We start from the raw sequence: 57671 nt of genomic DNA, 5'->3' as shown, positions 1-57671 counted from the left end.
CAAGGGCGAACTGTTCTCGCTGAGCATGTTCGCGCTGCTGGGCATATCCATCATGATCATCGGCAACAACTTCCTGGCCATCTACCTGGGCCTGGAGCTGATGTCGCTGTCGCTGTATGCGCTCGTGGCCCTGCGCCGTGACCACGCCCAGTCGACCGAAGCTGCGATGAAGTACTTCGTGCTGGGCGCGCTGGCTTCAGGCTTCCTGCTGTATGGCCTGTCGATGATGTACGGCGCCACCGGTTCGTTGGACATCGGCGAGGTCTACAAGGCCACGCTGGCCGGCACCGCCAACAAGCAGGTGCTGGTGTTCGGCGTGGTGTTCATCGTCGCCGGTCTGGCGTTCAAGCTCGGCGTGGTGCCGTTCCACATGTGGGTGCCCGACGTCTACCAGGGTGCCCCGACGGCCGTCACGCTGCTGGTGGCCGGCGCCCCGAAGCTGGCGGCGTTCGCCATCACCATCCGCCTGCTGGTGGAAGGCATGATCAACCTGGCCACCGACTGGCAGCAGATGCTGCTGATCCTGGCTGTGGCCTCGATGACGGTCGGCAACCTGGCCGCCATTGCGCAGACCAACCTGAAGCGTTTGCTGGCGTACTCGGGCATTGCGCAACTCGGCTTCATGCTGCTCGGCTTTGTGCCCACGGTGGTGGCGGGCAACACGGTGTCGGCCGGCAACGGATACGGCTCGTCGCTGTTCTACGTGCTGACCTATGTGCTGACCACGCTGGGCACCTTCGGTCTGATCATGATCCTGTCGCGCCCGGGCTTCGAGTCCGAGCAGATCTCGGATCTGGCCGGTCTGAACAAGCGCAGCCCGGTGCTGGCCGGTGCCATGGCCGTGTTCATGTTCTCGCTGGCCGGCATCCCGCCGACGGTGGGTTTCTATGCCAAGCTGGCCGTGCTGCAGGCGCTGATCACGACAAACTCGCCGCTGCTTCTGCAGATCTCGATCGTGGCCGTGGTGCTGTCGCTGATCGGTGCGTTCTACTACCTGCGCGTCATCAAGGTCATGTACTTTGACGAACCGACGGACGTCACCCCGGTGGCCGAAGGCGGCGCCGCCCGCGCGCTGCTGTCGGTGAACGCACTGGCCGTGCTGGTCCTCGGCGTCCTGCCTGGTGGCCTGATGGCCCTGTGCGCCCGCGCCATCACCCAGTCGCTCGCTGGTTGAGTGACGACGATGTCGTGCATTGACATGGAGTACGCCGCATGACGGGCCTGGTGCCCGTCTGGGCGGTGTCTGTGGTGCTGCTGGCCGCCCTTGTGGCGGCCAATTTGCCTTTCGTGAACGAGCGCCTGTTTCTGTTTGGCCCCCGCCGCGAGGCAAAGGCCGTGGCCTGGCGCTTGCTTGAACTGCTCGTGTATGCGGCGCTGGTGGCGCTGCTGGGCCGTGCGCTTGAATCGCACCTGGGTCAGGCCAGCCCGGTGCGCTGGGAGTTCGTGGCTGTGTGGTTGTGCGTCTTCCTGACGCTGGCCTTCCCGGGTTTCGTCTGGCGTTATCTGCGCCGTCATTGAGCCGCGGGCAGGCGGGCACGCGTGCTGCCCGCACGACAGGTGGCTGCCTTACTCTCGACAGGAACTGCGATGACCTTGCCCCTGGATGCCTCTGTGGTCGATGCCGATGACGCGCACCTGCGCGAGCACACCGTGTCGTCGGAAACGGTCTACGAGGGGCGCTTTCTGTCCATGCGGCGCGACCGCATCGAACTGCCTGACGGCCGTCCGGCCACCCGTGAGTACGTCGTCCATCCGGGTGCGGTGATGGTGGTGCCGATCCTGCCCGATGGCCGTCTGGTGGTCGAGAGGCAATACCGTTATCCCGTTTCGCGCACGATGATCGAGTTTCCCGCGGGCAAGCTCGATCCGGGCGAGGGCGGCCTGGTGTGCGCGCAACGCGAGCTGTTCGAGGAGACCGGCTATGTGGCGCGTCGCTGGGCCAGGGCGGGGCAGATGCATCCGGTGATCGGCTACGCCAACGAGTTCATCGAGATCTGGTTCGCCGATGAGCTCACCGAGGGCGAGCGGCAACTCGACGAGGGCGAGTTCCTGGACGTGTTCGCGGCCACGCAGGCCGAGCTTGAAGGCTGGATGCGCGACGGCCGGCTCACGGACGCGAAGACCATTGTGGGCATGATGTGGCTGGCGCAGTGGCGTGCTGGAAACTGGTCGCTGGATTGGCAGACCGTCTGAAACGAGCCTCGGATCATGTTGGTGGTGGATCTGCACTGTGCCCTCGGGCACGACTTCGAGGGCTGGTTCGGCTCGGCGGATGACCTGGCCGACCAGCAGGCGCGCGGGCTGGTGACTTGCCCCATCTGTGGTGGACACGAGGTGGTGCGGCGCCCCTCAGCGCCCCGGCTCAATGTGTCGGGGATGAAGGAAGCGGCGCAGGCCGCCCCGGCGTCGGTGCCCGATGCTTCTGTGAGCGGAGGGGGCGGCCTGTCACCGGAAGGTGCGCGCCACGCCGAAACGGCACAAGACGTCGCTCGCGCCTTGCGATCGATGTACGCTGAACTGGTCCGCGAGGTGGCGTCCCGCACGGAGGACGTGGGCGAACGGTTCGCGGAGGAGGCGCGCCGTATCCACCACGGCGAGGCGCCGGAGCGGGGCATCCGGGGCCAGGCTTCAGCGGAAGAGCGTGAGGCGCTCGCGGACGAGGGCATCGAAGTGATGGCCTTGCCGTGGCCGGTGGTGCCGAAGTCCAGCCTGCAGTGAGCGGGTGCGGACGTCGGGAGACGTCACCCCCTGCATGAGGGGGCGCGGGTCGGGCACGCGCGGAGTGCCATGCGCCTGTCATCGAGGCCTTCGAGGATGTGGGGATCCCGCCGCGCGGCGGGGTTGTCCTGCCCCACACCCTCCCAAGAAGGTCCCTCATGAAACCCCATGACATGAAGCGCCGCCAGATGCTGCAAGGCTCTGGTGCTCTGATGGCCGCCGGCCTGTTCACCACCCTGCAGGGGCTGCAGATGCGCCAGGCGCATGCCGCGACCCGGTTCAGTAACCTGGTCACAGGCCCCTATGGCGCGCTCGCGCCAGTGAATGACCTGAGCACCGGTCTGCCGCTGCTCATGCTGCCATCCGGCTTCTCGTACAAGTCCTTCGGCTGGACCGGCGATCTGATGGCCAACGGCCAGCGTTGCCCCAGCAACCACGACGGCATGGCCGTGGTCCGTACGCGCCAGGTCGGTCGCTCGACCGAGATGGTGCTGGTGCGCAACCACGAGCGCGGCACCGGTAGCTACGCCAACCGCATTCAGGCGCCCGGCGTCTATGACGACGGCTTGATCGCTGGCGACACCGCGCTGGGCGGCACCACGAACCTCGTCTTCCGCGATGGCAACTGGGTCAGCATGGCGCCCAGCCTGGGCGGCACGCTGGTCAACTGCGCTGGTGGCGTGACGCCGTGGGGCACGTGGCTGAGCTGCGAGGAGATCAACACCAACAATGTGTCGAGCACCGGCAAGAAGCACGGCTATGTCTTCGAGGTGACCGCCGATCCGCTGCAGACCACGGGCCAGCCCATTGTGGGCATGGGCCGCTTTGCCCACGAGGCCGTGGCCGTCGACCCGAAGACCGGCATCGTCTACGAGACCGAGGACGCTCGCAACGTGTCCGCGCTGTACCGCTACGTGCCCCATGTGACGCCCGGTGGCGTGGGCTCGCTGGTGCAGGGCGGTGAACTGCAGGCCGCCCGCGTGAAGGGCCGCCCGAACGCGAGCCTGATCGTGGCGTCGATGGGCGACGAGGTGGAGCTCGAGTGGGTGACGATCGCCAACCCGGACGCCGACATCACGACGACGGCTGCCCTGACCGCCGTGCCGCCAGGCATCACGTCGACGACGAACTGCAGTGGCACGTTCGCGCAGGCCTGGAATGCGGGCTGCCTGCAGATGAGTCGCGGTGAGGGCATCTGGTATCACGCCGGCAAGATGTACATCGCCGACACGAGCGTGGGTGTGGACAGCAGCAGCCGCCCTGGCCGCGGCGACGGCGCCGTCTGGGAACTGGATCTGGCCACGATGAAGATGAAGGCCATCTACGTCAGCAGGGGCCAGCTGGTGGGCAACAACCCCGACAACATCACCGTGAGCCCGCGTGGCGGCATCCTGCTGTGTGAAGACGGTGGCAACAGCCCGGACAGCTATGGCTCGGGTTCGCGCGTGTTCGGCCTGACGGCCCAGGGCGACGCCTACTACTTTGCGAAGAACACGGTGAACCTCACGGCCGCGCAGATTGCCGCAGCCGGCAAGACCATCAATGCGGGCGACTACCAGGGCAGCGAGTTCTGTGGGGCCTGCTGGGATCCGAGCGGCCGCGTGCTGTTCGTCAACATCCAGACGCCGGGCATCACCTTCGCCATCACGGGCCCGTGGGCGCGTGGCAACCAGTGAATCACACAGATCAACGGAGTTTTCACATGATCAAGCACGCTTTCCTGTCGGCGGCCCTGCTGTCGGCGACCCTGTCCGCACACGCGGTGACGATGACCGGCATGTCGCTCCAGGGCAATGCCCTGGCCGGCTTCTACTCGCCCGACGGCGAGCTGAGCCTGGACCTCAACCTGGTCAACCAGCGTCCTGCCACGCTGGTATTCACGGTGGAAGCGACGGACCCGGCGGAGCTGAAGTTCGACGCCGTGCTGGCGAACCTGAGCGGCTTCAACTGGTCGCTCGTGACGCTGACGCTCGACAAGGGCGTGAGCTTCGGTTCGGACGGCACCGTGCAGACCACGTTTGCACCGGGCTCGGTGCTGTCGCGCGCGGGCGGCACGGCGCAGATCACACTGGCCCAGCCCGGCGAAGGCTATGGTCTCGAGATCGGTGACGTGTTCGGCAACGCCGGCACCACCGACTGGACGCTTCAGCTCAACGGCCTGAAAGTGGGTCAGCAGTTCTCGCTGACGGTATCGGCGGTGCCAGAGCCCGAATCGGTTGCCTTGATGCTGGCGGGTCTTGGCGTGATCGGCGCGGTGCGCGCCCGTCGTCGCGTCTGAGCTTCCGGGCCTTCAGAGCACCCGGCCGGGATTCAGAAGACCGGTCGGGTCGAGGGCCTGCTTGAGGGCCTTCATGGTGGCGAGGGCCACCGGGTCGGCGCGGCGTGCCAGTTCATCGCGGCGTAGCGCGCCGATGCCGTGTTCGGCAGACAGCGTGCCGCCCCGCGCCATCACGAGGCCGAACACCAGGGCGTTGACCTCGCCCTCAAAGATCGCCAGGGCAGGGCCGCTGCGCGCCGAGGCGGGCGGCTGCACGTTGTAGTGCAGATTGCCGTCGCCCAGGTGGCCGAAGCAGACCACCCGCGCATCCGGCCAGCGTTGGGTGATGGCCCGACCGGCTTCTGCGACGAAGGCCGGGACGGCCGAGGTGGGCATGCCGATGTCGTGCTTGACCATCAGGCCCTCTGTCTTTTCAGCGAGTGGGATGCTCTCGCGGAGGGCCCACATGGCCCTCCGCTGGTGCTCGTTGTGCGCCAGCGCGGCGTTCTGCGCGAGGCCGGTGGTGAGCACCTCGTCGAGCCAGCCCTGCAGGGTTTCTGCGGCGTGGGGAGCCGACACGCTGCTCGCGTATTCCATCAGCACGAGCCACGGTGGCTGCACGCCTGGGTGGTTCGCGTTGAACGGCGCCATCGGGCGAGCGGCGTCGGGCAGATGCCGAGCCACCAGCGACAGCGGCAGGGCTTCCATGACCTCGAACGCAGTGAGCCCGGCATCCAGATGTCGGCGTGCAGCCTGCAGCAGCGCCACCGCCGCACTCATGTCGGCGCAAGCCACCAGGGCCGTGCACAAGCCCTGTGGGCGCGTATACAGCCGCAGGCTGGCCGCCGTGATGATGCCGAGCGTGCCTTCGCTGCCGATGAAGAGGTCGCGCAGGGCGTAGCCCGTGTTGTTCTTGCGCAGGCTGCTGAGGACATCAAGGACCTCGCCGTGTGCTGTGACGACCTCAATGCCCAGGCACAGTTCGCGTGCCGTGCCATAGCGCAGCACCTGGGTGCCACCGGCATTGGTTGCGAGGTTGCCCCCAATCGTGCACGTTCCTTCAGAGGCGAGGCTGAGCGGAAACAGAAGTCCGGCGGCCGCTGCAGCGTCCTGGACTTGTGCAAGGGTGCAGCCGGCCTGAACCGTCATCGACAGGTTGGCGGCGTCGACCGCCAGGACGCGGTTCAAGCGGCTCAGCGAGAGCACCACCTGTTTACCTGATGCGTCGGGCACGCTGCCGCCCACCAGCCCGGTGTTGCCGCCCTGAGGCACGATGGTGGCACCGTGCTGCGCGCACAGGCGGACGACCGTGGCGACCTCTTCGGTGCTGGCTGGGCGGGCGATGGCCCGGGCGCGGCCGTGGTAGCGCTGCCGCCAGTCGCTCAGATAACGTGCGTGTTCGTCGGCCTGTGCCTCGGAAGAGAGCACGGCAGCTGCGCCGAGCGCTTGGCGCAGGGCGGCAACCAGGGCGTCGGCCGTGTCGGGCATGGTCACTCGGCGGCGCTGCGGAGGGCGCCCTTTTCCTTCGGGGGCAGCACGCGCAGTCGCAGGCGCACATAGGCCGCGCAGCCCACAAACAGCACCACACTGAGCGCCACTTCAACAAAGGCCAGTTGCTGCGACAAGCCCGTGTCGCCCGCGGCACGCACCACGCCTTCGGTGAAGTACAGCCACACCAGCAACGACAGCCAGCGGCAGGTGTAGAGACGGTGCTTGAGCAGGCCGGCGATGCCGAACGTGAGCGGCACCACCTTCAAGGCCAGCGCGCCGCCACTGCCGCCCTGCAGCGGGGCAAGCCACAGTTCCCACGCCACGCCGAGCGCAATCAGCCCCAGCAGCGCGCCGATGTTGACGCGACGCAGCGCCTCGATCTGCCGCCGGCGTTCGGGCGGGTGCTGGCCGAGAACTGGCTCGGTGAGGGGATCGGGAACGGACACAGCGGGACTCTTTCAGCGTGGGGAAGGGCGTGAGGCTGGCATCATAGCCAGATGAATGTGTTGCGGACCGCCCGGCGGGCCAGCCTGTCGCGCTGGCGCCGGTTTGTACAGATGCTGATCCAGTGGCCCTGGGGGCAGACCTACGAGACGCTGCGCCACCGTTTTCGTGAGGATCGCCTGGGGCTCACCGCCGGCAGCTTGACCTTTACCACCACGATCGCGCTGGTGCCCTTGTTCACGGTGATGCTGGCCCTGTTCAGCGCGTTTCCGGTGTTTGCGCGGTTTCGCAAGGTGCTGGAGCAGCAGGTGCTGGCCGGGCTGGTGCCCGACATGATTGCCAAGCCGGTGTTGCTGACGCTGACCAAGTTCGCCGCCAAGGCGAGCCAGCTCGGGGGCCTGGGCCTGGTGGCGCTGGGTTTCACGGCGATGGCGCTGATGCTGACCATCGACCACACGCTCAACGGCATCTGGCGTGTGCGGCGCCCGCGGCCGATCGCGCAGCGGGTGCTGGTGTACTGGGCTGCGCTGACGCTCGGGCCGCTGGTGGCCGCCGTCAGCCTGTCCGTGACCTCGTATGTGCTGTCGGCGTCTCGCGGGCTGGTGGCCGACCTGCCGGGCGGTCTGAGCCTGGTGCTGACCAGCATCGTCTTCCTGCTGCAGACTGCGGGCTTCGCCGCCCTGTACCGCTTCGTGCCGAACACCTTCGTGCGCTGGCCCCACGCCTGGAGCGGCGCGCTCTTTGCCTCCGTGGGCCTTGAGTTGGCGCAGAAGGCGCTGGCCTTCTACCTCGCGCAGGTGCCGGTGTATTCGACGGTCTATGGCGCATTCGCGGCGATGCCCATCTTCCTCATCTGGATCTACCTCAGCTGGCTCATCGTGCTGATGGGGGCGGTGGTGGCGGCCTACGCGCCCAGTCTGCTCTCACAGGCGAAGCGGTGGCCCGACACGCCGGGGCAGCGGTTCGCCCTGGCATTGGCCGTGCTGGCGGCACTGCGGGCCGCGCGACGCACCGAGGCCCGTGGCCTGACGGCCGAGGCCCTGGCAGAGCAGCTGAGGACCGACCCGCTCCAGACCGAGCCCGTGCTCGACCTGCTGGTGACGCTGGACTGGGTGGGCCGGCTGGCCGACGAGGACGACACCGGGGGACGCTACACCCTGCTGTGCGACCCGGCCACGACGCCGCTGAACCCCTTGCTGGGCGCCTTGCTGTTGCGGCCGGACGGGATCACGATCGGGTTCTGGCACGCGGCTCGGCTCGACGCCATCACGGTGGCTGACGCGCTGCCGACCTGATTCAACCCCATTCGATGACAGTGGCGCTACCGTGAAACCCCCTTGGCCACCCCGGGCCAAGCGGCTATATTCAACGACACAGGGGTCTGGCCCCGCTTTGTTCAACCTGCTCCAAGGAGAGGCCCCCATGAAAGTCAGCGACATCCTGCGCGTCAAGGGCAGCACCCTGTTCACCGTGCAGCCGGATCAACCTCTGAGTGAAGCCGCCTCCACGATGGCCGAGCGCGACATCGGTTCGCTGGTGGTGATGGAGCACGGGGATCTGGTCGGCATGCTGACCTTCCGTGAGGTGATCCAGGGTACGGTACGCAATGGCGGCAGCTTCGGCACGCTGCTGGTGCGTTCGGTGATGGACGACCATCCGCTGACCTGCACCCCCGACACCGAGATCGACGAGGTGCGTCGCATGATGCTGAACCGCCATGCGCGTTACATGCCCGTGATGACGCAGAAGACCCTCATGGGCGTGATCTCGTTCTACGACGTGGCCAAGGCCGTGGTGGACGGACAGGACTTCGAAAACCGCATGCTCAAGGCCTACATCCGCGACTGGCCGGTGGAAGAAGAGGGCGCGGCAGAGCGCCCGGCGCTGCTCTGACCCGCCTGCGCTGAAGCGGCGGGCACGCCGTTTTCCGCCTCACGCCCGGCCCGCGCCGGGCGTTCGCATTTGCGCGTGTCGCCATGCGATCGGCGACAATGCAGGTTTTCCGGTTTCCTCACTCTGGTTGGCGCAATGGCTGGCAGCACCTTCGGTCTCTTGTTCACGGTCACGAACTTCGGCGAATCGCATGGCCCGGCCATCGGCTGCGTCATTGACGGCTGCCCGCCGGGCATGGCCTTGTCGGAAGCCGATATCCAGCCCGACCTCGACCGCCGTCGCCCCGGCACCTCGCGCCACGTCACGCAGCGCAACGAGCCAGACGCCGTCGAGATCCTCAGTGGCGTCTACGAAGGGCGCACCACGGGCGCCCCGATTGCGCTGCTGATCCGCAACACCGACCAGCGCAGCAAGGACTACGGCAACATCCTGCAGACCTTTCGCCCCGGGCATGCCGACTACACGTACTGGCACAAGTACGGCATTCGCGACCCGCGTGGCGGTGGCCGCTCCTCGGCCCGCCTGACAGCGCCCATGGTGGCGGCGGGCGCCGTGGCCAAGAAGTGGCTGCGCGAGCAGTTCGGCACCGAGATCCGCGGCTGCATGATGCAGCTGGGAGAGCTGCCGATTGCGTTTGAGGACTGGGCCCACGTGCCGAACAACCCGTTCTTTGCGGCCAACGCGAGCCAGATCGAGCAGCTCGAAACCTACATGGACGAGCTGCGCAAGGCCGGTGATTCCTGCGGTGCGAAGCTCATCGTCGAGGCGTCCGGCATGCCGGTGGGCCTCGGCGAGCCGCTGTTCGACAAGCTGGATGCCGACATTGCCTACGCGATGATGGGCATCAATGCGGTCAAGGGCGTTGAGATTGGCGCCGGGTTCGAGAGCGTCAGCCAGCGCGGTTCAGTGCATGGCGACGAGCTGTACGCCGAGGGCTTCGGCTCGAACCACGCCGGGGGGGTGTTGGGGGGCATCTCGACGGGGCAGGATCTGCGTGTGGCGATCGCGATCAAGCCGACCAGCTCGATCCGTACACCGCGTCAGTCCATTGACCTGGCCGGGCAGGCCGCCACGGTAGAGACCTTCGGCCGCCATGACCCGTGCGTGGGCATCCGCGCCACGCCGATCGCCGAGGCGATGCTGGCGCTGGTTCTGATCGACCACGCGCTGCGCCACCGTGCACAGTGTGGCGACGTGCGGGTGGACACGCCCCGCATCCCGGCCGCACGCGATTGATGTACCTTGCCGGCGTGCACGTTCAAGGTGCACGTTAGTCCGGCAAAAAGCACGGCTTTTTCAGGATTTGGAAAAAACCGGGGCGGTGATGGAATGTCGGCATTTCGTCACAGCAACCGCGGGTCGAGGCTGGCTCCGCCTCGTCCGGCAGGCAGGTTTTCCAAGGAGCCCTGATGAGCACGATGTTCCCCCCAACCTCGATGCCCTGGTCGCGCGGCCGCGCCCAGGATGCCACCGGGGTCTGCACCACACGCTCGCACCCCGTGCGCGGGTTCTTCCAGTACCACGGTATCTGGGCGCCCGGCGTCAGGTTGTTTCGCAGCCTCGGGTTCCGGGCGAAGGCGCTGATTATTTCGGGGGCCTTCCTCGTGCCGCTGGTGGTGTTGGGCGCGTCCTACCAGTGGTCACACCATCTGAATCTGCGCTTTGTGGAAGCCGAGCGAGCCGGCGTGGCGTACGCCGGTCCTTTACTGGCACTGGTGGAGTCGACCACCACGATGCAACAGCAGGCACGCGCCGCTGCGCGCGGTGAACCGGCCGCCGGGTTCGAACCCGCCCGGATGGCGGTACGTCAGGCGCTGGAGGCCTTGACGACCCAGCATGCAGCGCGCGGGGGCTTGCTGGGCGTGACATCGCGCTGGAAGCCGCTGACCGATGCGCTGAACCGGGCCGAAGCGATGCCGCTGTCGGATGCAGAGGCCATCTTCGAAACATTCAACCTGGCTCTGCAGCAGCAGTTCGCGATGCTGGATGCAGTGGTGGACCAGTCGAATCTGGCGCTCGATCCCGAGATCGCCAGCTATTACATGATGGACGCGGTGATGATTGCCGCACCGGACCTGGCCGCCACGGCGGGCCGATTGCGCGGGCGCCTGGTGTCGGCCATCAAGCGGGGCGGGGCACCGGCCGACGCCGTGGCCGAGATGGACCGCGACGCGCAGACCCTGCTGCGTCGCCTGGTGCAGATCGAGACCTCGTTGCGCAAGTCGAGCGCAGCACAGGCGAGCGCGGCCTTGCCCGTGGAGGCCCTCCGAGAGCCGGTTGCCTCGCTGGTCGCACTTGCTGCCGATCGGGTGGCAGGCAAGCCGCTGCCGCCGGACGTGAGCGGGGTGAATCGGGCGGGCAACGCCGCGGTCCAGGCGGGCTTTCGCTTGTTCCATGCGGGGCTGCCCGCGCTCGATGGCCTGCTGGCCGAGCGCGAGCGCCATCTTCAGCGCGAGGTGTGGGCGGTCAGTGTGCTGACCACCGTGTGCGTTGTGCTGGCGGCCTACCTGCTGTATTGCTTCTACCGCGTCACGCGGGGCGGCATGGATGAGGTCCGTCACCACCTGGTTGCCATGACGCGTGGTGATCTGACCACCTCGCCGCGCCCGTGGGGCCGGGATGAGGCGGCGGCCTTGATGAACACCATGGCCGACATGCAGCGTGCGATGCGGGGCCTTGTCAGCGAGGTGCGCGCAGCGGCACGGGTCATCGTGGAGTCGAGCTCCGAGATCGCGGCCGGCTCGTTGGACCTGTCCACCCGCACAGAGCGCACGGCGGCCAACCTGGAGGAGTCGGCGTCGTCGATGGAAGAGATGGCCGCCACGGTGCAGCAGACCGCGGCCCACGCGATGACGGCTGCCGAGATGGCCTCGGGCAATGCCGATGTGGCGACCCGCGGCGGCACCGAGATCGAGCGCGTGGTGCACACGATGAGCGAGATCCACCAGTCCTCGTCTCGCATTGGGGACATCATCGGCGTGATCGATGGGATCGCCTTTCAGACCAACATCCTGGCGCTGAATGCCGCGGTGGAAGCGGCGAGGGCTGGCGAGCAGGGGCGCGGTTTCGCAGTCGTGGCCGGCGAGGTGCGGGCATTGGCTCGGCGCAGCGCAACGGCAGCCCAGGAGATCAAGCAGCTGATTCAGGACAGCGTCACCCGCGTCACCAGTGGCGCGACCGTGGTGCAGGGCGCGGGCACGACCATGGCCGACATCGTGGCCAACGCCCAGCGCATGAATGGCTTGCTGTCGGACATCGCGACGGCGTCACGCGAGCAGAGCGCGGGCGTGGCCCAGGTCGGGCGCGCGGTTCAGGATCTGGACCGCGTCACGCAGGAGAACGCAGCCCTGGTGGAGCAGACGGCGGCGGCGGCCCGTGCGCTCAAGCATCAGGCCGAGGCACTGGCCCAGGCGGTCGGCAACTTCCGTCTGCCCTGAGGCTGTGGCTCAGGCGTTGAGTTCGTTGGCCGCCTCCGGGCGCTCGATCAGTTCCACCTTGTAGCCATCCGGGTCGGTGATGAACGCGATCACGGTGGAGCCGCCCTTGATGGGGCCGGCTTCGCGTGTGACCGCGCCACCCAGCGTGGTTGTCTTGGCGCGCACGGCGTCGCAGACCGCGGCGGCGTTGTCCACGCCGATGGCGATGTGGCCATAGGCCGTGCCCAGCTCGTACTGGCTCACGCCGTAGTTGTAGGTCAACTCGATCTCGGCGTGCTCGGGGTTGCGGCCATAGCCCAGAAAGGCCAGCGTGTACTGCTGTTCAGGCCGATCGGTGGTCCGCAACAGCGTCATGCCCAGGGCCTGGGTGTAGAAGTCGATCGATCGCTGGAGATCGCCGACGCGCAGCATGGTGTGGAGCAGTCGCATGGAGTGGGTCCTTCAATTCGAGGACCCGAAGTCTGCCAGGGAAGCGTGAACCCGGTGTGATGCGGGTCATGTCTGGTGGCGTCAGGCTGGCGTGGCCCAGCCGGCCAGGCGGGCTTGCTGCTGCAGGTCCGCCAGGTCGACGGGAACCCACTCGCGCACGCTGTTGAGCAGTGCCGCGGCGTCCGCTTTTAACAGGTCGCTGCGATGGAGCGGGCGCTCGTGCAACTCGCCGCTGGCCAGCGCCGCAGCGCGCATCACGCCGGGCAGCAGGCCCGCCTCCAGCTGGGGCGTGTACCAAGTACCGTCCAGTTGCAGGGCGAGGTTGCCGATCGTGAACTCGGTCAGCAGGCCCGCCTCGTTGTGCAGCAGGGTGTCGAAGCACCCGGGCGGTGGTGCAAAGCCGGCGTAGGCCTGGCGTCGTGTGGTCTTGTGGCGGATGAAGTCGTCCGCTGGTGGCATGGTTGTGCGGGCCAGTGCCACACGCACGGATCCCGGATCGGCACCGGGTGTGCCCGGGCCGGAAAGGGCAGCCGCTTCCACGCTGAAGCGGCCGTCGGGGCCCAGCAGCAACCTGACCTTGTGCACGCCCGTGGGGTGCGCGAGCGCGATCTGGCTCAGCGCCTGATCCAGACCATGGCGTTGCGCCGGGGTCAACACGGGCCAGCCGAAATGCGCGGCGCTGGCCGCCAGGCGCGCAAGGTGACGATCCACCCGACACATGCGTCCAACCTCCAGGCGCAGGGATTCGATCAGCTGGAAGGGCTGCGCCGCGCGGGACAGAAAGCCCTGCTTGGCCTGCCATTCAAGCACCTCACCGGGGCCTGTGGCGTCCAGCGTGATGCCGCTGCCGATGCCGCACTCGGCACGCCAGGGCGCGGGCGGCGGGGGCGTGTGCAGGCAGACCGTGCGGATGGGCACATTGAACGTGACCCGCCCGCCGGGCTGCATGAGACCGACGGCGCCGCAGTACACGCCGCGGGCACTGCGCTCAAGCCGGGCAATGTGGTGCATCGCCTGTCGCTTCGGGGCACCGGTGACCGAGCCACACGGGAACAGGGCCGCAAACGCTTCGCTCAGACGAAGCCCTGCCCGGCTGCGCGCGGTGATGGTCGATGTCATCTGCCAGACTGTGGGCAGGGCGTGCAGGTCGAACAGCGATGGCACGCGCACCGAGCCGACCTCGGCCACGCGCGACAGGTCGTTGCGCAGCAGGTCGACGATCATCAGGTTCTCGGCGCGTTCCTTGTCGCTGCTGCGCAGGCAGTCGGCGGCGCGGGCGTCGGCCTGCGCCTCGGGCCGACGTGCGGCGGTGCCCTTCATCGGCCGGGTCACCAGCGTCTCGCCGTCCCAGTCGAAGAACAGCTCCGGCGAGACGCTCAGCACGGCGCCCGGGGCACGGCAGGCCGCCCGGGCGTCCAGCATCAGCGTATACCCCTCCGGCTGGCTGCGCTGCAGCGCGCGAAAGTACGGCCACATGCCTTCGGAGCCGCCTTCAAAGGGGCTGCGCAGGCGGGCGGTGAGGTTGATCTGATAGACCTCGCCCGCGCGGATCAGCTCGCGAATGGTTTCTACGCGGCCCAGTACGGCGGCTTCGTCCAGTTCGGCGGTCCATGCGCTGGCAGACCAGGCGGGCTCGGGCGCGGCGAGCGGGCTGCCGTCCCATGCTTCTGCGTCGTTGAACACCGCCCAGACGGCGTAAGGTTGCCCGGGGGGCAGGGCCTTCACCGGCAGGTGCGGGTCCAGGCCGGGGGCGGCCTCGTAGGCCACCCACCCCACGCACCAGTGCCCGGCCTTGGCGAGCGCGTGTGCTGCGTCCAGCAGGCCGGCGACCTGGCTGGGGTCATGGGCCACCAGCCATTGTGTTGGGCGTTCGAAGCGCCAGCGTGCACGGCCCGGGCCGTCGGGCAGGGGGAAGTCGACGAGCGCGGTGGGGAAGGCGGGATCCTGATCAAGCACGGCGTGCAGGCGAGACGGCCACCGTCAGCAGCACCAGGCCCACGACGGCAAACAGCGCCAGGCTCCAGAACGCGAAGGGCACGCCGAGAAGGTTCACGGCGGCATCGGCACAGGATGCGCGCACCTCGAAGACCTCGGGCCAGCGCGTGTCGAGGCCCAGCCCGCTGATGACCTTGTCGGCCAGTGTCAGGGCGCACGAGTTGGTGCGGGCGGCGACGAAGTGCTGCCACAGCGCGGCCGCGATGCCCGATGCGGACAGCAGCACGCCCACCAGCGCGGGTGCACGGCGCGGCCACCCGGCCGGGAGCGCTGCGCCGATCAGGCACAGCACCGCCACAGCGACGAACAGGATGCGCTGCAGGATGCACCACGGGCAAGGCTCCATGCCCCACTGGTGCTGCGCGTAGAGGGCGAAGCCGACGGACAACGCGCACACGGCGCCCAGGCCGGTCAGCAGAGTACGGGAGGGCAGAGCGGTCAGTGCCATGGCCTCAGGCCACCTCGGCAATCAGCTCGATCTCGACGCAGGCACCCAGCGGAACCTGTGCCACGCCGAAGGCGCTGCGGGCGTGCTTGCCGGCTTCGCCAAAGACCTCGCCGATCAGCTCGGAAAAGCCGTTGGTGACCAGGTGGTGCTCGGTGAATTCGGGCGTGCTGTTGACCAGGCTGGTGGCCTTCACGATGCGCACCACCTTGTCCAGCCCACCGGCCGCCGCGTTCAGCGTGCCGAGCAGGTCGATGGCGACCGCGCGGGCGGCGGCCTTGCCTTCCTCGGTGGTCAGGTTCTTGCCAAGCTGCCCCACCCACACCTGGCCGTCCTTGCGGGCGATGTGGCCCGACAGGTAGACCATGTTGCCGCTGCGCACGAAAGGCACGTAGGCAGCAGCGGGGATGGACACGGGCGGCAGGGTGATGCCGAGGGCTTCAAGGCGTTGGGCGATGCTCATGATGGCGGGGGCGACGAGAAGGGGGAGGCCGGCGCGCGGGTGCAACGCGGCGTTTGGCGGGGATGGTACATGAGGGCGTTCCGTCCTGCCGCTGGGGGCATGGTGCGACGGTCAAGTCACCCTCAGAGGTGGCCCGTGCGGGGGTGGGCAAGCCGTTGCGGCGGCGCCATGCTGACGGGTTCAGCCCTCACCCAGCCCATGTCTGTCGCCCCTCCTGATGTGCTGCCTCGTTGCCCCGCGTCGGTGCCTACACCGCGGGGGCGCGGCCTGAGCTGGGCTGAATCGACGGTGGTGGTGTCGACGGGGTGGTGGTTGGCGTGGCTGTGTCCGCTCGCGTGGGTGGCCGGCACCGCGGTCCAGCTGGGGCAGCGCACCGTGTCGTCGCTTGCTTTGCACGCGCTGGCGCTGGCCGTGGCGGCAGGGCTTTTGGTGTTCGCCGTCTGGACAATGCGCCGTGCACCGTACTGGCTGGGGCGCGGTGCCGCGTGTGTGGCGGCCGCCCTGCTGCTGGGGTGGGGGCTCACGGGGATGCGGGCCTCCGCCAGGCTGGCGGAGGCAGTGCCGTCGGGCTGGCAGGGGCGTGAGGTGCCGCTGTGCGTGCAGATCGACGGTTTGCCGGCCCGCACGGCGTGGGGTGTGCGCGTGGATGCCATCCTGCTGGGCGCCGAGGGGCAGGGGTGCCAGGGGGCACGGCCCGCGCCGAAGCGGCCTTTTCATCGGCTTCAATTGCAGGCGCCCGAGGGCCTGGCGATGACTGCATTGCGTTCCGGCGAGGTCTGGCGACTGCGAGCCAAGGTGCGTGCGCCTGACGGGCTGGCCAACCCTGGCGGCCACGATGCGGAGCTCGGCCCGTTCGCGCGCGGTGTGAGGGCCGTGGCGTCGGTGCGGGCCAAGCCGGAAGCACCCGTGCGCGTTGCGGCGGCCGAAGGGTGGTCGGATGGGTGGGTGGAGCGCGCCCGCCATGCGGTGCGCGAAGCCATTGCGCAGGCCGTGAGCAACCCGGCCAGCGCGGGCGTGCTCGCCGGGCTGGCGGTCGGGGATCAATCTGCCATCGAGCGGGATGACTGGGCCATCTTCCGCCAGACGGGTGTGGCGCACGTGGTGGCCATCAGTGGCACGCACGTCGTGATGTGCGGCTGGTTGGTGGCCTGGCTGGTTCGCCGGCTGTGGGGCCGCGTGCCTGCCCTGGCGTTGCGGTGGCCCGCCCCTGAGGTGGCCCGCTGGGTGGGGGTGGCGGGCGCTGCCGGCTATGCCGTGCTGGCCGGCTGGGGGCTGCCCGCGCAGCGCACGGTGTGGATGCTGCTGATCGTCTCGCTGCTGCGCAGCGGAGCGCGCCGCTGGCCGTGGCCCCTGGTGTGTCTGTGGGCCGCGGCGGGCGTGCTGGCGTTCGAGCCCTGGGCGTGGCGCCAGGCCGGGTTCTGGCTGTCGTTCGTGGCGGTGGCCGTGTTGATGAACGATGGCAGCATCCGGCAGCCGGGGCGGGGACCGGAGCCTCACCAGGGTGGCCCGCTGCCGAACGGGCCCGATACCCTGCCGACCAGGTCATCATGGCGTGGTCGCGCGCAGACACTGTGGGCCCAGGGCCGCGAACTGCTTCGCGTGCAGGTGCTCGTGACCTTGTCGCTGGCACCCGTCACCCTGGCGTGCTTTCAGCAGTTTTCGCTGATCGGTCTGGTGGCGAACCTGGTCGCCATCCCGGTGTTCACCTTGCTGATCACGCCGATGGCCCTGCTCGGCGTCGTGTGGTCGCCGATCTGGGGGCTGGCGGCGCACGGGGTGGAGGTGATGCGCGCGGTGCTGGGTTGGCTTGCCGAGGTGCCTTACGCCACCTGGTCGTCGCCCGAGACGCCGCTGTGGCTCACGGTCGGCATGGTGGCCGCGGGGATGCTGTGCCTGCGGCCGTGGCCCTGGCGGCTGAAGCTGCTGCTCATGCCCTCGCTGTTGCCGCTGGCGTGGTTGCCCCCGACGTGGCGGGTCTTGCCACCGCCCGCGCACGGCTTCCACGTGGTGGCCGCCGACGTGGGGCAGGGCAGTGCGGTGCTGGTGCGCACCGCGCGCCATGCCTTGTTGTTCGACGCCGGCCCCGCCATGGGCCGCGAGCACGATGCGGGTGAACGTGTGGTGCTGCCCTTGCTGCAGGCCCTCGGTGTGACGCAACTCGACACGCTGATGCTCAGCCACGAAGACGCGGACCATGCCGGTGGTGCGCGTGCCGTGCTCGGCGGGGTGCCGGTGATGGCCTTGCACCACAGCTTGCCGGCAGGTCACCCGCTGCTGGCGCCCTCCGGGGAGGCACCCGGCCCTCGCCCCGAGGCGAAGCCGTGTGAGGCAGGACAAGCGTGGACCTGGGACGGCGTCCGATTCGAGGTGCTGCACCCGTTCACACGGCGGGCCGATCGATCTGATGGCCGGCGCAGCGACGGCAACGCGCATTCCTGTGTCCTGAGGGTCAGCGTGCCGGCACGGGCGGGCCAGGACGCCGCGTCGCTGCTTCTTACTGGCGACATCGGCCACGCCGAGGAACGCGCCCTGGTGGCGCGACATGGCGCCGACGTGCTGAGCAGCACCGTGCTGGTGGTGCCGCATCATGGCAGCGCCGGCTCGTCGAGCGAGGCCCTCCTGAAGGCGGTGCAGCCCCGCGATGCCGTGGTACAAGTCGGGCGCCGCAATGCGTACGGGCACCCGTCTCCTGTGGTGATGCGGCGCTACAGCGAGCACGGCATCGCCGTTCGCGGCACGCCAGCCTGTGGTGCATGGACGTGGGACAGCACCGCCCCGCGCGGGAGTTGCTGGCGCGACACCACCGCCCGATACTGGTTCGTGCGCGACGGACGCGATTGAAACTCTCGTATGCTTGAGGGATGCGTGTCCTGCTTGCTGAAGACGACGACATCCTGGCCGATGCCCTGGCCGAACAGCTCGGCAATGCCGGGTTTCAGACCCAGGTGGCGGCCGACGGGCGTACCGCGCTCGAAGCCCTGACTTCCCAGCCTTTCGACGTGGCCGTGCTGGACCTCGGTTTGCCGAAGCTCGACGGCCTGAGCGTGCTGAAGGCCGTGCGCGAGGTCAAGCCGGCGTTGCCCATCCTCATCCTCACCGCCCTTGACGGGCTGGAGCACCGGGTGGCCGGCCTCAATGCCGGGGCCGACGACTACCTGACCAAACCCTTCGACTTCCCGGAGCTCGAGGCGCGGATCCGTGCGCTGCTGCGCCGCTTCAAGCCCCAGGCGGGCAGCACCGTGTCGCTCGGGGCGCTGAGCTTTGACCGCGAGGCGCGTCGTGCCGTCGTCGACGGTGAGCCGGTGGAGTTGTCACCGCGGGAGTGGGAGCTGCTCGACCTTTTGCTCACCCAGCGCGACAAGGTGGTGACCAAGGACGAGATCGCACAAGCCTGGGATCTGGATCGCAACCAGGGTGGCCCCAGTTCCATCGAGGTCTACATCCATCGGCTGCGTCGCAAGCTCGAGCCCTCGGGCGTGTCGATCCGCACGGTGCGCGGGCTGGGCTACCTGCTCGAACTGCAGGCCTGACGCCGGGGCGCCGTGCGGGACTCCCCCTTGCCCGGTCCGACGGACGATGACCGTGCCGAGGCGCTCGACCTGCGGGTCGGCAGCCCGCTCAGCCGTCAGCTTCTGTGGTGGATCGTGCTGCCACAGCTGGTGCTGTGGCTGGTGGGGGCGTTCGTCACGTACAGCGTGGCATCGAACTACGCCAACCAGATGGTCGACCGCAGTCTGTTCCAGACCTCGCGCGCGCTCGCTCGCCAGGTGAAGCCGATCGACAACGGCCTGCTGATCGACTTCCCGCGTGCGGCCCGCGACATCATTGAGACCGACCCCGACGACACGGTCTACTACATGGTCAGCACGCCGCCCGGGCGGTTCATCCTGGGCAACCAGCAACTGCCGCCGCCATCCGAGCGCGTCCAGCTGGAGAACGACCAGCCCTATTTCTATGACGCCACCGTGCGCGAGACGCGCGTGCGTGTGGCCGCGCTGCTGCTGCCCTATGGCGAGGGGGGCAAGGAGCGTCTGCTGGTACAGGTTGCCAAGAGCCGCGCCAGCCGAGAGGCCCTGGCTCGGCGCATCCTCATTGACACTGCCTTGCCACTGTCAGGGCTGATCGTGCTGATGACCCTGATCGTCTGGGCGGGCATTCGGGCGGGGTTGGCGCCGCTGTCCCGGCTGCGCCGGCTGGTGGAAGACCGCCATCCCAACGACCTCAATCCGATCCGCATGACGGCCGCGCCTGCCGAGGTGCATGCGCTGGTGATGGCGCTCAACAGCCTGCTGGCCTCGGTGCGACGCAACGTCGAGACGCAGAAGCGCTTCATCAGCGACGCGGCCCACCAGCTTCGCACCCCGCTGGCCGGTGTGAAATCTCAGGCCGAGCTGGCGCTGGAAGCGGCCCAGGAGCCACAGCTGCGGGCCCGGCTTGAGCGCGTGCGGGCGAGCGCCATGCGCAGCGCGCATCTGGTGAACCAGTTGCTGACGCTGGCGCGGGCCGAGCCTGAATCGGCCATGAAGCAGGGCCAGGTGCCGGTGCCCATCGGCCCGTTGGCGCGCGAGTTGACGGCCGAGTTGGTGCCCCGCGCGCTGCAGATGGGCGTGGACCTGGGGTGTGATGAGCCGGAGTCGCACGAGGGCGAAGGCCGGGCCGACAACGAATTGGTGGTGATCGGCAACCCCTTGCTTCTGCGCGAGGCCCTGGTGAACCTCATCGACAACGCGATGCGGTATGCCGGGCGCGGCAGCCTCGTCACCGTGCGTACCCGCCGCGAAGGCGAGCAGGTGGTGGTCGAGGTGGAGGACAACGGCCCCGGCATTCCGACGGCTGACCACGCGCGGGTGTTCGAGCGCTTCGTGCGCGGCAGCAACGACGGTACGGGCTGCGGCCTCGGTTTGCCCATCGTCCGGGAAATCATCCTTCAGCATGGGGGCAGCGTCTCGCTGTACAACGTGGTGCCACACGGTCTACGTGTGCGGGTCAGCCTGCCGGTTCGCGCGCGAACCTAGGGAAGACCCCTGGATTCAAGAACCGTTAATTTATTAATAATTCATTAACGGTTTGTGAGGCGCCACGCTGCACGCCCGTTGATCCTCAAACACACACAGATCCCTCGTTGACGAGAAGGAGACGCCCCATGTCGAAGAAGATGATGTTCGCGCTGCGCGCGGGTGCCGTGGTCGCCGCCTCGATGGTGACCGTCCTGGCCGCGCAGGCCGGCGAAGTCGAAGTGCTGCACTGGTGGACTTCGGGCGGCGAAGCCAAGGCGGCCAAGTCGCTGCAGGCCACGTTGCAGGCCAAGGGCCACAGCTGGAAGGACTTCGCCGTGGCGGGCGGCGGCGGGGACTCGGCCATGACGGTGCTGAAGTCGCGCGTCGTGTCGGGCAACGCACCGGCGGCGGCCCAGATCAAGGGACCGTCCCTTCAGGAGTGGGCACAGGAAGGTGTGCTGGCCGACATGTCGGACGTGGCCGCCACCAACCAGTGGGACAAGCTGCTGCCCACGGTCGTGGGCAACATCATGAAGTACAAGGGCAAGTACGTGGCCGTGCCGGTCAACGTGCACCGCGTCAACTGGCTGTGGGCCAACCCGGAAGCCTTCAAGAAGGCCGGTGCCAAGGTGCCGACCAACTGGGACGAGTTCTTTGCAGCCGCTGAAAAACTGAAGGCCGCCGGCATCATTCCCGTAGCCCACGGTGGCCAGAACTGGCAGGACTTCACCACCTTCGAGGCGGTGGCGCTGGGTGTGGGGGGCACCGAGTTCTACAAGAAGGCGCTGGTGCAGCTGGACCAGGCCACGCTCAAGAGCGAGACCATGACCAAGGTGCTCACGACGTTCAAGCGCGTGAAGAGCTACACCGACAAGAATGCGCCGGGCCGCGACTGGAACCTGGCCACGGCCATGGTGATCCGTGGCGAGGCCGGCATGCAGCTGATGGGCGACTGGGCCAAGGGCGAGTTCATCTCGGCCGGCAAGAAGCCGGGCGTCGATTTCGTCTGCACGGCCGCACCGGGCACCGCCAAGGCCTTCACCTTCAACATCGACTCGTTCGCGCTGTTCAAGCTCAAGAACGAGGCCAATGTGAAGGCCCAGAAGGACCTGGCTGCGGCCGTCATGTCGCCCGAGTTCCAGGAGGTCTTCAACCTGAACAAGGGTTCGATCCCGGTGCGCCTGGGCCAGAACATGGACAAGTTCGACGATTGCGCCAAGCAGTCTTCCAAGGACTTTGTCGAGACGGCCAAGACCAACACGCTGGTGCCGTCGATTGCCCATGGCATGGCCGTGTCGTCGGCCGCTGAAGGTGCGATCAAGGACGCGGTGTCCAACTTCTGGAACAGCGACCGCATGACCGTGGCCCAGGCCATGGACAAGATCGCCGCCGCCGCACGCACCAAGTAAACCGAGCAAGCCGCATCACGCGATGCGAAGGGCAGGGCCGTCACGAGCGGCCCTGGCCCCTTGCCCCCATGCCGATGTTGTTCGCGCATGGGCGGCCCTTTCTTTTGCCTGTTCTTTCTGAAGGGATGTCGCTGACATGACCCGACCCGCCACCCCCACGATCCACAAGCCGCGCACACACTGGCTCCCCAAGCTGGTGCTGGCGCCGTCCTTTCTTGTCGCGATGCTGTTCATCTACGGTCTGATGATCTGGAACGGCTACCTCTCGGTGTCGGCCTCGCGCCTGCTGCCCAACTACGAGTTCGTGGGGCTGGCGCAGTACGAACTGCTGTTCGAGAGCGAGCGCTGGATGGTGGCGCTCAAGAACCTGTGGGTGTTCAGCGCGCTGTTCATCGGATTCGGCATGGCCATCGGGCTGTTCCTGGCCATCCTGCTCGATCAGAAGATCCGCGCCGAAGGCTTTCTGCGCACCGTCTACCTCTACCCGATGGCGATCTCGTTCATCGTCACCGGCACGGCCTGGAAGTGGATCCTGAACCCGGGTCTGGGCATCGAGAACCTCATGCAGCAATGGGGCTTCGAGAACTTCACCTTTGGTTGGCTGGTCGACCCCGACTACGCCATCTACTGCGTGGTCATCGCCGGGGTGTGGCAGAGCGCCGGCTTCGTGATGGCGCTGTTCCTGGCCGGTCTGCGGGGCATCGACGACAGCATCATCAAGGCGGCCCAGGTCGATGGTGCTTCGCTGCCGCGCATCTACTGGCGCATCATCGTGCCCAGCCTGCGCCCCGTCTTCTTCTCGACGCTGATGGTGCTGGCCCACCTCGCGATCAAGAGCTTCGACCTGGTGATGGCGCTGACCGCCGGCGGCCCGGGCTATGCGTCCGACGTGCCCGCCACCTTCATGTACGCGATGTCCTTCACCCGCGGCCAGATCGGCCTGGGGGCGGCTTCAGCCACCGTGATGCTGGCCACCGTGGCCGCGATCGTCGTGCCTTATCTGTATTCCGAACTGCGGGCCCGCCGCTGATTGCCCGCAGGAGTGCTCACCATGAACCGATTCCATCGATTCGCCATCTACACGCTGCTGGGCCTGTTCGCGCTGGTCTTCCTGGCACCGATGTACGTCATGCTCGTCACGTCGCTCAAGGACATGGACGAGATCCGCAACGGCAACCTGCTGTCGCTGCCCGGCTCCATCAACCTCGACGCGTGGCTCAAGGCCTGGTCCACCGCCTGCACCGGTGCCGATTGCGGCGGCCTCAAGCCTTACTTCTGGAACTCGGTCGTGATGGTGGTGCCGGCGGTGCTGATCTCGACCGTGCTGGGGGCCATCAACGGCTACATCTTCAGCAAGTGGCGCTTCCGCGGCAGCGAAGTCATGTTCGCGCTGATGCTGTTCGGCGTGTTCATGCCGATGCAGGTGGTGTTGCTGCCCATGTCGCAGGTGCTGGGCTGGTTCGGCCTGTCCAGCTCGGTGTGGGGCCTCGTCATCGTGCACGTGATCGCCGGCCTGGCGTCGACCACGCTGTTCTTCCGCAACTACTACGTCGGGCTGCCCGATGAACTGATCAAGGCCGCGATGCTGGATGGTGCTGGTTTCTGGCGCATCTTCTTTCGCATCGTGTTGCCGCTGTCGACGCCCATCGTGGTCGTCGTGCTGATCTGGCAGTTCACCGCGATCTGGAACGACTTCCTCTACGGCGTGGTGTTCTCCGGTGCCGAGTCCAAACCGATCACCGTAGGCCTGAACAACCTGGCCAACACCTCCAGCACGGTCAAGGAATACAACGTCGACATGGCGGCCGCCCTGATTGCCGCGCTGCCCACGCTGTTCGTCTACGCCGTCGCCGGCAAGTACTTCGTGCGCGGCCTGACCGCTGGCGCCGTCAAGGGCTGATCCGGCCCGATCCCCTCATCCGCTCGAATTCACACAAGAAGGACAAGCCCATGGGCGCTCTTTCCATCCGCAACGTTCGCAAGGCCTACGGTGGCCACGAGATCCTCAAGGGCATCGACATCGAGATCGAAGCCGGCGAGTTCCTGATCCTGGTCGGCCCGTCGGGCTGCGGAAAATCCACACTGCTGAGCATGATCGCCGGGCTGGACACGCCGACGTCCGGCAACATCCTGATCGGCGACCAGGACGTGACCTTCGCCCCCCCGAAGGACCGCGACATCGCCATGGTGTTCCAGAGCTATGCGTTGTACCCCAGCATGAACGTGGCCGAAAACATCGCCTTCGGCCTGGAGATGCGCAAGGTGCCCAAGGCCGAGCGCGAAGCGGCGGTGGCCCGCGTGGCCAAGATGCTGCAGATCGAGCACCTGCTCAAGCGCAAGCCGGGCCAGCTGTCGGGCGGCCAGCGTCAGCGCGTGGCGATGGGCCGGGCGCTGGCCCGCAACCCCAAGCTCTTCCTGTTCGACGAGCCGCTGTCCAACCTCGACGCCAAGCTGCGTGTCGAGATGCGCGCCGAGATCAAGCTGCTGCACCAGCGCACCCGCACCACCACTGTCTACGTCACGCACGACCAGGTCGAGGCCATGACGCTGGGCGACCGCATTGCGGTGATGAAGGACGGTGTGCTGCAGCAGTTCGGCACGCCGGACGACATCTACTCGCGCCCCGCGACGAAGTTCGTGGCCGAGTTCATCGGCTCGCCGGCCATGAACATGGTGAAGTCGCACCGTGCTGTCGGTGCGGCCGGGCTGGTCGCTCATGGGGTGAGCCTGCCGCTCGCGGAGGGCCATCTGACTGCCCTGCAGCAGCAGCAGCAGCAGCCGGGGCAGGGTGACGTGACGTACGGGTTGCGACCCGAGAGCCTGTCCATCGGGCCCGTCGAAGGCGCCAACCTGGCGGGCGCCGTGACCATGCTGGAGCCTACAGGCCCTGAAACCTATGTGTTCCTCGACACGCCGATCGGGCCGCTGGTGTCGCGCGTGGCTGGGCCGCGTGCCAACCTCACGGTGGGCGAACGGGTGGGCCTGCGCTGGGATGCGGCTGAAGCCCACCTGTTTGACGACGCGACCGATCAGCGCATCGGCTGACGCGCTGGCTGCTCAGTCTTCCTGCTCAACGATGCGGGAAGCGAGCACCTTGTCGATGCGCTTGCCGTCCATGTCGACGACCTCGAAGCGCCAGTCCTGCCATTCCACGATGTCGGCCGTGCGCGGCAGGCGCCCCAGCAGCAGCATCACCATGCCGGCGAGCGTGTTGTAGCGGCCACGGTCCTCATCGGGCAGGGTCTTCAGACCCAGGCGGTCCTTCAACTCCGGGACGGGGATCAGGCCATCGATCAGCCACGAGCCGTCCTCGCGCTGCACCGCCCAGGCGTCTTCGGCCTCTGGCGGAGTGAATTCGCCTGTGATGGCTTCCAGCACGTCGCGCAGGGTGATCACGCCCTGCACCTCGCCGTACTCGTCCACCACGAACACCATCTGCGTGTCGGAGGCGCGGAAGTGCTCGAGCAACTCCATGCCGGACAGGGTTTCGGGCACGAAGACCGCCGGCTGCAGGCCTTCACCCAGCGTGGCCTGCTGTTGTTGGGTCAGCTGGTGCAGCAGTTGCTGCGCGGTCACCACGCCCACCACATCATCAAGCCCGCCCCGGCACACCGGGTAGCGCGAGTAGCCATGCTCCGCAATGGTGGCCAGGTTGTCGGCCATCGGCGCCTCGATGTTGAGGAAGGCGATGTCGCCGCGCGGAATCATCATCGAACCGATCTGGCGCTCGTCCAGCCGGAACACGTTGCGCACCATCTGGTGTTCGTGGGCCTCGATCACGCCGGCATCCAGGCCCTCTTCGAGCTGGGCCGCAATCTCTTCTTCCGTCACGCTGCGGTTGCCGTTGTCACGGATGCCCATGAGCTTGAGCACCCCTTCGGTGGCTGCAGCGAGCAGCCGCACGAACGGGCGCGTGAGCGTCGACAACCACGTCATCGGCTTGGCGACCACCCGCGCTACTGGCTCGGGGTACATCTGCGCCACCCGCTTGGGCACCAGTTCGCCGAAGATGATCGATGCGAAGGTGATGATCACGACCACGAGGCCGGTGGCGATGATGGCGGCCGCGTCTTCCGAGAGCGGGAAGTGGCCTAGCAGCCACTGCGCGAGCGGGGGAGAGAACACCGCTTCGCCGACGATCCCGTTGAGGACGCCGATGGACGTGATGCCGATCTGAACCGTCGAGAGAAACTGGGTGGGGTTGTCGTGCAGGGACATCGCTGCCTGGGCGCCGGCATCGCCGGTTTCAGCCATCACCTGCAGCCGCGCCTTTCGGCTGGCCGCCAGGGCCATTTCCGACATCGCGAACACACCGTTGAGAAGGATCAGAAAGATCAGCAGGGCAAGGTCCATACAGGGCGCCGGGCAGAGCCGGGCCATCGGTTCAAACGCGGCAAGCGTAGCAGAATCCCCTCCATGATCTACCTTGTTGGCGACATCCAGGGCTGCTGCAGGCCCTTTGAACAGCTGCTGGCCACGCTGGATTTTTCTCCCTCCCGCGACCACCTCTACGTGCTGGGCGATCTGGTGAACCGAGGGCCTGATTCGCTGGGCACCCTGCGCAAACTGCGCGCGCTGGGCGGCTCGGCCACCTGCCTGCTCGGCAACCACGACCTGCACATGCTGGCCGTGGCCCACGGCGTGCGCAAGGCCCATCGCAGTGACACCCTCGACACCGTGCTGGGTGCGCCCGACCGCGAGGATTGGCTCGCCTGGGTGCGGCACCAGCGCCTGGCGGTGCATGCCGAAGGCTGGCTGATGGTGCATGCGGGCGTGCTGCCACAGTGGGATCTGGCGCAGACCCTGGCGCTGGCAGGCGAGGTGGAAGCCCTGCTGCGCGGCGCAGACCTGGGCGACTTTCTGCACCAGATGTATGGCAACGAGCCAGCCCGCTGGGAAGATGGCCTGACCGGCGCCGACCGCTTGCGCTGCGTGGTCAACGCCTTGACCCGCCTGCGCTTCTGCGCCGCCGACGGCACGATGGAGTTTGGCACGAAGGAGGGCGCAGGCGGCGCCCCGGAGGGGCACATGCCGTGGTTCGACGTGCCGGGCCGCCGCACGGCCGGCACGCCGGTGGCGTTCGGCCACTGGTCGACGCTGGGCCTGGTGAACCGCGATGACCTGCTGGCACTGGACACCGGTTGCGTGTGGGGCGGGCAACTCACCGCTGCGCGTGTCGACGGCGCCACGCGCGAGATCATTCAGGTGTCCTGCCCGCAGGCGCAGAAGCCGGGCGGCGCCTGAGCGCCTACAATGGCGTTTCCGAGGGTGTGTGGCCGAGCGGTTTAAGGCACCGGTCTTGAAAACCGGCGAACGTTTGCGCGTTCCGTGAGTTCGAATCTCACCGCACCCGCCATCTTTCTGGCTTGTGGACCGCTCACGTCCCGGCTGCCCTGGTGTGTCACACCGACACATCCCGACTGCGGGCCCAGCCACCTTTCCTGTTTTCTCCTCACGCGCTATGTTGACGCGACGGTCGCACCCCCGCGGCCGGCACACCCGAGGAGACAGGATGATCAAGATCAGCGTGATGTATCCCCATCAGCAAGGGGCTCGTTTCGACCACGACTACTACCGCGATCGGCACATGCCGCTCGTGAAAGCCCGCATGGGTGACGCGTGCCTGTTCTACACCGTGGACAAGGGCCTTGCGGGTGGCGCGCCCGGTGAGCCGCCGGCCTACGTGGCGATGTGCCACATCTACACCGAGTCCGTTGAGGCCTTCCAGGCCGCCTTCGGTCCGCACGCCGGGGAGATCCTGGCCGACATCCCGAACTACACCGACCTGAAGCCCGTGCTGCAGTTCAGCGAAGTGGTGGTCGGCCGGTCCTGACCGACTGCTTTCGCCCGAGTCATGGCAAGCTTGCGGCATGCCACACACTGCGCCCTGCCTGCCTCAAGATCACCAACTGCTGACGTGCGCCCAGATGGCGCGGGCGGACGCGTGGGCCATCTCGCACGGCGTGCCCGGCGTCGCCCTGATGGCGACGGCTGGCAAGGTGGTGTGCGATGCGATCCGCGCCCGCTGGGCGCCGAGGCCGGTGCTGGTCTTGTGCGGCCCGGGTAACAACGGTGGGGACGGCCATGTGGTGGCGAGGTTGCTGCACGAGGCGGGATGGCCCGTCCGGCTGGCGTCCAGCGTGCCGATTGCCGCGCTTCATGGGGATGCGGCCCATCACGCCAGCCGTGCAAGCGAGGTCCTGGCAATCGAGCCCCTCTCCGATGCCATGCTGGATGGCGCACGCTTGGTGGTGGACGCCGTGTTCGGTGCCGGATTGACCAGGCCTTTTGACGGCCCCGCGGCCACGCTGCTGCGCCGGGCACGGTCCGCAGGGCTGCCGATCGTGGCGATCGACGTGCCTTCGGGCCTGCACGGTGACACGGGCGCCGACTGGGGTGTCACGCCGGCGAATTTGACCGTCACCTTCTTCCGCAAGAAGCCGGGCCACGTGCTGATGCCGGGCCGGGCGCTGTGTGGCGAAATCTGCGTGCGCGATATCGGCATTGCTCCTGAGGCCCTGTCCACGGCAGCGCATCAGACTTGGGAGAACGCGCCCGTGTTGTGGCTCGATCAGTGGGCACATCCGTCCGCGCCCGCAGCGCGCACGGGCCCCGTCGCCATCCACAAATACGTTCGGGGCCACACGGTGGTGATGGGTGGCGCCGTGATGACGGGTGCCGCACGGCTGTCTGCGCGGGCCGCGGCGCGCGTCGGCGCCGGGCTCACAACCTTGCTTGTGCCGCGGCAGGTGTGGCCGGTGTACGCCGGCGGCTTGTTGTGCGGCATGGTGCAGCCGCTGGACGACGGGGATGCCGACGCGATGGCCGCGGCGTGGTCCCGCCAGTTGGGCGCAATGAAGTGGCACAGCCTGGTGATGGGGCCGGGGGCGGCACTCGGCCTGCCGGGAGTCGATGCCGCGGCCACCCTGCGCACGCTCGTGGTCGACGCGCTGTTGCTGGCCGACGGGCGTGGTGTGGTGCTGGACGCCGATGCCCTGACCGCGTTCGAGCACGAGCCGGAAGCGCTGTTCCGCGCACTGGCCGGGCCCGTGGTGCTCACGCCGCACGAGGGAGAGTTCCGGCGGCTGTTCGGCGCGGGCTCGGGGGAAGACAAACTCTGGGTCACCCGCGAAGCGGCGCGGCGCAGCGGCGCGGTGGTGCTGCACAAGGGGCCGGATACCGTGATCGCCGATCCGGAAGGGAGGGTGGTGGTCAACACCAATGGCCCCGCCAGCTTGGCCACCGCCGGTTCTGGCGACGTGCTCAGTGGCTTGATCGCTGGCTTGCTGGCACAAGGCCTGCCCGCCTTCGAGGCCGCGTGTGCGGGGGCCTGGCTGCATGGTGAGGCGGCGCGGGCCTTTGGCCCCGGTCTGCTGGCCGACGACCTGCCCGAGCAACTGCCGGCGGTGTTGCGCCGGCTGTGGGGCTGACGCCGTTTTCAGCCGACGCAGGTTCGGTTTTTGCCGGATTGCTTGGCCTCGTACAGAGCCAGGTCGGCGCGCTCCAGCGCCGCTTCCATCGACTCGCCGGCGCGGTACAGCGTGGCGCCAGCCGAGAAGGTGATGAAGACCTTCTTGTCGTCGTGCGTGAAGAACTCGGCGCTGAGCGTGCGTTGCAGGCGGGTGAGGGCGGCCTGACCTTCTTCCAGCGAGGTGTCGGGCAGCATCACCACGAATTCTTCGCCACCGTAGCGCGCCACCACGTCCACGGGGCGCAGGCATTCGCTCACGCGGCGCGCCAGGAAGCGCAGGGCTTCGTCGCCCGTGTTGTGGCCGAGCTGGTCGTTGAGCTTCTTGAAGTTGTCGACGTCCAGCAGGGCCACCACCAGGGCCGTGTTCGAGCGGTCCACGCGTGAACGTTCGGCCTCGAAGGCTTTCTCGAGACCGCGGCGATTGGCGACCTGGGTGAGCGGGTCGGTGGCAGCCTCGGCCGACAGCTGTCGGATCTCGTCTTCAAGCTCGCGCACGCGGGCCGTGAGCTCGGTGGCGCGGCTGTGCTCGGTGTGGAGGCGTTGCTGCGTGTCGGCCACCACGGAGGCCACCGCCCGGCTTTCGGCCACCATTTCGCGCACCACCCCGGCCAGGCTCTGCAAGGTGTCGGCCGCGCCGATCGTGTCGGCGTAGCGGCCAAGGTTGTCCTGGAAGCGGTCGGTGGTCTGGCCGAGCGCGGCCAGCTCCTGCAGCATCTGGTGGATCAGGGATTTCAGCGCCTGGCGTGCCTGCTCGCGTTCGAACTTGAGCACACGCTGACGCTGCCGGGTGTCTGCCAGCAAGGCCTGGATGTGGTCCATGCCACGGCGGTTGAGGCCTTCCGAGATCTGATGACGCATGGCCAGGCACTGGCCCTGGGCCCAGCTCTCGTCCTCCGCCAGGTCAACGAGGCTGTCGGTGAGTGCGCTCACCAGTTGCGTGAGCTGCGAGGTCAGCAGATGGCGGTGGTCGATGATGCGGCGTGCCTGGTTGCAGGCCTGCGTCAGTTCGACCTGCAGGGCATTCACCTCGTGCGGCGGCAGCCCGGCGGATTGCTGTGCGCGCGTGAGGGCCTGGCGCAAGGCCAGGGTGGCTTCGGCCTGCGGGGCGCCGGGCCCCTGCAGTGCCTGCACGGCGGTGTCACCCAATTGCGCCACCGCATGGCTGGCCACGACAGGCCAGGTTTCGGTGGTTGGTGTGCGCGCCACAGCCGACGCCGTGGTGCTTGCTGCGGGTAGCGCCACCGGCGCGGTCGCTGCCGCGGGCATGCCGTCTGCGGTGTCTTCCAGCGGGGCAGCGTCCAGCGTGTCGCTGTCCCAGCTGGCGATCAGCTGGCCCAGGCGCTGGTGCAGGCGCGTGCCCGAGCCCCGGCTGCCTTCCAGCACGCGCTGGAGGCTTTCCTTCTTGCGCGCCATCGTCCACTGGCGTCCACCTCGCTCGGCACCCCGCACCACGCGCGAGATCAGCGTCGACCAGCGCTCCCCTTCATCGTGGTCCCGTTCCGCAAGGTCGGTGGCTGCCGCCGCAGGCTGCGACGTCAGGCCGCCTTCGGCCTCGTACGCCTGGCGAAAGTTGTCGGGCGTGGGTTCCAGGCGTTGCTCCGCCAGGCGGCGCAGCGCGGCCTTGGCCAGCAGGGCAGGCGTCTGCCCCTCGGTCGTCTTGCCGGGAATGGACATGGGGTTCAATGCGAAGAAGGGGGCGACAGGCCGTCGTGCGGGGGCTCGTCGTCGGTGATGCGGGGCAGCGGGTTGACGGTCTGCGAGTCGCGCACCCACTGGCTCAACTCATGAGCCGGCATCGGGCGGGCAAACAGAAAACCCTGGCAGATGTGGCAACCCAGGTCGTACAGCACCTTCATTTGCGACTCCTGCTCCACGCCTTCCGCGATGACGCGCAAGCCGAGTGCGCGGGCCAGCGCGATGATGGCCGACACCACGGCCGAACTCTGGGGCGTGTCTCCCAGGTCGTGCACGAAGGAGCGGTCGATCTTGAGCTCGCTGATGGGCAGGGTGGTGAGGTAGGCGAGCGAAGAGTAGCCGGTGCCGAAGTCGTCGATCGAGATCTGCGTGCCGAGCTGGTTGAGCCGGTGCAGCGAGGGCACGACGCCCTGCAGGTCCTTCATCAGGCCGGTTTCAGTGATCTCGAGCTCGATGGCGCGCGGGGTCACTCCCTCGCGGGCGAGGATGCTTTCCACGCGCTCGACCAGATCGGGTTGCTCGAACAGCCGGCTGGGCAGGTTCACCGCGATGGACGAGTCGAACCCGAACTCGTTCTGCCACGCGCGCGCCTGGCGGGCCGCCTCGCCGATGGCCCACAGGCTCATGTTGTTGATCAGACCGGTCGCTTCGGCCAGCGGGATGAAATCTCCGGGCGGCACCAGCTGCCCGTTGCGCCGCCAGCGCATCAGCGCCTCCGCGCCCACCATGCGGCTGGTGCGCACGTCGATCTTCGGCTGGTAATAAAGCACCAGCTCCTGGCGCTCCAGCGCCTTGTGCAACGCGGTGTCGAGGTCGAGCCGGACTCGGCCCTTGCTCGCCAACTGGGGGTCGTACATCTGCACGGCGTTACGGCCCTGGGTCTTGGCCAGGTCCATCGCCACGTCGGCATGGCGCAGCAGGTCGGGCACGTTCAGACCGTGTCCCGGAAACACCGCCACGCCCACGCTGGCCGTGATGAAGCATTCTTGGCCAGCGGCCATCATCGGCTCGCGCAATGCGTCCAGCAGGCGTTGCCCCGTGGCCATGGCCTCCGCATCGGTGCCCACCTCGGGCAGCAGCACCACGAACTCGTCGGCGCCCAGGCGGCCCACCGCTTCGAGTGTGCGGTGGGTGCGCTGGCCGAGCATCTCCATGCCGCCTTCGATGATCTGGTCGGAATGGCGAACGCAGTTGCGCAGGCGGCGTGAGACTTCGATCAGCAGTTCGTCGCCGGCATGGTGGCCGAGGTTCTCGTTGATGATCTTGAAGCGGTCCAGCCCGATCTGGAGCAGGGCCACACAGTGGTTCTGCCGTTTGGCGTGTTCGATGGCGCGCTCGGCTCGCCAGAAGATCTGACGGCGGTTCGGCAGCCCGGTCAGGGTGTCGAAGTTGGCCAGGTGCTTGATCTTGTCTTCGGCAATGCGGCGGTCCGTCACGTCCTGCACGATGCCGGTGTAGCCGATGATGTTGGCCAGCTCGTTGAACTCGGGCTCGGCCTCAATGTGCAGGATGCGCTGGCGACCGTCCATCAGGTTGACCTGGATGTCGTTGCACAGCACGGTGCCGTGATTGAGCACCTCGCGCAGGATGCGGCGGAAGCCCTTCTGATCCTCGGGCGGCATCATGCGGATGATCCGACGCAGGCCCAGGCGGTCGTACGGACCAAGGCCGAACACGCGCAGGCCTTCCAGCGAGAAGACCAGGTCGCCGACACCGCGGCGCCAGTCGAAGCTGCCCATGCGGGCCAGTTCCTGGGCGCGTGCCAGCTTGAACTTGCTGCGCTCCAATTCGGCGCGGGTTCGGGCGGCGCGCAGCAGGTAGCGCAGGCGGCCAGCCAGCAGGCTCCACTGCGTGCTCTTCACGAAGAAATCGGTCGCGCCCACCTCGTAGGCACGCGTGATGGACGCCTCGTCATCCAGCCCCGTGAGCATCAGCACCGGGATGGTCTCGAACCCGGGCAGCTGCCGCAGTTCCTGGCAGGTCGCGAAACCGTCCAGCCCGGGCATGACTGCGTCCAGCACCACCACGTCGGGCAGGTAGTCGGCAATCATCTGCAGGGCCTGCTCGCCGCTGCCCGCTTCGGTCACGGCAAAACCACGTTCACGCAGGGCGATCGACGTCAGCAGCAGGTTCACCTCGTCGTCGTCGACAAGGAGCACCCGCGGCTGTTCGTCGGGGTTGTCCGGCGCGAAGTGCGAGCCGAACGTCATCTCGCCGACTCCATCAGGGCACGAAGCCCGCGCAGCGCCCGTTCCGTCTCTGCGGGGATTTGGCGGATGCGAGGGTTCAAGTCATCTCCTGTCTGGCGCCGGATCATGTGCTCGATTTCGGCGCACAGCTGCGACAACTTGAGCGCGCCGATGCTGGCCGACGAAGACTTCAGTGTATGCGCGACATGCAGGATCGCGGTCTGGTCCTGCGCCCGCATGGCCTCTTCGAGCTGGGGCAGCATCCGGCTGACCGAGGTTTCGAACGCGCTCACGACACGTTCGAGCAGCCGGTTGTCGCCGCGCGGGTCGAGCTCGCGCAGGCGCTTGAGCGCCTCGGCATCCAGCACGGAGGCGTCGGCATCTGCTGCTGCGGCAGCAGCGGTGGAGGGCGGTTCCGAGGGGTGGTCGGGCGAGCCGGTGGGCAAAGCAGGGTTCACGGTCGCTTGGTTGTATACCAGTGTCGGCGAGGGGGCGGGTGACACCGGTTCGGTTGTCGCCTCCGAATCCCTTTCCGCTCGGGATTCTGGCGTTGCGGGTGTGGGCTCGTCGGCGCGCTGTGTGTGTTCCATGAGGATCTTCTGCAGCTGACTCTGACGGAAGGGCTTGGAGAGGTAGTCGTCAAAGCCCACGCTCAGAAAGCGCTGTTCGTCGCCTTCCAGCGCGTTAGCTGTGACTGCGATCACCGGTGTCTGGCTGGGGGTGACGAAATGGAAGCGCGTGGTGGAGCCGCGGCGGAACCAGGTCAGCGCCTCGATGCCGTCCATGCCGGGCATCTGAATGTCCATCAGCACCAGGTCGAACCTGTGCTCGCCGAGCTTGCGCAGCCCCTCGAGGGCGGAGCTGGCCACCCGCACGTCGCATCCCAGGCGCTTCAGCATCTGGCTGCACACTTCCTGGTTGACGGTGTTGTCCTCGATCACCAGCACGTGCTTGCCGAGGTGGGGCAGGTCGGCACCGCTGTCGATGCCCAGTTCGGCGGTGATACCCAGGATGGCCTGCCGCAACTCGGCCTTGCGTAGCGGCTTGGGCACGAACCGCTGGAATCCGACTTCGTGGGCCCGCTTGACGTCGTCGGGCGACGACACCGACGACAGCAGCACCATCTTCAGGTAGGGGTGCCGTCCGCTGTCCTTCAGCGCCTCGGCCAGGCCAAGACCATCCAGTTCCGGCATGTTCATGTCGACCAGCGCCAGGTCGAAGGTGCCGTCCGGGCAGCCCGCGGCCGTCAGGATGTCCAGCGCTTCGCGGCCATTGGTCGCCTGGGTCACCTTCATGCCCCACGCGGTCAGCATGTTCTCGATGACGGTGCGGTTGGTCTCGTTGTCGTCGACCACCAGCACGTGGAAGGCGGGCATGTCGGGCTCTTCCAGCATGGCCATGTCGGCCTGGGTGTCGCCCACACGCACGGGGATGCGGAAGACGAACTCGGAGCCTACGCCCGGCGCGCTGTGTGCCTCGATGGTGCCGCCCATCAGCTCGACCAGCTGCTTGGAGATGGCGAGGCCCAGGCCGGTGCCGCCGTAGCGCCGCGACATGCCGGTGTTGGCCTGCACGAAGGCGCTGAACAGGCGCGGCAGCATCTCCTGCGGGATGCCGATGCCGGTGTCGCGTACCATGAACTCCAGCTCGATCTGTGTGGCGGCCGCGTTGGAGCTGCTCTGCCCGATGGCGCGGCGGATGTCGACGACCACTTCGCCGTGCTCGGTGAACTTGATGGCGTTGGCCACCAGGTTGGTCAGGATCTGGCGCAGGCGCAGCGGATCGCCGTGGATGACGGACGGCAGGCTAGGCTGCTCGCGGAAGCTCAGTTCCAGGCCCTTTTCATGGGCGCGCGGGGCCATCAGCTCGAGCGTGTCCTCCACCAGCGTGCGCAGCACGAAGTCGCTCGTGGCCAGTTCGAGCTTGCCCGCTTCGATCTTGGCGAAGTCCAGGATGTCGTTGATGATCTCCAGCAGGCTCTCGCCCGAGCGGTAGACCGCCTGGGCGAAGCGGCGCTGCTTGTCGTTGAGCGGCGTGCCCAGCAGCAATTCCGTCATCCCCAGGATGCCGTTCATGGGGGTGCGGATCTCGTGGCTCATGTTGGCCATGAACTGGCTCTTGGCCAGGCTGGCGGCTTCGGCCAGATCGCGGGCACGCTGCAATTCCAGCGCCTGGTTGTGGTCTTCGGTGACGTCGGAGACCAGGCCGTAGAGCCGGAGTTGCCCGTCGGGCAGGCGTCGGGCGCGGGTGCGGTGGCGCATCCAGCGCATCCCCTTGCCGGGCACGATCATGCGCAGCAGGGCATCGGTGGAGGCCTCGCCGGCTTCCCCTGTTTCCCGCGCTTCCTGCTCGGCCAGCAAGGGCTGGTCTTCGGCGACGACCATGGTGCGCAGGCGGTGCGGCGCGGCGTGGATTTCGTCGGCGCTCAGGCCGTAGAGGGCCTGGGTGCGCGGGCTGAGGTACAGGTAGCTCGCACGGCGCTCGGTGGCGACGTACACCCCGTCGTCCATTGACTCGACTAGCTCGCGGAAGCGGCGCTCCGACTCTTCCAGGTCGGCCTGGGCCTGACGCGCCGACGTGATGTCGCGCACCAGCGAGATCAGCAGCCGCGGCATGCCGTTGCCGTGGCGCAGCGCAAAGTGCCGTGCGTTGACGACCTTCTCGCCGGCGGGGCTATGCCAGGTGAAGTCGTGCTCGACGGTCTCGCCCGACGCGATGGCCTCTTCCATGAAGGGGCGGGCCACGTCCAGGCCGCCTTCGCCGAGCGCCACGGCGATCGAGCCGCCGACCACCTTGTCGCGCTCGAGCCGGAACTCGACCTCGGTGTAGCGGTTGATGGCCACCACGTTCAGGTTGACCGGATCCAGCACGAACAGGCTGACGGGCAGGTTGCCGAGCAGGGCTTCGAGGAATTCGCGCTCCTGCTCGCGGACGTGCTCCTGGGCCTTGCGCCGCGTGATGTCGTTGAACAGGCAGACGTACTGGCTGCGGCCCCCCGCCTCGTCGAGCATCTGGATGGCGTCGATCTCGCCCCAGTAGCGGCTGGCGTCCGGGCCGCCGTCCCGCCGGGATTCGTACGACATGCGGAAGGGCACGCCGCGGGCGAGGTGCGACTGCAATTCGGTGATGCAGGCGGTGTCCGTCACCTCGTCGGCGAGCAGATCGGTCAGTTTGCGGCCAAGGGCCTGCTCTTCGGGCCAGCCGGTGAGGGCGACGAAGGCGGAGTTGATCCACTCGATCACCCCGTCCCGGTCGGTGATGGCCACCCCGCTGCTGATGCGGGACGCAACCAGACCAAGCCGACCCAGGTGCTCGGCGTGGCTGGCCATGCGCGCCAGGTTGGCATCGCGCTGGGCCACAAAGCCGAGCTGGATGGCCGCGATGTCGAGCACACGGGTCATGGCCGCGGCCTGCGGGCCGGGGTCGTCGAACTCGAGCAGGGCCAGCGGCCAGCCCTCGATGGCCACGGGCAGGGCCAGCACCCGACGCGTGCCGGCGGGGCGCCAGGCATAGGGTGGCTGCGCCTGGGCAGGCAGGTCGCTGACGATGGGGCGCAGTTGACCGAGGGCCAGCCCAAGAGGGCGGTCATCGCGGTGCGCGGTGGCGATGGCGGTGACGTCGATGACATCGTCGCCATCGTTCCCGGTGTCCATCCACGGCCGCAGCAGGGCCGATTCACCGTTCCAGCCCTCCACCCGCAGGCAGATCCAGGAGGGCGAGCCGAGCGCCTCGCTCAGCGCCTGACCGACGCGGTACAGCGCCTGAGGCAGGCTGGGCGCCGCATGGGCTCCTTCAACGACCCGCTGGCTGAGCGCGAGCAGGTCGCCGCATTCGGCCGGCACGGTGGGCGGGTGCGAGTCGGCGGCCATCGTCGTGAGCCCGCTGCCCTCGCCGATCGAATCCGGGTCGGCAGAGGTGTCGGCGCGGTGGCGCGCGGCATAGCCCAATCCGGCCGCCGCCACAGCCGTCAACATGAGGCCCACGCCCGACAGCCCGCCCAGCCAGCCCGCGGCCACAAGCAGAGCGAGGCCCATGATCAACAGGATCATGGTCCGGGTCGGGCGCATCGTGGGCGTGTCCTGGGGCATTGCCTTGTCATGGTGAAAGCACGGTATCGGGGAAGCGGTAAGCGTTCCCATACTGCCGCAGTCTGTGGCAGTCTTCACGTCGACTTTAACCCGTTCGTGAAATCTGCAACCAGCGGAAGAAACCCCCTGCGGGGGGTCCTTACAATGATTTCGATGGCGCGCCCCGAAGATTCGACCCCGAGCAAGACAGCCGGTTTATCGCACCGGCTGCCCTGGTATGCAGGGTGGTTCGGCGTGGCCGTCTGCGGTGTGCTCGTTCTCGCTTATCTCGACAGTGCAGCCTGGGCATTTTCCGTGTGGGTGTTTGCCTGGGTCTGCACCGGCTGGCTGGGCCTGCAACAGGGGCCGTGGCAGGTGGGTCCGAAATACCCCCGGGGCGTTTACGGGGTCCCCGCCGCGCCTCAGGAAGTCCTCGGTGACCGTTGGCGTGAATGGCTGACCGGCTGGTATTGGCAAACCAACGAAGCCCATCAGTTGCTCGCGCTCAAATCTCCGGCCCGTGGCGCCGACGGCACAGATTGGAATGCGCTGTCCGAATTACTCGGCCGGCGCGACGATTGGTGGAAATGCTGGGGCGATGAGCGGGTGTGGCAGCACCCCGAGTTGGCGCGGATGCGACATTGCATGACCCACGGTGATGCGTGGCCAGGTGCGTTGACGGTGCCCGTGCCGCCGGGCTTGTGCATGTTGGGGCAGGCCCACCGGGCGGAGTTCTGCCGGATTCAGGGGGCGCCGCGCTACGGCGCCGATGGTCAATTGCTGGGTTTCCACGGCGTGATCGAGCTCGTGCTGCCGCAGCAGACGGGCAGCGCCCCCGCCGCCACACCGCAGGCGATGTCGGAGGGCGAGCAGGAAGCTTTGCGCTATGCGCTGTCCCACGATCTGCGGGCGCCGTTGCGCGTGGTGGAAGGGTTCACGCGCATCGTCAAGGAAGACTACGGGCGCTTTCTGGATCGCGTCGGGCATGACCATCTGGAACGCGTGCTGGCCGCCTCGGCGCGCATGAACGGGATGATCGACGCGATTCTGGGGCAGGCCCAACTGGCGGGCACCGAGGTCACGCGTGAGGAGATCGACCTCAGCACGATGGCCCGGGAGGTCGGCAGCGAACTGGCCCTGCTGGTGCCGTCCAGGTCTCCGGTGAGCCTCAGCGTGACCGATGGGCTGCGCGTCATGGCGGATCCGGCCCTGATGCGCCGCGTGATGGAGAACCTGATCGGTAACGCGCTGAAGTACAGCGCCAAGGTCGAGGCGCCGCGCGTGGAAGTGGGCATGATGCCGGCGACCGACCCCCCGGTGTATTACGTGCGCGACAACGGTGCAGGCTTCGACATGCAGCACGCGGACAAGCTCTTCGGGCTGTTTCAGCGCCTGCACAGCGCCAAGGACTTTCCTGGCACGGGGGTGGGCCTGGCGGGCGTTCAGAACATCGTGCGCCGCCATGGCGGCCGCGTGTGGGCCGAGGCGCGGCCAGGGGCGGGCGCCTGCTTCTACTTCACGTTGAGCGAAGCGGCGCTGGCGCGTCAGGGCGTGCGCGAACTGGCCTGACCGGGCGAGACAGCGGCGTGTGCAGCAGCCTAGAGCGAGCCCAGCCCCGCCAGCACTTCCTGGGCATTGAGCAAGCGCTCGCACACCGACGCCAGTGGCCGGTCTTCCGTGCGCGCTTGCTGCGCCAGGCGTTCAAGCGCCTGCCTGCGCGAGAGCGAGTGACGGTGCATCACGATGCCGATGGCCAGTGGCACCGGGTCATGCAGCGGATCGGAGGATGACGCAGGCGTGCTGACGGGCGAAGTCTGCTCGCCCGGCGTGCCGCGCGTCTGGCCTCGGTTGGCAAAGGCGGCTTCGACGGCCGGCACGATCTGCTGGATGTCGAGCGGCTTGACGAGGTAGGTGAGGGCGCCCAGTTCCTTGACCTGCTTGATGGTGCCTTCGTCGGCAAAAGCAGACAGGAACATGAACGGGATCTGGCAGTACTCGCGCAGGTAGGCCGCGACGTCGAAGCCAGTCTTGCCTTCCATGCGAATGTCGAGCAGCGCCAGTTCGGGTTTGTGTTCGCGCGCGAGCAGGATGGCGTCGTCGCCATTGTCGGCGTCGATGACGTCGTAGCCCGCCTGCGACAGGCCGTGCGTCAGGGTGGCCAGCACCAGCCGGTCGTCATCCACCACCAGGATTTTTCCTTTGTGATTCACTCAAGTCCTCTGCGGGCTGCCCGTCGATCGCGCAAAGTCATGATTGTGGCCAAAGCGTGATCTGCTGACCAGTGCCTTCGGCGCACACCGGTGGGGGGGGCGCGATGAGGTGAATGCCCGGCGGATTCAGTTCGATGCGGGTGCGCACCATCTCGCCGTGCTGCGCGAGTGTGAGCCGGGCGCTGCGGCGCGGCAGCAGCGCACGCACCAGCCCGAGGCCGGACACCCCGCCACGGACCCGGTCGAGGCTGAACTCGGGCGGCAATTGCCCCGGGTTCAGGATGTCGATGCACACCGCCTGCTCGGTGGACACCAGCATGCACTGAAGCGGCGTGGGGCCTGGCCCATGCTTGTGCGCGTTGGTGAGCAACTCGTTGAGGCTGAGCGCGATCGGGATCGACTCGGCCTCGGGCAGCAGCCAGTCACATGCGCGTGGCCCCTCCATCTGAAGGCTGATGGGGCGTCCGAACGTGCGCTGAACCGACTGGGCGATGGCCTCGATGACGCTGTGCAGGCGCAGCGGGCCGCCGGTGCCGACCTGCAGCCCATAGACCTGTGCAATGGCCTGCACCTGCCCGACCACCTCGGAGATCGCGGGGGCGACCTCGGGCTTGCGGGCGGCGATCTGCTGCAGCAGGCCGGCCACACCTTGCAGGTTGTTCTTGATACGGTGGTGCACTTCACGCACCAGCATCTCGCGCTGCGCGATGGCGGCATCCAGGCGGGCCTTCTCGGCTGCGCGCTGCTCGGTGATGTCCGAGGCGACCACAAGCAACTGGTCGGTGGCTTCGCCCTCGTGACGCAGCGGCAGGTAGTTGACATCCCACACCTGCGGGCCACTGCGGGCCTGCAGCAGGTATTCGCGGTGAATTGCTTCGCCGGTATCGAGTGCGGCCTGCATGTCGGCCCGCAACGCGCGCGCCCGGTCGGGGTCGTACACCTCCTCGGGCGTGCGGCCAAGTGCGCAGCCGGTCTCCAAAGCCATGTAGGCCGCAGCGGCCTGGTTGGCCTGCACCAGCGTCAGCTGTTCGGCGTCGACCACCTGGATGGCCATGGGCGCCATCTCGATGATGCGCTGCAGAGTGGCCTGGGCCTCGGCGGACTGCGCTTCCGCCTCGCGGCGGCGGTCGATGTCGAGCAGGGCGTATGTGGTCTGCCGGCGGTTTTGCTGGCCGTAGGTCACGACGGCGTTGCCCACCACCCAGAACACACGTCCGTCGCGGCCGACCACCTGGCATTCGAAGGTGTGAGACTGGCCGTCCTGCAGCTCGTCGAGGTAGTCGGTCAGCCGGAACGGGTGGTCGAGGTCGGGCGTGGCCACCGTGCTCAGTGGCTGGCCGATGAAGTCGGCCAGGTCGCCGCCGAACATGCGGCGCGCAGAGCGGTTCATCCACGCGATGCCGTTGCGCTCGATGGTGACGATGCCGACGAACACCGAGTCGAGGATGGCACGGGTGCGGTCGGCCTGCAGCGTCAGATCCTGCTCTGCACGGTGTCGGGCATCGACGTTGACGAAGGAGGCGATGAAGCCCTCCTCGGCACGCTGGGCATGCACCAGGCGCAAGGCCATCTCCGTCCACAGCGTGGTGCCGTTGGCGCGGCGCAGCGCGCGTTCGCCATGCCAGTGCCCCTGTCGGCGCAACTGGCTCATCACCTCCGGGTCACGGGCCTGGTCGGTGTCGTTCGCATACAGGCTGATCAACGGTCGGCCGGCCAGTGTGGCCGCGTCTGCCTCGATCAGGTGCGAGAGGGCAGGGTTGGCGCTCTGGATGAGCCCGTCGCGGACGAACGCGATGCCGACCCCCGACAGTGAGAACATCAGGTCCCGATCGCGGCCCAGTGCCTCGAGTTGCGCCTGCTGGGTGCGCAGCCGGGTCACGTCCGACAGGACTGCGATCACCTCCAGCGGCTGAACAGACTGCCCCAGCCTCCGGATCGACAGCGTGTAGCAGCGCGGCGTGAGGCCGGGGACGCTGATCTCCAGCTCGTTTTCGAACTGGCCGTCATTCATCAACTCAGCAGTGGCGCGGGCCACCACGTGGTTGATGCGGGGATCGCTTTCGAGCAGGGTGTCGAGGCTCTGGCCCGTCATGGTGCCCGGCTGGATGCCGAGCATGCGCTCGAACCGGCGGTTGCAGCGCACCAGGGTGTTGTCGCGCAGATAGGCGATGCCGGCGGGAGAGCTTTCGAGGATGGTTGCCAGCTCGTACAGCAACTGGCCTTGCTGCGCAGTGAGCCCGCTGGCCTGGGCGGGAAGGGGGCGCGTGAGCGCGGCCTCCCGGATGGCGCAGAGGAAGCGCCGGCCCTGCGGGCTATCGGTCGCCCACACCTGGCTGTGAAGCGCGATGGTCGGTTGGCCGGCGCGAGGCACCGTGACCTGGGCCTGCATCGGGGTGTCGCCTGCCGCCAGCGCCATCAGGGTCAAGGGGGCGTCCCAGCCGCACAGTCGCTGCACGGCAGCGTGAGCCTGCTGCAGGTCGCTGCCCGCCGTCGGGGGCGCGTCCAGCAGCGCCGCGAGCGCCGCGTTGGCCCGTTGCACCCGGCCTTGTTCGTCGAACTCGATCAGGGCCAGCGGCACCAGATCGAACCAGGCGTCATCGACCGCGGGTGGGCTGTTGGGCAGCATGGGCGGCAAAGGTCAGGCTTTGGGCTGCACGGTGACACCGGGCAGCTTGCTGGAGTAGTCCTTGGGCAGCTTGGACATCAGGGCCGCAGCCTGGCGTGCCATGGCCTTGTACAGCCCAGCCAGTTCCCCATCGCGTTCGGCCACCAGCGTCGGCTGGCCGCTGTCGGCCTGCTGTCGGATCTTGAGGTTCAGCGGCATCGAGCCGAGCAAGGGCACATTGAACTCGGCCGCCATGCGCTTGCCGCCGTCCTCGCCAAAGATGTGCTCCTGGTGGCCGCAGTTCGGGCAGCAGAACACGGCCATGTTCTCGACCACGCCGAGCACGGGCACGCTGACCTTCTCGAACATCTGCAGGCCCTTCTTCGCGTCCAGCAAGGCAATGTCCTGCGGCGTGGTCACGATGACGGCGGCCGTCAGCGGCGAGCGCTGGCAGATGCTCAGGTGGATGTCGCCGGTGCCGGGTGGCAGGTCGACCACAAGGTAGTCGAGCGGCTCGTCCGCGTGACCCCAGTTGGTGAGGCGCAGCAGCTGGTCGAAGGCCTGGCTGGCCATCGGGCCGCGCCAAATGGTGGCGGACTGGTTCTCGACCAGCAGCCCCATCGACATCATCTGCAGCCCATGGTTGGTCGGTGGGTTGATGGTCTTGCCATCCGGGCTCTCGGGCTTGCCGCTCAGGCCCAGCATCATGGGCTGGCTGGGGCCGTAGATGTCGGCGTCCAGCATGCCGACGCGGGCACCTTCTGCAGCCAGCGACAGCGCCAGATTGACGGCGGTGGTGCTCTTGCCGACGCCGCCCTTGCCGGAGGCCACGGCCAGGATGTTCTTCACGCCGGGCAGCAAGGTCTGGCCGCGCGTGGCGGCGTGGGTGCGGATGTCGGTGCGCCAGCTCACGTCCACGCCGGTGATGCCGGGGACGCCCTTCAGGGCGGCGTCCACCAGGGCCGTGTAGGCCGGCCACTGCGAACGCGCCGGGTAGCCCAGCGAGATCGCCACGCGGGCCACACCCCGGTCGACGGTGAGCGACTGGAGGTGGCGGGTGCTCACCCAGTCCTGGCCGGTCAGCGGGTCGGTGACGGTGCGCAGGGCGTCAAGGGCGGCGGTCTCGAGGGGCGTGGGGGCGTTCATGGTGGACTGCATGCAATTCTTTCCGGCTGGTCAGTCTAGCGCGGCCTAAAATCGCGAACTCCCTCCAGATTGAACGCAGGGTCTTGTGTCCGTCGCATCGACGCGTCGGCCGGGGCCCGGATGCCGCCTGCCACGCACCATGCCACGCCAGCTCTTCGTCACCACCGCGCTGCCCTACGCCAACGGCCACTTCCACATCGGCCACATCATGGAGTACATCCAGGCCGACATCTGGGTGCGGTTCCAGCGCATGCAGGGCCACCAGGTACACTTCGTGGGGGCCGACGACGCCCACGGCGCGCCCATCATGATCGCGGCACAGAAGGTCGGCAAGACCCCGCAGCAGTTCGTGGCCGACATTGCCGCCGGCCGCAAGCCGTATCTGGACGGCTTCCACATCAGCTTCGACCACTGGTCGTCGACGGACAGCCCGGAGAACCACGAGCTGGCGCAGAGCATCTACCTGGCCCTGAAGGACCAGGGCCTGATCGACGTGCGCCCTGTTCAGCAGTTCTTCGACCCCGAAAAGGGCATGTTCCTGGCCGACCGATTCATCAAGGGCGAGTGCCCGAAGTGCGCGGCCAAGGACCAGTACGGTGATTCGTGCGAGGTGTGCGGCGCCGTGTACGCGCCCACCGAGCTGAAGAACCCGTACTCGGCCCTGTCGGGCGCCACGCCGGTGCTCAAGACCTCGGACCACTACTTCTTCAAGCTGTCCGACCCGCGCTGCCTGAACTTCCTGCAGGAGTGGACGCAGGACGGCAAGCTGCAGCCGGCCGTCAGCAAGAAGATCAAGGAGTGGTTCACCAAGGACGAGAACGGCGAGGGTGGCCTGGGCGACTGGGACATCAGCCGCGACGCGCCTTACTTCGGCATCGAAATCCCCGGCGCACCCGGCAAGTACTTCTATGTGTGGCTGGACGCGCCGATCGGCTACCTGGCTTCGCTCAAGAGCTATTTCGCAGCCGGCGGCCCGAAGGCCAAGTACGGTGAGGCCCGCTCGTTCGACGAGTTCATGGCCGACCCGGCCGTGGAGCAGGTGCACTTCATCGGCAAGGACATCACCTACTTCCACACCCTGTTCTGGCCCGCGATGCTGCAGTTCAGTGGCCGCAAGCTGCCGAACCAGGTGAACGTGCACGGGTTCATGACCGTGAACAACGGCGAGAAGATGTCCAAGAGCCGTGGCACCGGCCTCGACCCGCTCAAGTACCTGAGCATCGGCATGAATCCCGAATGGCTGCGCTACTACATCGCCGCCAAGCTCAATGCGAACGTCGAAGACATCGACTTCAACAAGGACGACTTCATGGCCCGGGTCAACTCCGACCTGATCGGCAAGTTCGTCAACATCGCCAGCCGGGCTGCAGGCTTCATCGCCAAGCGCTTTGAAGGCGAGCTGACCGCGTCGCTGGGCGACGATGGCAAGCAGCTGCTGGCCACGCTGCAGGCCGGTCGCGCCAGCATCGTCGAGCAGTACGAAGCCCGCGAGCTGGGCAAGGTGCTGCGCGAGATCATGCTGCTGGCCGACCGCGTGAACGAGTACGTCGACGCCAACAAGCCCTGGGAGCTGGCCAAGCAGGAAGGCATGGACGCCCGCCTGCAGGAAGTCTGCACCGTGTGCATCGAGGCCTTCCGCCTGCTGAGCATCTACCTGAAGCCCGTGCTGCCGGCCGTGGCGGCCAACGTCGAAGCCTTCCTGAAGGTGGCGCCGCTGACGTTTGCCAGCGCCGAACAGCTGCTGGGTACGCACACCATCGGCGCCTACCAGCACCTGATGCAGCGCGTGGACGTGAAGATGCTCGACGCCCTGTTCGAGCCGCCGCCGGCGCCGGTGGTCGAGTTGCCCAAGCCCGGTGGCGAAGACATTGCCCCCACCATCACCATCGACGACTTCGTGAAGGTGGACCTGCGCATTGCGAAGATCGTGAACGCCGAGCACGTGGAAGGCAGCACCAAGCTGCTGCGCCTGACGCTGGACGTGGGCGAGGGCCGCCACCGCAACGTGTTCAGCGGCATCAAGGAGGCCTACCAGCCCGAGCAGCTGATCGGCAAGCTGACCGTGCTGGTGGCCAACCTGGCGCCGCGCAAGATGAAGTTCGGTGTGAGCGAAGGCATGGTGCTGGCCGCGTCGCACGCCGATGAAAAGGCCAACCCGGGCGTGTATGTGCTCGAACCCTTCCCGGGCGCGGAGCCCGGCATGCGAATTCGCTGAGCCCGCGCGCTGACGGAGGAAGAACGGCCCGGTGTTCCCTGGCCGTTTTTCATGGTCGTGGTGCGTCAGGCGATCATGCGACCGGCTGCAGCAGGCGGGCCAGCAGGTCGAGCTGCAGCAGGGTGGTGTCGGTGGACCTCGCCAGCGTCACCGCCTCATTGCCGGACGCCAGTTGCCGCGGTGCCGGCCGCAGCGCGCGGTAGAGCGCCGTCACTTCGCCGGTCAGGTCGTCGGGCAACGCGAGCCATTGCAGGCGGCGCAAGCCCACCGCCGCGGCGCGCACCCAGGCGCGCACGTCCGATGTTTCGCCCACAGCCACTTCGCTGAGGTTCAGGCCGACCTGTTCCAGTGCGGCGTTCAGCGCGGCCACCCGACGTGCGTCCGGCGTGGCGGGTGTGCCCGGGCGGGGGGAGGGTGTCCGTCGGCGCACGGGCGGCACCGGGCTCGGCGTGCCGCACGCGGCCTCACGGGCCAGCTGGTCGCCGCGGTGGGCCTTGGTCTGGGCATCGAGCCACAGGCCGTGCGCGGTCACCCAGTCCCGGGCGGCCGCGAGCACGGCGGCGGGCGCGCCGTCCACCAGTTCGATCTCCAGTTCGCACACCGGCCGCCGCAGCGTGCCGGCCTCGATCCAGCCCTCGTCCAGGGCCAGCTCGACCGTGCCCAGCGTCTGCCCAGCGGCCGTGACCGGCACGCGGGCGCGACGCCGGCGGATGTCGGTGCGGTACAGCGCCTGCAGCCCGGTCTGCGCGCCCTGCGGGTCGGTGTCCGGGTTCCAGGCCAGATCGCGCATCAGTGCGGCGCGGGCTTCGCCCTCGTGCAGCGCGAGGTCAGGCCAGGGCGCCTGCCCGTCGGCCGCGGGGGGCACCGTCCGGTTGTCTTCCAGCCGGGTCAGGGCGTTGACGCCAGCCGCCTTGAGGGTCTGCACCCGCTCGTCGTCTTCGCGTCGCACGCGCAACGCCGCCCGGGCGCGCGCCAGTTTGCGGTCCGGCGTGTCGAAGTAGGCGGCCTGCAGCACCTGCGGCGGCGCCTCGCCGCCGGGAAGGGCGGCCACGGCGGCCCGCACGGCGTCCAGCGCGTCGGCCGGGATCTGGAATTTCAGCTCGATTTCCTGCATGGACGAATTGTGTCGTTCCGGGGCACACCAGAGCCATGCGGGCCGATAAAATGTCAGGTTGCTCCACGTTCATTTCACTGGAACCGTCCATGCCGCTTTTCTGGAAACCCTACAAGTCCGACGCGACGCAGTTCATCGACAGCCTCAAGCAGCGTGACCCCCAGCTGGAAGCCCGTCAGCGCGAAGGCCGTGGCCTGCTGTGGGACAAGGCCATCGACCGCGAGGCCCAGCAGGACTGGCGCGAGGCCCGTGTGCCCCAGAAGCCCTACGTCTACCAGACCAAGGCCTGAGCCCGGCTGGCTCACCTGACCGTTTTCGCCGCACGGTGAACCCGGACACCATGGCTGCCGACGCGGACGGCGGCCTGCCCGCGCCCCCGCTGGACGAACAGGGGCTGCCCGAGGTCGTGGACCACGTGGCGGTGGCGCGCCTGTATGGCGAGCCGCTGTTCTCGCTGCCGACCGACCTCTACATCCCGCCGGATGCGCTCGAGGTCTTTCTGGAGGCCTTTCAGGGCCCGCTGGATCTGTTGCTGTACCTGATCCGCAAGCAGAACTTCAACATCCTCGACATCCCGCTGGCCGACCTGACGCGCCAGTACCTGGCCTACGTCGACCAGATCCGCAAGCGCAACCTCGAACTCGCCTCCGAGTACCTGCTCATGGCGGCCATGCTCATCGAGATCAAGTCGCGCATGCTGCTGCCGCCCAAGCCCTCCGAGGATGGGCAGGAACCGGAAGACCCGCGCGCCGAGCTGGTGCGCCGCCTCATCGAGTACGAGCAGATGAAGCTGGCCGCGGCCGGCCTCTATCAGTTGCCGCTGCTGGGCCGCGATTTCATGCGGGTGCAGGTGCACTCCGACCCCTCGCTGGTGGTGCGCCACCCCGAGGTGACGCTGGCCGACCTGCGCGAGGCCTGGATGGACATCCTCAAGCGCGCGCGGCTGCACACGCACCACACCATCACCCGCGAAGAGCTGTCGGTGCGCGAGCACATGGGCATCGTGCTGCGCACGCTGCAGGGCCAGCGCTTCGTCGAGTTCGCCGACCTGTTCGACGTGACGCGTGGCCCGCAGGTGCTGGTGGTGACCTTCATCGCCCTGCTCGAGCTGGGCAAGGAAGGCCTGCTCGACATCACCCAGGCCGAGGCGTTCGCGCCCATCTACGTGCGCCTGGCCTACCGCCCCGCCTGAACGGCGCACGACCGCGCCCGAGCGTGAGCCGGGGCCGCGCGCAGGGTCTGACGCCTTGCCGCCCCGTCGCCTCCGGCCCTGGCCTAGAATCGCGCCACTTCCGGCGGAGCCCGGGCCCCGGACACCCTGGACGGCGGCCACAGGCCCCCTCAGCTGAGGACAGACCATGAGCAGCACAGCCGCGCCCACGCGCAAACCCGTGACCCTGCACCGCCTGCGCGAGATGCACGCACAGGGCGAGAAGATCACCATGCTGACCGCCTACGACGCGACCTTTGCGCGCCTCGTGGACGCCGCCGGCGTGGACAGCATCCTGGTGGGCGACTCGCTCGGCATGACCGTGCAGGGCCACACCAGCACCGTGCCGGTGTCGCTCGACGACATGGTCTACCACACCCGCTGCGTGGCCCGCGGCAACCGTGCTGCCTGGGTCTTGGGCGACCTGCCGTTCGGCAGCTACCAGGAAGGACGTGAGCAGGCCTTGCGCAGCAGCGTGGCGCTGATGCAGGCCGGCGCGCACATGGTCAAACTGGAGGGCGGCGGCTGGACTGCCGAAACCGTGCACTTCCTGACCGAGCGCGGCGTGCCCGTGTGCGCCCACCTGGGGCTGACGCCGCAGAGCGTGCACGCGCTGGGCGGCTACCGCATCCAGGGGCGCGACGAAGCCGGCGCCACCACGCTGCGCCGCCATGCGCGCGAGCTGGCCGATGCCGGTGCGGCCATGATGGTGCTGGAGCTGATGCCCTCGCAGGTGGCGCGCGACGTCCAGGCAGACAACCCGGGCGTCATGACGATCGGCATTGGCGCGGGGCAGGGCACGGCCGGCCAGGTGCTGGTGCTGCACGACATGCTCAACCTCACGCGTGGCAAGCTGCCCCGTTTCGTGCGCGATTTCACCGCCGAGGGCGGCTCGGCCGAAGAGGCCGTCCGCCGCTACGTCGCCGCCGTCAAGAGCGGCAGCTTCCCCGACGAATCCCTGCACGGCTACTGAGCACACCATGAAGGTCATTCACACCATCGCCGAGCTGCGTGCCACGCTGTCGGCTGCCCCTGCTGCCCCCATCTTCGTGCCCACCATGGGCAACCTGCATGATGGTCACCTCGACCTGATCCGCCGCGCCCGCGAGCTGGCCGGCACCAGTGGCAGCCCAGTGGTGGCCAGCATCTTTGTCAACCGGTTGCAGTTCGGCCCCAACGAAGATTTCGACACCTACCCGCGCACGCTGCAGCGCGATGCCGAGCTGCTGACGGCGGCCGGTTGCGACATCCTGTTTGCACCGTCGGAGGCCGAGCTCTACCCCGAGCCGCAGGGCTACAAGGTGGTGCCGCCCAGCGAGTTGGCCGACATCCTCGAGGGGGCCTTCCGCCCGGGGTTCTTCACCGGCGTCTGCACCGTGGTGCACAAGCTGTTCAACCTCGTGCAGCCGCGTGCCGCGGTGTTTGGCAAGAAGGATTACCAGCAGCTCATGGTGATCCGCAACATGGTGCGGCAGATGGGCCTGCGCATCGAGGTTGTCGGCGGCGAGACCTTGCGGGCCGGTGACGGCCTGGCCCTGTCGTCGCGGAACGGCTACCTCAGCGAAGCCGAGCGGGCCGAGGCGGTCCAGCTCAGCGCCGCCTTGCTCGCCGTGCGCGTGCAGATCACGCAGGCGCGCGAAGCCGGTCAGCTGGATGGTGGCGCAGTGCTGGCGCTGGAAGAAGCGACCATGGCAGGCCTGCGCGGGCGTGGCTGGGCGCCCGACTACGTGCTGGTGCGCCGCCAGCGTGACCTCTTGCCGGCCGCCGATGCCGAGCTGGCTGCGGGCGAACCTCTGGTGTGCCTGGCCGCCGCGAAGCTGGGCAAGACGCGCCTGATCGACAACCTGGAACTCTGAGCGCCGCTCAGGGGGCCGCGGCCGAGTCTTTCAGGCGGAGCAGGAAGTCGACGGCTTCCTGCTGAACGCGGCTGCGCCGCATCGGTGGCAGGCTCTGCCAGATGCGGCGGCCGTAGGGTTTGTCGATCAGCCGCGTGTCGCAGATCATCAGCACGCCGTGGTCGCGCTCGCTGCGGATCAGCCGGCCCGCGCCCTGCTTGAGCGAGATGATGGCCTGCGGCACCTGATGCGACATGAAAGGGTTGCCGCCCTGTTGCTGCAGCAGTTCCAGCCGCTTGGCGAGCACCGGGTCATCGGGAGGCGCGAACGGCAGCTTGTCGATGATCACCAGCGTCAGGGCATCGCCCTTGACGTCGATGCCTTCCCAGAAGCTGTGGCTGCCGACGAGCACGGCGTTGCCCGCCTTGCGGAAGTCGTCCAGCAGGGTGGGGCGGGGCGCGTCGCCCTGCTGCAGCACCGGATACGGGTCGCCTGCGTCGGCCAGCAACTGGCGCAGCCGCTCGGTGGCGCGTGCCACCGCCCGCAGGCTCGTGCACAGCAGGAAGGCGCGGCCTTCATTGGCCCGGATCAGCGGGAGCGCCGCGTCGACCACGGCGTCGGTGTGGCCCGGGTCGCTGGGCTGCGGCAGGCCATGCGGCACGTACAGCATCGCCTGGTTGGGGTAGTCGTATGGGCTGGACCAGGCCTGGCAGTGCGCGTCTTCCAGTCCAAGTGCTTCGGTGAAGTGATGGAAGTCGTTGCGCACGGCCAGCGTGGCTGATGTGAACACCCAGGCCTTGCGCGGCACGGTGGCCGCAGCGCGTTCGGTGCTCGTGGGTGGCGCCGCCTCAACGGCCTCGCTGCCGGCCATCAGGGCTTGCAAGTCACCCAGTTCATCGAGGTCATCCAGTTTGTCGTCCGCCTTGTCGAAAAGCGCCTCCAGTGCCGCCGCGTGGTCCGGGTCGTCGGGCAGCGCGTCGGCGTGGTCTGCGGTCTCGTCATCGTCGTGGTCGTCGGCGTCCAGGCCCAGGCGCTGCCGGCGGAACACATCCGCCACCGAGATGGGCGTGCGGTGCAGCTGCACGCCATGCGTGCCCACGTCCACCCAGCACAGCACTGGCTCGGCGGGGTTGTCGGGCCCGCCCCAGGCACACAGGCGTTGCAGCAGCTCGTCGGCGCGGCGGTGCAGCTGGGCCAGATCGGGGCTGCGGTCAGCGGCACTGTCCAGCACCTCGCGCACCTCGCGCAGGGCGCCCCGCACTTCTTCGACCGCGGGAAACAGCAGGTGCGACTCACCCAGCTGGGCCTGCGACATGCGCTGCGTCTGGGGACCGAAGCACAGCCGGAGATCGCGCGTGCTGCGGTCCAGCGGGGCCAGCACGTCGTTCCAGTTGGCCGCGTCGCGGGCCTGAGCCTGCCCGGTGGCCAGCGTGTCGCGCAGCAGATCCAGCAGCTGCGCGGTGGACACCGACTGCCCGAAGAACAGCGTGGCGGTGTCGGGCAGCTGGTGCGCTTCGTCGAACACGATGGTCTGCGCGTTGGGCAGCAGCTCGGGCACCCCTTCCTCGCGCAGCATCAGGTCGGCAAAGAAGAGGTGGTGGTTGACGACGACGACATCGGCGTCCTGCGCCTCCCGGCGCGCCTTGACCACGAAGCATTCGGCGTGGTGCTTGCAGTCGCTGCCCAGACAGGTTTCGCGCGTGGACGTGACCCGCGCCCAGATGGTGGCGTGCTCGGGCACCTGGGTGCACTCGGCCTTGTCGCCCGTGGGCGTCAGGTGGATGAAGCGGTTGACGATGCCGAGGTCGCGCACTTCCTGGCGGCTCGACAGCAGCGTGGCGTCCTGGTTGGCGCGGTCGAGGTGATGCCAGCACAGGTAGTTGCTGCGCCCCTTGAGCAGCGCGACCTTGATGGGCACGGCGAGGGCGTCGCGCACGGCGGGCAGATCGCGATAGTAGAGCTGGTCCTGCAGCGCCTTGGTGCCGGTCGAGACGATCACCTTGCCGCCTTCCAGCAGCGAGGGCACGAGGTAGGCCGCTGTCTTGCCGACCCCGGTGCCCGCTTCGAGCACCACGGTGCGGGCCTCGCGGATCGCCTGCTGGATGGCTTGCGCCATCTCGATCTGCTCCTGGCGCTTGCAGTAGCCGTCAAAGGCGCGGGCCAGGGGGCCGGATTCGGAGAACAGCGTGGGCAGGTCCATGGGGCAGGCGGTCAGGTCAAGCGCTATTGTCCCCCTGGAATGAAGTCCCTGCCGCTCACACTGATGGGGTGGCCTGATGCCTGGGGGGCTGCCCCTCAAGGGGTGGTGCGCACCACGCTGGCCTGCAGCGCGCTTCGCAGCGTGTCGAGGCAGTCCCGGCGGTGGGCAGCTTCGATGGCATCCCCGCCGCGCGTGGCTGCCAATCGGGATGCCAGCCGCTGCGCCTCATCGCGCACCACAGCCCGTACGTCGGCGCGCCGGTTGCCCCGCACCACTGCCTGGGCCAGGCGGTTCACGTGCTCGCGCTGCAGGTTGCGGCGCTGTGCCGCATCCACAGGATGGCGGGGCGGCGCCCACACTGCGTCGCGCAGCCGTTGGTGCAGTTCGGCGACGGTGAGCGGGCGGCGCTCCTGATCGCGCATCTTGTCGGCGTTGTCGAGCAGCCGCTCGGCGAGGGATTCGGCCATGAGCCCGTCGAGCAACTGGCGCTGGCGTGTCAGCTCTTGCTCGGCCACTGAAAAGTCGGTCAGCTGTGGCGTGAGTTCGCGCTGGTCCTGGCGGTCGAGGTAGTCGGGTGCCAGGCGCCGCAACAGCGCGGGAGGCAAATTCACGGCACCCGGTGCCAGCAGTTCATCGAGCAGCAGGGTCAGTGCGCTGCGTTGCTCGGCAGCGGGCAGCGGCACGAGCAGGTCACGCCCGCTGGCCGGGTCATCGCGTCGGGTGACCAGGCCGCCCACCTGGCGCAGCAGGATCTGGCTGGTGCGGCCCAACTCGCGCAGGCCATAGGCCACGGCACGGCGGGGCAGGGCGGCGTCGTCGCCGGGTTGCGGTGACCGACGCGCCTGCCGATCGAACAGGTCACGCACGATGGTCAGGCGCTGACGGGCGAACGCGATGGGGTCGCGGCCCAGGTCGAACGTGAGCGCCTGGGGGTCAAGGCCCAGCAGGTTGTCCTCGTCCGTGCCAAAGGCAAGGGCCTCGCGCCAGGCGGGCTCGGCGCTGCGCGCGGCGATGGCGCGCAATTCGGCCGCAGCCTGGGTCTGATCGGCGGGCAGCGGCTTGTAGCCGTATTCGATGGCCCAGAAGTCGTACGGCCCCAACGTGGTCTGGAACGGGGCGGGCCGCGGCTGCCCGGGCAGCGGCAGGTTGATGGGGGCATAGTCCATCACCGAGGCGCTGTTGCCTGCACGTGCGCCCAGCGTCGGATGGGCCAGTTCATCGGCGGTGCGCCACCGTGAGGCGCGGAAGTTGTGGCGCAGGCCGAGCGCGTGCCCCACCTCGTGCATGGTGGTGTCCTTCAGGTAGGCCAGCACGAAGGCTTCGACTTCAGGGCTGTCCGGGTCGAGCTCGCCGCGGGTGGCCAGAACGTCGAGCGCCAGGCCGAGTTGCTCGGCAGCGTGTTCGGCATGCTGGCATTGTTCGCCGTCGGGATGGCGGTGCTCGGTGTGGCTGCCGCTGTGCTGCAGCGCGGGCAGCCCGTTCAGGTACTGGCTGCGCGCGGTGCGGATCGCGCGAGACGACAGGCTCTCCAGCGCGATGTCTGCGTCAAGGATTTCACCAGAGCGAGGATCCACGTGGCTAGGGCCGATGGCGCCGAAGCTGGGCTCGTTGTTGGCCATCCAGCGGATCGAGGCGCGTCCGGTTTCCAGTGTGTCGAACGGCGTGTTGGCGGGTGGGGTGCGGACCTCGATGGCGTTGCGCAGCCCGATGGCCTCGAAGGCCTTGTTCCATTCCAGCACGCCTTCTGTCACGGCGGCTCGGTAGGCCTGCGGGATGCTGGGATCCAGCCAGAACACAACGGGTTGCACCGGCTCGGACAACGGGGCGGCAGGATCCTTCTTCTCGAGCCGCCAGCGGTTGATGTAGCGCTCGCGCGGTGTGCGGCGCAGGTCTTGCGTGAAGTCGACCACGCTGGAGCTGAAATAGCCCACGCGGGCATCGGCAGGTCGACGCGGCATCGGTTGCGCTGGCAGCGGGCTGAGCGTGTAGTGCACGTTCACGAACAGGCTGCGCGGGTCGGGCACCGTCACGGGCACGGTCGAGCCGGGCGTGCCCGGCGTGGTGCTGCCCGCGCTGATGCCTGCGGTGGCAAAGTGCTGGCTTACCTCGAAAACCGCGGCGTCGGCATCGCTGCGCGCCTGAAGCAGCACGGTGTGGCGCGGGTCAAGGGCATAGCCTTGCCGATACTGGCGCTGCAGGTGCTGGGCCAGGCCCAGCACGTCCCCCAGCATCAGCGCATTCAGGTCGACCAGCACGGCGCCGTTTTCGGCGTGCGGGGCGCTGGCCAGCGGTGCGCTGGCGAGCAGACTGGGTGAGTAGGCGGCGGCAACGGCCAGTGCCTGCGGCGTGCCTTGCTGCGCGGTGTAGGCGGCGTTCACGGCCAGCAACTGCACCTGTTGCTGCACCTTGCGGAACTCGACCCACTGAGGGCGGCCGACCTGGGCCGAGCGGCTGTGCATGAGCCCGCCGAACACGCCCGCTTCGCCGATGCCCCGCGAGACCTTGGGCGACAGAAAGAGCGGCTTGCCCAGCATCTCGGGTTTGAGCTCCAGCCAGACCTTGTCCTGCTTGCGCCAGACTGGCAGCAGCCCGTCCTGACGCTCCGCGCCTCTGCTCACCTGCTCGAAGGCCGGTGGTGAACCCGCGGGCTGCGCGGGCGAGCCCGTGCCGGTGGGTGGCGCGTTCACCGCTGGCATGGCACTCGGGGTGCCACGCCCCCCCACCGTGGTGCAGCCGGTGCTCAGGACGGCAGCCAGCGCAAGAGGCCAGAACAGGCCGCGCAGCGGCGGCTCACGGAAAACGGCAGACACTTCGACACGCATTCGGTGACCTTACCACCGCGGCACACCCGACGGACTTCGTTCCGCCGACGCAAAAAAACCGGCCGATGCAGATGCAGTCGGCCGGTGGTGGGGCTCAGGGCACCGCCAGGGCGGTGCACGCACTCACTGGGGTGCCGAGGGGAACCAGTCCCGGATGAAAGCCAGCTCGGGGATGTCGTGGACCAGCAGCGGGCCATAGGACACGATCACGAGGCCGACCGCCATCACCGCCAGCGGCAGGATCCAGCGCTCGTAGCGGCGGTAGAAGCCCAGATGGCGGACCTCCGAGTCGGCCTGGCCCACTTCTTCCTCGCCGATCACCTGGCGTGTCAGCAGCTGGTTGATGGCCACCGGGGGCAGCAGGTAGCCCAGCTCGAAGGCCACCAGCACCATCATCCAGAAGTGCATCGGATCGATGTTGTTGGCGTATGCGATGGGGGCCAGCGTGCCCGAGACGAGCACCACGGCGCCGAACGGGTCCATGATCATGCCGAGCACCACCTTGGTCACCACCAGGAAGGTCATCGCAGTCCAGTGGTTTTCGAACACCTTCGGGAAGTTGTCCATCACCTCGGAGCGTTCGATCACGCCGCCCATGGCCAGCGACAGGGTCATCAGGCTCAGCAGGGCGCCGATGTGGCCCACGGTCTCATTGGTCGCATAGCGGATCGAGCGTTCCACGCCTTCCTGGCGATGGCTGGCGTAGTCCGGCGTCAGAGCCGTCTTGCCCTTGTTCACCAGCTTGTCGAACACCAGAACGATCAGCAGGATGACCGGCATGATGGTCGGCGCCGTGATCTCGTTGAGCTTGGTGTCCAGTGCGTACTCGTAGATCGCAATGACGGCGACGGTCAGGGCGATGTAGGGCAGGGTGGGCACCATGTGGCGCAGCATCGCAGGGATCGCCACAGCGGGCGATTCGATGCTGGCCCGCTGGGTGCGCAGCATCTGCGAGGCGAGGAAGAACAGCGTCGACGTCAGCAGGAACACATAGAAGCCCCAGTGGTACAGCGCACTGGTGGTGACCTGCTTGTTGAGTGCGGCAATGAACACGACCAGCAGGCAGGGGCGCAGCACGACGCCCAGCGAGCCCGACATCGCGGTGGCCGCCAGCGCGAACTGACGCGAGCCACCCGAGGCACGCACTTCGTGGTAGATGATGCCGCCGGCGGCAATCACGAACACGCCCGATGCGCCCGTGTAGGCCGTGGCCACCGAGGCACCCAGCAGGATGATGTAGGTCAGCAGCTGCGGCGACAGGCTCCAGGGACGCAGGATGTCCATCAGCAGGTCGATGATGCGGCTCTGCTTGAGCAGCATGCCGGCCCAGATGAACAGCCCCAGGTTCATGAAGATGCTGGGCAACTCCATCAGCTGGTTGATGTAGATGGCGAGCCCGGCGTGGTGGTTCTTGATGAGGAAGTAGACGCCAGCGACGGTCGCCATCTGCGCATACAGCGGGATGGACAGGATCGCGGTGCCCCAGGTGCCCTCACCATGCGGCGACTTCACCGGCATGATCACGCGCTTGAGGTTGATCGCGAGCAGGATCACGAACAGCGCCATCCAGATGTAGTGCAGCAGCGGGTGCTCAACCGGCACACCGGAGTCCAGCAGGATCTGGTAGTAGCGGATGGCCGAGAACAGAAGCAGGCCGCTGGAGATGGTCTGCGCGACCGACTGCAGCAGGTAGTCCTTCGAATAGTGGCCCGGGCGGATGCCGATGTGGTGGAAGCCGAGCGTCGTACTGACCGCAGCAATCGCCACCATCAGCAGCAGGATCAGCGAACGGTTCTCGGTGCCGAAGTGGAACAGCATGAAGAAGCTGGTCTCGACCGTTCGGTACAGCTTCACCTGCGGTGTCTGGTGCGCGACCACGCGGTTGTAGAGGTCGTGCTTGGCCGCGCAGATGGCCTGCGACTGCTCCAGCGAGCGCCGCAGCACGGCCGGGTCGGTGGCGGGCTCGTCACCGAACAGATCATCGATGTCATCCCCGCTGCCCGCGGCCGGCTTGCTGCCCTGCCGCTGGATCTCGGCGTCGATGTCGAGCTTCGGATTGCATTCCGGGCGCGATGGCTCGGCGCGCAGCATGAAGTACTGAACCTGGGCTTTCGGGTCGCCGAACATCGACTCGCCGAACTTCAGCAACTGGCCGTGAACCATCTCGCCGGTGCCGATGATCAGGGTCAGCAACAGCAGGATGAAGACGGGGAGGCTCGACAGCCACTCGAGCGGTGAGCGGCCCAGAACTTTGCGGGAATCAGCGGGGGTCATGGTCATCGTGGGCCGCTCGGTGACCGAGCGTTCCTGCAGGCGGGGTGAGGGAGGGCGGGGCCCTGCGGTCAGCGCAGGGCCTTGGCGAGGCGGGCGAGGGGCCGTGCTTACTTCCAGTCTTCTTCAGACTTGGTCGTGCACTCCGGGTCGGCCGCGTTCACCTTGCAGCGGATCTTCTTGATGACCTTCAGGCCGCGCTTGTCGTACAGGCCCTTCTGCGCGATGTCGATGCGCGACTCGCGCAGCATCAGCGTGTACTTGTAGGCGTTCTCCGGCGAGAGCTCCATCCACGTGGCGGGCGGCACGCTGGCGTCAGCCTGGCGGATCAGCTGCAGCGCGCGGTCGAACTGGGTCATCCAGTAGTTGCGCGATGCCTGGCCAAAGCCTTCGGGGAACTTGGCGTGGTTGAGCACGACCTGGTAGGTCAGGATCATGATCGGGAAGCGCGCCATCGCGCCGTTCTTGCCGATGCCTTTGTAGAGCTCGAGCGGCTTGTATGCCATCGAGGGCGCAGCAATCATGTCGACCGTGCCGTTGTTGAACTTGGTCGAGAAGTTCGTGATGTCGGCCGACACCGGCTGCGCGCCGATGCGCTGGATCATCACAGATCGGAAGAGCACACGTCTGAACTCAAGTCACC

Annotated in this window: 43 protein-coding genes and 1 tRNA gene (1 of these 44 running past the window's edge); 27 read left to right on the top strand and 17 right to left on the bottom strand. The window is 67.9% G+C overall.

Annotation, left to right across the window (positions count from 1 at the left end; all coding sequences use genetic code 11):
* The 6 genes from nuoN to Q0Z44_RS06710 all read left to right on the top strand — a co-directional run.
* Positions 1 to 1174: the 3' portion of an NADH-quinone oxidoreductase subunit NuoN gene (nuoN, locus tag Q0Z44_RS06735; RefSeq protein WP_298011363.1), read on the top strand. It extends 308 nt beyond the left edge of the window; only the last 1174 of its 1482 coding nucleotides appear in the window; the start codon falls outside the window, past its left edge; the stop codon is at positions 1172 to 1174.
* A gap of 38 nt (positions 1175 to 1212) precedes the next feature.
* Complete coding sequence (locus Q0Z44_RS06730; protein ID WP_298011362.1) at positions 1213 to 1518, top strand: DUF2818 family protein; 306 nt, start codon at positions 1213 to 1215, stop codon at positions 1516 to 1518.
* Positions 1519 to 1587: 69 nt separating this feature from the next.
* Complete coding sequence (locus Q0Z44_RS06725; RefSeq protein WP_298011361.1) at positions 1588 to 2193, top strand: NUDIX hydrolase; 606 nt, start codon at positions 1588 to 1590, stop codon at positions 2191 to 2193.
* 15 nt (positions 2194 to 2208) lie between these two features.
* Complete coding sequence (locus Q0Z44_RS06720) at positions 2209 to 2718, top strand: DUF1178 family protein (protein WP_298011360.1); 510 nt, start codon at positions 2209 to 2211, stop codon at positions 2716 to 2718.
* Positions 2719 to 2876: 158 nt separating this feature from the next.
* Positions 2877 to 4394: an alkaline phosphatase PhoX gene (locus Q0Z44_RS06715; protein ID WP_298011359.1), complete on the top strand. Its 1518-nt coding sequence runs from the start codon at positions 2877 to 2879 to the stop codon at positions 4392 to 4394.
* A 26-nt stretch (positions 4395 to 4420) separates the two neighbouring features.
* Complete coding sequence (locus Q0Z44_RS06710; RefSeq protein WP_298011358.1) at positions 4421 to 4996, top strand: PEP-CTERM sorting domain-containing protein; 576 nt, start codon at positions 4421 to 4423, stop codon at positions 4994 to 4996.
* 12 nt (positions 4997 to 5008) lie between these two features.
* Here Q0Z44_RS06710 and Q0Z44_RS06705 read toward each other — a convergent pair whose 3' ends face one another.
* A complete protein-coding gene (locus Q0Z44_RS06705; protein ID WP_298011357.1) occupies positions 5009 to 6463 on the bottom strand; it encodes an FAD-binding oxidoreductase in 1455 nt (484 codons plus the stop codon).
* A gap of 2 nt (positions 6464 to 6465) precedes the next feature.
* Complete coding sequence (locus tag Q0Z44_RS06700) at positions 6466 to 6846, bottom strand: DUF2069 domain-containing protein (protein ID WP_298011366.1); 381 nt, start codon at positions 6844 to 6846, stop codon at positions 6466 to 6468.
* A gap of 117 nt (positions 6847 to 6963) precedes the next feature.
* Between Q0Z44_RS06700 and Q0Z44_RS06695 the strand changes: the two genes are divergently transcribed.
* The 4 genes from Q0Z44_RS06695 to Q0Z44_RS06680 all read left to right on the top strand — a co-directional run bounded on the left by Q0Z44_RS06695 (position 6964) and on the right by Q0Z44_RS06680 (position 12240).
* The gene (locus Q0Z44_RS06695) at positions 6964 to 8205 is read left to right on the top strand and encodes a YihY family inner membrane protein (protein WP_298011356.1); all 1242 of its coding nucleotides are present in this window, start codon (positions 6964 to 6966) and stop codon (positions 8203 to 8205) included.
* A gap of 127 nt (positions 8206 to 8332) precedes the next feature.
* A complete protein-coding gene (locus tag Q0Z44_RS06690; protein ID WP_109036911.1) occupies positions 8333 to 8803 on the top strand; it encodes a CBS domain-containing protein in 471 nt (156 codons plus the stop codon).
* Between the two features lie 135 nt (positions 8804 to 8938).
* The gene (gene aroC, locus Q0Z44_RS06685; RefSeq protein ID WP_298011355.1) at positions 8939 to 10039 is read left to right on the top strand and encodes a chorismate synthase; all 1101 of its coding nucleotides are present in this window, start codon (positions 8939 to 8941) and stop codon (positions 10037 to 10039) included.
* Between the two features lie 173 nt (positions 10040 to 10212).
* On the top strand, positions 10213 to 12240 hold the full coding sequence (locus Q0Z44_RS06680; RefSeq protein ID WP_298011354.1) for a methyl-accepting chemotaxis protein: 2028 nt from the start codon (positions 10213 to 10215) through the stop codon (positions 12238 to 12240).
* A 9-nt stretch (positions 12241 to 12249) separates the two neighbouring features.
* Here the strand turns inward: Q0Z44_RS06680 and gloA are convergent, their stop codons facing one another.
* The 4 genes from gloA to Q0Z44_RS06660 all read right to left on the bottom strand — a co-directional run bounded on the left by gloA (position 12250) and on the right by Q0Z44_RS06660 (position 15572).
* The gene (gloA, locus tag Q0Z44_RS06675; RefSeq protein WP_298011353.1) at positions 12250 to 12669 is read right to left on the bottom strand and encodes a lactoylglutathione lyase; all 420 of its coding nucleotides are present in this window, start codon (positions 12667 to 12669) and stop codon (positions 12250 to 12252) included.
* Between the two features lie 81 nt (positions 12670 to 12750).
* A complete protein-coding gene (locus tag Q0Z44_RS06670) occupies positions 12751 to 14625 on the bottom strand; it encodes a chorismate-binding protein (protein ID WP_298011352.1) in 1875 nt (624 codons plus the stop codon).
* On the bottom strand, positions 14618 to 15112 hold the full coding sequence (locus Q0Z44_RS06665; protein ID WP_298011351.1) for a disulfide bond formation protein B: 495 nt from the start codon (positions 15110 to 15112) through the stop codon (positions 14618 to 14620). The genes Q0Z44_RS06670 and Q0Z44_RS06665 overlap by 8 nt, the downstream gene beginning before the upstream one ends.
* Before the next feature lie 4 nt (positions 15113 to 15116).
* On the bottom strand, positions 15117 to 15572 hold the full coding sequence (locus Q0Z44_RS06660; protein ID WP_109038343.1) for a RidA family protein: 456 nt from the start codon (positions 15570 to 15572) through the stop codon (positions 15117 to 15119).
* 198 nt (positions 15573 to 15770) lie between these two features.
* Between Q0Z44_RS06660 and Q0Z44_RS06655 the strand changes: the two genes are divergently transcribed.
* The 7 genes from Q0Z44_RS06655 to Q0Z44_RS06625 all read left to right on the top strand — a co-directional run bounded on the left by Q0Z44_RS06655 (position 15771) and on the right by Q0Z44_RS06625 (position 25023).
* Positions 15771 to 18413, top strand: a complete 2643-nt coding sequence (locus Q0Z44_RS06655) for a DNA internalization-related competence protein ComEC/Rec2 (RefSeq protein WP_298011350.1) — start codon at positions 15771 to 15773, stop codon at positions 18411 to 18413.
* Positions 18414 to 18433: 20 nt separating this feature from the next.
* Positions 18434 to 19102 carry a response regulator transcription factor gene (locus Q0Z44_RS06650; RefSeq protein ID WP_298011349.1) on the top strand — a complete coding sequence of 223 codons (669 nt, stop codon included), beginning with the start codon at positions 18434 to 18436 and terminating at the stop codon, positions 19100 to 19102.
* Positions 19103 to 19129: 27 nt separating this feature from the next.
* Positions 19130 to 20587: a sensor histidine kinase gene (locus tag Q0Z44_RS06645; protein WP_298011348.1), complete on the top strand. Its 1458-nt coding sequence runs from the start codon at positions 19130 to 19132 to the stop codon at positions 20585 to 20587.
* A 182-nt stretch (positions 20588 to 20769) separates the two neighbouring features.
* Positions 20770 to 21978 carry an ABC transporter substrate-binding protein gene (locus tag Q0Z44_RS06640; RefSeq protein ID WP_298011365.1) on the top strand — a complete coding sequence of 403 codons (1209 nt, stop codon included), beginning with the start codon at positions 20770 to 20772 and terminating at the stop codon, positions 21976 to 21978.
* A gap of 136 nt (positions 21979 to 22114) precedes the next feature.
* Positions 22115 to 23008, top strand: coding sequence for a sugar ABC transporter permease (locus Q0Z44_RS06635; RefSeq protein WP_294637741.1), 894 nt, complete (start codon positions 22115 to 22117; stop codon positions 23006 to 23008).
* A gap of 21 nt (positions 23009 to 23029) precedes the next feature.
* Complete coding sequence (locus Q0Z44_RS06630; protein WP_109036903.1) at positions 23030 to 23878, top strand: carbohydrate ABC transporter permease; 849 nt, start codon at positions 23030 to 23032, stop codon at positions 23876 to 23878.
* A 50-nt stretch (positions 23879 to 23928) separates the two neighbouring features.
* Positions 23929 to 25023, top strand: coding sequence for an ABC transporter ATP-binding protein (locus Q0Z44_RS06625; RefSeq protein ID WP_298011347.1), 1095 nt, complete (start codon positions 23929 to 23931; stop codon positions 25021 to 25023).
* A 12-nt stretch (positions 25024 to 25035) separates the two neighbouring features.
* On the opposite strand, the gene Q0Z44_RS06620 is transcribed toward Q0Z44_RS06625, so the two are convergent.
* Complete coding sequence (locus Q0Z44_RS06620; protein ID WP_298011346.1) at positions 25036 to 26331, bottom strand: hemolysin family protein; 1296 nt, start codon at positions 26329 to 26331, stop codon at positions 25036 to 25038.
* A gap of 63 nt (positions 26332 to 26394) precedes the next feature.
* Here Q0Z44_RS06620 and Q0Z44_RS06615 point away from each other — a divergent pair, with 63 nt between their 5' ends.
* From Q0Z44_RS06615 to Q0Z44_RS06600, 4 genes are all read left to right on the top strand, one after another.
* The gene (locus Q0Z44_RS06615) at positions 26395 to 27222 is read left to right on the top strand and encodes a symmetrical bis(5'-nucleosyl)-tetraphosphatase (RefSeq protein ID WP_298011345.1); all 828 of its coding nucleotides are present in this window, start codon (positions 26395 to 26397) and stop codon (positions 27220 to 27222) included.
* A 22-nt stretch (positions 27223 to 27244) separates the two neighbouring features.
* A tRNA-Ser gene (locus Q0Z44_RS06610) sits at positions 27245 to 27334 on the top strand.
* Between the two features lie 156 nt (positions 27335 to 27490).
* On the top strand, positions 27491 to 27811 hold the full coding sequence (locus Q0Z44_RS06605; protein ID WP_298011344.1) for an EthD family reductase: 321 nt from the start codon (positions 27491 to 27493) through the stop codon (positions 27809 to 27811).
* A 37-nt stretch (positions 27812 to 27848) separates the two neighbouring features.
* Positions 27849 to 29408, top strand: a complete 1560-nt coding sequence (locus Q0Z44_RS06600) for an NAD(P)H-hydrate dehydratase (RefSeq protein WP_298011343.1) — start codon at positions 27849 to 27851, stop codon at positions 29406 to 29408.
* Positions 29409 to 29416: 8 nt separating this feature from the next.
* Here the strand turns inward: Q0Z44_RS06600 and Q0Z44_RS06595 are convergent, their stop codons facing one another.
* Genes Q0Z44_RS06595 through Q0Z44_RS06585 form a run of 3 tightly spaced genes read right to left on the bottom strand, consistent with a single transcriptional unit; the run spans position 29417 to position 37382 of the window.
* Positions 29417 to 31123, bottom strand: coding sequence for a diguanylate cyclase (locus Q0Z44_RS06595; RefSeq protein ID WP_298011342.1), 1707 nt, complete (start codon positions 31121 to 31123; stop codon positions 29417 to 29419).
* Between the two features lie 5 nt (positions 31124 to 31128).
* On the bottom strand, positions 31129 to 33354 hold the full coding sequence (locus Q0Z44_RS06590; RefSeq protein ID WP_298011341.1) for an EAL domain-containing protein: 2226 nt from the start codon (positions 33352 to 33354) through the stop codon (positions 31129 to 31131).
* Positions 33351 to 37382 (bottom strand): response regulator, encoded by a 4032-nt coding sequence (locus Q0Z44_RS06585; RefSeq protein ID WP_298011340.1) that lies wholly within the window; start codon positions 37380 to 37382, stop codon positions 33351 to 33353. Before Q0Z44_RS06585 ends, Q0Z44_RS06590 begins: the two co-directional genes overlap by 4 nt.
* Positions 37383 to 37430: 48 nt before the next feature.
* Here Q0Z44_RS06585 and Q0Z44_RS06580 point away from each other — a divergent pair, with 48 nt between their 5' ends.
* The gene (locus Q0Z44_RS06580; RefSeq protein ID WP_298011339.1) at positions 37431 to 38969 is read left to right on the top strand and encodes an ATP-binding protein; all 1539 of its coding nucleotides are present in this window, start codon (positions 37431 to 37433) and stop codon (positions 38967 to 38969) included.
* Between the two features lie 29 nt (positions 38970 to 38998).
* On the opposite strand, the gene Q0Z44_RS06575 is transcribed toward Q0Z44_RS06580, so the two are convergent.
* Genes Q0Z44_RS06575 through apbC form a run of 3 tightly spaced genes read right to left on the bottom strand, consistent with a single transcriptional unit; the run spans position 38999 to position 43373 of the window.
* Positions 38999 to 39610: a response regulator gene (locus Q0Z44_RS06575; protein ID WP_298011338.1), complete on the bottom strand. Its 612-nt coding sequence runs from the start codon at positions 39608 to 39610 to the stop codon at positions 38999 to 39001.
* A 37-nt stretch (positions 39611 to 39647) separates the two neighbouring features.
* Positions 39648 to 42236: a PAS domain S-box protein gene (locus Q0Z44_RS06570; protein ID WP_298011337.1), complete on the bottom strand. Its 2589-nt coding sequence runs from the start codon at positions 42234 to 42236 to the stop codon at positions 39648 to 39650.
* A gap of 12 nt (positions 42237 to 42248) precedes the next feature.
* Entirely contained in the window at positions 42249 to 43373 is a 1125-nt protein-coding gene (gene apbC, locus Q0Z44_RS06565) for an iron-sulfur cluster carrier protein ApbC (protein WP_298011336.1), read from the bottom strand.
* A gap of 127 nt (positions 43374 to 43500) precedes the next feature.
* Here apbC and metG point away from each other — a divergent pair, with 127 nt between their 5' ends.
* Complete coding sequence (gene metG, locus Q0Z44_RS06560; RefSeq protein ID WP_298011335.1) at positions 43501 to 45576, top strand: methionine--tRNA ligase; 2076 nt, start codon at positions 43501 to 43503, stop codon at positions 45574 to 45576.
* 73 nt (positions 45577 to 45649) lie between these two features.
* Here metG and Q0Z44_RS06555 read toward each other — a convergent pair whose 3' ends face one another.
* Positions 45650 to 46690: a CYTH domain-containing protein gene (locus tag Q0Z44_RS06555; protein WP_298011334.1), complete on the bottom strand. Its 1041-nt coding sequence runs from the start codon at positions 46688 to 46690 to the stop codon at positions 45650 to 45652.
* A gap of 89 nt (positions 46691 to 46779) precedes the next feature.
* On the opposite strand from Q0Z44_RS06555, the gene Q0Z44_RS06550 reads away from it, so the two are divergent.
* The 4 genes from Q0Z44_RS06550 (at position 46780) to panC (ending at position 49756) form a co-directional block, all read left to right on the top strand.
* Positions 46780 to 46980, top strand: a complete 201-nt coding sequence (locus Q0Z44_RS06550) for a DUF3460 family protein (RefSeq protein WP_109036890.1) — start codon at positions 46780 to 46782, stop codon at positions 46978 to 46980.
* 50 nt (positions 46981 to 47030) lie between these two features.
* On the top strand, positions 47031 to 47882 hold the full coding sequence (locus Q0Z44_RS06545) for a ScpA family protein (RefSeq protein ID WP_298011333.1): 852 nt from the start codon (positions 47031 to 47033) through the stop codon (positions 47880 to 47882).
* Positions 47883 to 48048: 166 nt separating this feature from the next.
* Positions 48049 to 48873, top strand: a complete 825-nt coding sequence (gene panB / locus Q0Z44_RS06540) for a 3-methyl-2-oxobutanoate hydroxymethyltransferase (protein WP_298011332.1) — start codon at positions 48049 to 48051, stop codon at positions 48871 to 48873.
* Positions 48874 to 48880: 7 nt separating this feature from the next.
* Positions 48881 to 49756 carry a pantoate--beta-alanine ligase gene (gene panC, locus Q0Z44_RS06535; protein ID WP_298011331.1) on the top strand — a complete coding sequence of 292 codons (876 nt, stop codon included), beginning with the start codon at positions 48881 to 48883 and terminating at the stop codon, positions 49754 to 49756.
* A gap of 7 nt (positions 49757 to 49763) precedes the next feature.
* Here panC and Q0Z44_RS06530 read toward each other — a convergent pair whose 3' ends face one another.
* From Q0Z44_RS06530 to Q0Z44_RS06520, 3 genes are all read right to left on the bottom strand, one after another.
* Positions 49764 to 51935, bottom strand: coding sequence for an ATP-dependent DNA helicase (locus Q0Z44_RS06530; protein ID WP_298011330.1), 2172 nt, complete (start codon positions 51933 to 51935; stop codon positions 49764 to 49766).
* Positions 51936 to 52030: 95 nt separating this feature from the next.
* A complete protein-coding gene (locus Q0Z44_RS06525; protein ID WP_298011329.1) occupies positions 52031 to 54745 on the bottom strand; it encodes a zinc-dependent metalloprotease in 2715 nt (904 codons plus the stop codon).
* Positions 54746 to 54880: 135 nt separating this feature from the next.
* Positions 54881 to 57031: a TRAP transporter large permease subunit gene (locus Q0Z44_RS06520; RefSeq protein WP_298011328.1), complete on the bottom strand. Its 2151-nt coding sequence runs from the start codon at positions 57029 to 57031 to the stop codon at positions 54881 to 54883.
* Positions 57032 to 57671 lie beyond the last annotated feature (640 nt).

Origin of the sequence: uncultured Aquabacterium sp., assembly GCF_947366995.1 — a bacterium.
In the GTDB taxonomy this organism is placed as follows: Bacteria; Pseudomonadota; Gammaproteobacteria; order Burkholderiales; family Burkholderiaceae_C; genus Aquabacterium.
Note: the sequence above shows the minus strand (reverse complement) of the source record. Positions and strands in the feature narration are given on the sequence as shown.

Bases quoted from the DNA above. Each gene is read 5' to 3' on its own strand.
- Q0Z44_RS06730 (WP_298011362.1), top strand. From the start codon at position 1,213: ATGACGGGCCTGGTGCCCGTCTGGGCGGTGTCTGTGGTGCTGCTGGCC.
- Q0Z44_RS06725 (WP_298011361.1), top strand. From the start codon at position 1,588: ATGACCTTGCCCCTGGATGCCTCTGTGGTCGATGCCGATGACGCGCAC.
- Q0Z44_RS06720 (WP_298011360.1), top strand. From the start codon at position 2,209: ATGTTGGTGGTGGATCTGCACTGTGCCCTCGGGCACGACTTCGAGGGC.
- Q0Z44_RS06715 (WP_298011359.1), top strand. From the start codon at position 2,877: ATGAAACCCCATGACATGAAGCGCCGCCAGATGCTGCAAGGCTCTGGT.
- Q0Z44_RS06710 (WP_298011358.1), top strand. From the start codon at position 4,421: ATGATCAAGCACGCTTTCCTGTCGGCGGCCCTGCTGTCGGCGACCCTG.
- Q0Z44_RS06705 (WP_298011357.1), bottom strand. From the start codon at position 6,463: ATGCCCGACACGGCCGACGCCCTGGTTGCCGCCCTGCGCCAAGCGCTC.
- Q0Z44_RS06695 (WP_298011356.1), top strand. From the start codon at position 6,964: ATGAATGTGTTGCGGACCGCCCGGCGGGCCAGCCTGTCGCGCTGGCGC.
- Q0Z44_RS06690 (WP_109036911.1), top strand. From the start codon at position 8,333: ATGAAAGTCAGCGACATCCTGCGCGTCAAGGGCAGCACCCTGTTCACC.
- aroC (WP_298011355.1), top strand. From the start codon at position 8,939: ATGGCTGGCAGCACCTTCGGTCTCTTGTTCACGGTCACGAACTTCGGC.
- Q0Z44_RS06680 (WP_298011354.1), top strand. From the start codon at position 10,213: ATGAGCACGATGTTCCCCCCAACCTCGATGCCCTGGTCGCGCGGCCGC.
- gloA (WP_298011353.1), bottom strand. From the start codon at position 12,669: ATGCGACTGCTCCACACCATGCTGCGCGTCGGCGATCTCCAGCGATCG.
- Q0Z44_RS06665 (WP_298011351.1), bottom strand. From the start codon at position 15,112: ATGGCACTGACCGCTCTGCCCTCCCGTACTCTGCTGACCGGCCTGGGC.
- Q0Z44_RS06660 (WP_109038343.1), bottom strand. From the start codon at position 15,572: ATGAGCATCGCCCAACGCCTTGAAGCCCTCGGCATCACCCTGCCGCCC.
- Q0Z44_RS06655 (WP_298011350.1), top strand. From the start codon at position 15,771: ATGTCTGTCGCCCCTCCTGATGTGCTGCCTCGTTGCCCCGCGTCGGTG.
- Q0Z44_RS06650 (WP_298011349.1), top strand. From the start codon at position 18,434: ATGCGTGTCCTGCTTGCTGAAGACGACGACATCCTGGCCGATGCCCTG.
- Q0Z44_RS06640 (WP_298011365.1), top strand. From the start codon at position 20,770: ATGGTGACCGTCCTGGCCGCGCAGGCCGGCGAAGTCGAAGTGCTGCAC.
- Q0Z44_RS06635 (WP_294637741.1), top strand. From the start codon at position 22,115: ATGACCCGACCCGCCACCCCCACGATCCACAAGCCGCGCACACACTGG.
- Q0Z44_RS06630 (WP_109036903.1), top strand. From the start codon at position 23,030: ATGAACCGATTCCATCGATTCGCCATCTACACGCTGCTGGGCCTGTTC.
- Q0Z44_RS06625 (WP_298011347.1), top strand. From the start codon at position 23,929: ATGGGCGCTCTTTCCATCCGCAACGTTCGCAAGGCCTACGGTGGCCAC.
- Q0Z44_RS06620 (WP_298011346.1), bottom strand. From the start codon at position 26,331: ATGGACCTTGCCCTGCTGATCTTTCTGATCCTTCTCAACGGTGTGTTC.
- Q0Z44_RS06615 (WP_298011345.1), top strand. From the start codon at position 26,395: ATGATCTACCTTGTTGGCGACATCCAGGGCTGCTGCAGGCCCTTTGAA.
- Q0Z44_RS06605 (WP_298011344.1), top strand. From the start codon at position 27,491: ATGATCAAGATCAGCGTGATGTATCCCCATCAGCAAGGGGCTCGTTTC.
- Q0Z44_RS06600 (WP_298011343.1), top strand. From the start codon at position 27,849: ATGCCACACACTGCGCCCTGCCTGCCTCAAGATCACCAACTGCTGACG.
- Q0Z44_RS06595 (WP_298011342.1), bottom strand. From the start codon at position 31,123: ATGTCCATTCCCGGCAAGACGACCGAGGGGCAGACGCCTGCCCTGCTG.
- Q0Z44_RS06590 (WP_298011341.1), bottom strand. From the start codon at position 33,354: ATGACGTTCGGCTCGCACTTCGCGCCGGACAACCCCGACGAACAGCCG.
- Q0Z44_RS06585 (WP_298011340.1), bottom strand. From the start codon at position 37,382: ATGATCCTGTTGATCATGGGCCTCGCTCTGCTTGTGGCCGCGGGCTGG.
- Q0Z44_RS06580 (WP_298011339.1), top strand. From the start codon at position 37,431: ATGGTGAAAGCACGGTATCGGGGAAGCGGTAAGCGTTCCCATACTGCC.
- Q0Z44_RS06570 (WP_298011337.1), bottom strand. From the start codon at position 42,236: ATGCTGCCCAACAGCCCACCCGCGGTCGATGACGCCTGGTTCGATCTG.
- apbC (WP_298011336.1), bottom strand. From the start codon at position 43,373: ATGCAGTCCACCATGAACGCCCCCACGCCCCTCGAGACCGCCGCCCTT.
- metG (WP_298011335.1), top strand. From the start codon at position 43,501: ATGCCACGCCAGCTCTTCGTCACCACCGCGCTGCCCTACGCCAACGGC.
- Q0Z44_RS06555 (WP_298011334.1), bottom strand. From the start codon at position 46,690: ATGCAGGAAATCGAGCTGAAATTCCAGATCCCGGCCGACGCGCTGGAC.
- Q0Z44_RS06550 (WP_109036890.1), top strand. From the start codon at position 46,780: ATGCCGCTTTTCTGGAAACCCTACAAGTCCGACGCGACGCAGTTCATC.
- Q0Z44_RS06545 (WP_298011333.1), top strand. From the start codon at position 47,031: ATGGCTGCCGACGCGGACGGCGGCCTGCCCGCGCCCCCGCTGGACGAA.
- panB (WP_298011332.1), top strand. From the start codon at position 48,049: ATGAGCAGCACAGCCGCGCCCACGCGCAAACCCGTGACCCTGCACCGC.
- panC (WP_298011331.1), top strand. From the start codon at position 48,881: ATGAAGGTCATTCACACCATCGCCGAGCTGCGTGCCACGCTGTCGGCT.
- Q0Z44_RS06530 (WP_298011330.1), bottom strand. From the start codon at position 51,935: ATGGACCTGCCCACGCTGTTCTCCGAATCCGGCCCCCTGGCCCGCGCC.
- Q0Z44_RS06520 (WP_298011328.1), bottom strand. From the start codon at position 57,031: ATGACCCCCGCTGATTCCCGCAAAGTTCTGGGCCGCTCACCGCTCGAG.